Annotated in this window: 51 protein-coding genes and 1 other annotated feature (1 of these 52 running past the window's edge); of the genes, 34 read left to right on the top strand and 17 right to left on the bottom strand. The window is 27.5% G+C overall.

The features are described from left to right. The 5 genes from hydG to Q3287_RS03850 all read right to left on the bottom strand — a co-directional run. A protein-coding gene (gene hydG / locus Q3287_RS03870; RefSeq protein ID WP_054276932.1) for a [FeFe] hydrogenase H-cluster radical SAM maturase HydG crosses the window boundary here: on the bottom strand, positions 1–1,111 show its 5' portion. It extends 266 nt beyond the left edge of the window; only the first 1,111 of its 1,377 coding nucleotides appear in the window; it begins with the start codon at positions 1,109–1,111; its stop codon lies off the left edge, out of view. Then, the gene (gene hydE / locus Q3287_RS03865; protein ID WP_054270612.1) at positions 1,112–2,197 is read right to left on the bottom strand and encodes a [FeFe] hydrogenase H-cluster radical SAM maturase HydE; all 1,086 of its coding nucleotides are present in this window, start codon (positions 2,195–2,197) and stop codon (positions 1,112–1,114) included. 35 nt (positions 2,198–2,232) lie between these two features. Continuing rightward, positions 2,233–3,441: a [FeFe] hydrogenase H-cluster maturation GTPase HydF gene (gene hydF / locus Q3287_RS03860; protein ID WP_054276931.1), complete on the bottom strand. Its 1,209-nt coding sequence runs from the start codon at positions 3,439–3,441 to the stop codon at positions 2,233–2,235. A 14-nt stretch (positions 3,442–3,455) separates the two neighbouring features. After that, entirely contained in the window at positions 3,456–3,707 is a 252-nt protein-coding gene (locus Q3287_RS03855) for a TM1266 family iron-only hydrogenase system putative regulator (RefSeq protein ID WP_003430584.1), read from the bottom strand. A 378-nt stretch (positions 3,708–4,085) separates the two neighbouring features. Further along, positions 4,086–5,126: a M42 family metallopeptidase gene (locus tag Q3287_RS03850; protein WP_054270610.1), complete on the bottom strand. Its 1,041-nt coding sequence runs from the start codon at positions 5,124–5,126 to the stop codon at positions 4,086–4,088. Between the two features lie 475 nt (positions 5,127–5,601). Here Q3287_RS03850 and Q3287_RS03845 point away from each other — a divergent pair, with 475 nt between their 5' ends. The 7 genes from Q3287_RS03845 (at position 5,602) to Q3287_RS03815 (ending at position 14,511) form a co-directional block, all read left to right on the top strand. Beyond that, positions 5,602–6,762, top strand: coding sequence for a DUF819 domain-containing protein (locus Q3287_RS03845; protein WP_054270609.1), 1,161 nt, complete (start codon positions 5,602–5,604; stop codon positions 6,760–6,762). 340 nt (positions 6,763–7,102) lie between these two features. Continuing rightward, positions 7,103–7,264 carry a hypothetical protein gene (locus tag Q3287_RS03840; protein ID WP_003424559.1) on the top strand — a complete coding sequence of 54 codons (162 nt, stop codon included), beginning with the start codon at positions 7,103–7,105 and terminating at the stop codon, positions 7,262–7,264. Positions 7,265–7,468: 204 nt separating this feature from the next. After that, positions 7,469–8,098 carry an endonuclease/exonuclease/phosphatase family protein gene (locus Q3287_RS03835; protein ID WP_407963553.1) on the top strand — a complete coding sequence of 210 codons (630 nt, stop codon included), beginning with the start codon at positions 7,469–7,471 and terminating at the stop codon, positions 8,096–8,098. Between the two features lie 239 nt (positions 8,099–8,337). After that, positions 8,338–9,597, top strand: a complete 1,260-nt coding sequence (locus tag Q3287_RS03830) for a VanW family protein (RefSeq protein WP_407963552.1) — start codon at positions 8,338–8,340, stop codon at positions 9,595–9,597. A 181-nt stretch (positions 9,598–9,778) separates the two neighbouring features. After that, the gene (locus Q3287_RS03825) at positions 9,779–10,759 is read left to right on the top strand and encodes a protein kinase domain-containing protein (protein ID WP_223152915.1); all 981 of its coding nucleotides are present in this window, start codon (positions 9,779–9,781) and stop codon (positions 10,757–10,759) included. Between the two features lie 249 nt (positions 10,760–11,008). Further along, positions 11,009–12,076 carry an RNA ligase RtcB family protein gene (locus tag Q3287_RS03820; RefSeq protein WP_407963551.1) on the top strand — a complete coding sequence of 356 codons (1,068 nt, stop codon included), beginning with the start codon at positions 11,009–11,011 and terminating at the stop codon, positions 12,074–12,076. Between the two features lie 518 nt (positions 12,077–12,594). Further along, positions 12,595–14,511, top strand: coding sequence for an endonuclease MutS2 (locus Q3287_RS03815; protein WP_407963550.1), 1,917 nt, complete (start codon positions 12,595–12,597; stop codon positions 14,509–14,511). Between the two features lie 54 nt (positions 14,512–14,565). Here the strand turns inward: Q3287_RS03815 and ytaF are convergent, their stop codons facing one another. After that, positions 14,566–15,189, bottom strand: a complete 624-nt coding sequence (gene ytaF, locus Q3287_RS03810; protein ID WP_074179643.1) for a sporulation membrane protein YtaF — start codon at positions 15,187–15,189, stop codon at positions 14,566–14,568. Positions 15,190–15,372: 183 nt separating this feature from the next. Here ytaF and Q3287_RS03805 point away from each other — a divergent pair, with 183 nt between their 5' ends. From Q3287_RS03805 to Q3287_RS03750, 12 genes are all read left to right on the top strand, one after another. After that, positions 15,373–16,017 carry a helix-turn-helix domain-containing protein gene (locus Q3287_RS03805; protein WP_054276925.1) on the top strand — a complete coding sequence of 215 codons (645 nt, stop codon included), beginning with the start codon at positions 15,373–15,375 and terminating at the stop codon, positions 16,015–16,017. Between the two features lie 192 nt (positions 16,018–16,209). Next, positions 16,210–17,268: a potassium channel family protein gene (locus Q3287_RS03800; RefSeq protein ID WP_407963549.1), complete on the top strand. Its 1,059-nt coding sequence runs from the start codon at positions 16,210–16,212 to the stop codon at positions 17,266–17,268. Positions 17,269–17,371: 103 nt separating this feature from the next. Next, positions 17,372–18,556 (top strand): D-alanyl-D-alanine carboxypeptidase family protein, encoded by a 1,185-nt coding sequence (locus tag Q3287_RS03795; RefSeq protein WP_176702528.1) that lies wholly within the window; start codon positions 17,372–17,374, stop codon positions 18,554–18,556. Between the two features lie 207 nt (positions 18,557–18,763). Beyond that, on the top strand, positions 18,764–19,477 hold the full coding sequence (gene rpsB, locus Q3287_RS03790; protein WP_003424537.1) for a 30S ribosomal protein S2: 714 nt from the start codon (positions 18,764–18,766) through the stop codon (positions 19,475–19,477). A 78-nt stretch (positions 19,478–19,555) separates the two neighbouring features. Next, positions 19,556–20,467, top strand: a complete 912-nt coding sequence (gene tsf, locus Q3287_RS03785; protein WP_054276922.1) for a translation elongation factor Ts — start codon at positions 19,556–19,558, stop codon at positions 20,465–20,467. Between the two features lie 84 nt (positions 20,468–20,551). Further along, positions 20,552–21,256 carry a UMP kinase gene (pyrH, locus tag Q3287_RS03780; protein ID WP_021384989.1) on the top strand — a complete coding sequence of 235 codons (705 nt, stop codon included), beginning with the start codon at positions 20,552–20,554 and terminating at the stop codon, positions 21,254–21,256. A 25-nt stretch (positions 21,257–21,281) separates the two neighbouring features. After that, positions 21,282–21,839 carry a ribosome recycling factor gene (gene frr, locus Q3287_RS03775; RefSeq protein ID WP_021384992.1) on the top strand — a complete coding sequence of 186 codons (558 nt, stop codon included), beginning with the start codon at positions 21,282–21,284 and terminating at the stop codon, positions 21,837–21,839. Between the two features lie 2 nt (positions 21,840–21,841). Then, the gene (locus Q3287_RS03770; RefSeq protein WP_231300705.1) at positions 21,842–22,045 is read left to right on the top strand and encodes a hypothetical protein; all 204 of its coding nucleotides are present in this window, start codon (positions 21,842–21,844) and stop codon (positions 22,043–22,045) included. A 28-nt stretch (positions 22,046–22,073) separates the two neighbouring features. Then, positions 22,074–22,808 carry an isoprenyl transferase gene (locus tag Q3287_RS03765; protein ID WP_231300704.1) on the top strand — a complete coding sequence of 245 codons (735 nt, stop codon included), beginning with the start codon at positions 22,074–22,076 and terminating at the stop codon, positions 22,806–22,808. A 12-nt stretch (positions 22,809–22,820) separates the two neighbouring features. Beyond that, entirely contained in the window at positions 22,821–23,600 is a 780-nt protein-coding gene (locus tag Q3287_RS03760; RefSeq protein ID WP_231300703.1) for a phosphatidate cytidylyltransferase, read from the top strand. A gap of 685 nt (positions 23,601–24,285) precedes the next feature. Further along, entirely contained in the window at positions 24,286–27,327 is a 3,042-nt protein-coding gene (locus Q3287_RS03755; RefSeq protein WP_231300702.1) for a diguanylate cyclase domain-containing protein, read from the top strand. A gap of 198 nt (positions 27,328–27,525) precedes the next feature. Continuing rightward, positions 27,526–29,343 (top strand): bifunctional diguanylate cyclase/phosphodiesterase, encoded by a 1,818-nt coding sequence (locus Q3287_RS03750; RefSeq protein WP_074179645.1) that lies wholly within the window; start codon positions 27,526–27,528, stop codon positions 29,341–29,343. Between the two features lie 85 nt (positions 29,344–29,428). Here the strand turns inward: Q3287_RS03750 and Q3287_RS03745 are convergent, their stop codons facing one another. Together Q3287_RS03745 and Q3287_RS03740 are read right to left on the bottom strand one after the other, a co-directional pair. Next, complete coding sequence (locus tag Q3287_RS03745; protein WP_223152919.1) at positions 29,429–30,010, bottom strand: hypothetical protein; 582 nt, start codon at positions 30,008–30,010, stop codon at positions 29,429–29,431. Positions 30,011–30,140: 130 nt separating this feature from the next. Then, positions 30,141–30,866: a hypothetical protein gene (locus Q3287_RS03740; RefSeq protein ID WP_407963548.1), complete on the bottom strand. Its 726-nt coding sequence runs from the start codon at positions 30,864–30,866 to the stop codon at positions 30,141–30,143. Positions 30,867–31,042: 176 nt separating this feature from the next. Here Q3287_RS03740 and Q3287_RS03735 point away from each other — a divergent pair, with 176 nt between their 5' ends. From Q3287_RS03735 to ispG, 4 genes are all read left to right on the top strand, one after another. Beyond that, a complete protein-coding gene (locus Q3287_RS03735) occupies positions 31,043–31,246 on the top strand; it encodes a helix-turn-helix transcriptional regulator (RefSeq protein ID WP_021384994.1) in 204 nt (67 codons plus the stop codon). 165 nt (positions 31,247–31,411) lie between these two features. Further along, positions 31,412–32,566, top strand: a complete 1,155-nt coding sequence (locus tag Q3287_RS03730) for a 1-deoxy-D-xylulose-5-phosphate reductoisomerase (RefSeq protein WP_054270592.1) — start codon at positions 31,412–31,414, stop codon at positions 32,564–32,566. A gap of 12 nt (positions 32,567–32,578) precedes the next feature. Next, positions 32,579–33,583 carry an RIP metalloprotease RseP gene (rseP, locus tag Q3287_RS03725; RefSeq protein WP_054270591.1) on the top strand — a complete coding sequence of 335 codons (1,005 nt, stop codon included), beginning with the start codon at positions 32,579–32,581 and terminating at the stop codon, positions 33,581–33,583. 186 nt (positions 33,584–33,769) lie between these two features. After that, positions 33,770–34,825 carry a flavodoxin-dependent (E)-4-hydroxy-3-methylbut-2-enyl-diphosphate synthase gene (gene ispG, locus Q3287_RS03720; RefSeq protein WP_407963547.1) on the top strand — a complete coding sequence of 352 codons (1,056 nt, stop codon included), beginning with the start codon at positions 33,770–33,772 and terminating at the stop codon, positions 34,823–34,825. Positions 34,826–35,021: 196 nt separating this feature from the next. Here ispG and Q3287_RS03715 read toward each other — a convergent pair whose 3' ends face one another. After that, positions 35,022–36,146: a DUF3810 domain-containing protein gene (locus tag Q3287_RS03715; protein ID WP_407963546.1), complete on the bottom strand. Its 1,125-nt coding sequence runs from the start codon at positions 36,144–36,146 to the stop codon at positions 35,022–35,024. A gap of 195 nt (positions 36,147–36,341) precedes the next feature. Here Q3287_RS03715 and Q3287_RS03710 point away from each other — a divergent pair, with 195 nt between their 5' ends. Together Q3287_RS03710 and Q3287_RS03705 are read left to right on the top strand one after the other, a co-directional pair. Then, positions 36,342–36,566 (top strand): hypothetical protein, encoded by a 225-nt coding sequence (locus tag Q3287_RS03710; RefSeq protein WP_054270588.1) that lies wholly within the window; start codon positions 36,342–36,344, stop codon positions 36,564–36,566. A gap of 46 nt (positions 36,567–36,612) precedes the next feature. After that, positions 36,613–37,137, top strand: coding sequence for a GNAT family N-acetyltransferase (locus tag Q3287_RS03705; RefSeq protein ID WP_054276912.1), 525 nt, complete (start codon positions 36,613–36,615; stop codon positions 37,135–37,137). 109 nt (positions 37,138–37,246) lie between these two features. Here Q3287_RS03705 and Q3287_RS03700 read toward each other — a convergent pair whose 3' ends face one another. Both Q3287_RS03700 and Q3287_RS03695 read right to left on the bottom strand, forming a co-directional pair. Next, entirely contained in the window at positions 37,247–37,393 is a 147-nt protein-coding gene (locus Q3287_RS03700; RefSeq protein ID WP_167640550.1) for a hypothetical protein, read from the bottom strand. Positions 37,394–37,531: 138 nt separating this feature from the next. Beyond that, the gene (locus Q3287_RS03695) at positions 37,532–38,458 is read right to left on the bottom strand and encodes an AEC family transporter (protein ID WP_407963545.1); all 927 of its coding nucleotides are present in this window, start codon (positions 38,456–38,458) and stop codon (positions 37,532–37,534) included. 191 nt (positions 38,459–38,649) lie between these two features. Here Q3287_RS03695 and Q3287_RS03690 point away from each other — a divergent pair, with 191 nt between their 5' ends. Further along, the gene (locus tag Q3287_RS03690) at positions 38,650–40,521 is read left to right on the top strand and encodes a tetratricopeptide repeat protein (RefSeq protein WP_407963544.1); all 1,872 of its coding nucleotides are present in this window, start codon (positions 38,650–38,652) and stop codon (positions 40,519–40,521) included. Between the two features lie 91 nt (positions 40,522–40,612). Here the strand turns inward: Q3287_RS03690 and Q3287_RS03685 are convergent, their stop codons facing one another. Then, on the bottom strand, positions 40,613–41,548 hold the full coding sequence (locus Q3287_RS03685; protein ID WP_021384983.1) for a magnesium transporter CorA family protein: 936 nt from the start codon (positions 41,546–41,548) through the stop codon (positions 40,613–40,615). A 519-nt stretch (positions 41,549–42,067) separates the two neighbouring features. Between Q3287_RS03685 and Q3287_RS03680 the strand changes: the two genes are divergently transcribed. Beyond that, positions 42,068–42,580, top strand: coding sequence for a flavin reductase family protein (locus Q3287_RS03680; RefSeq protein WP_054270585.1), 513 nt, complete (start codon positions 42,068–42,070; stop codon positions 42,578–42,580). Positions 42,581–42,745: 165 nt separating this feature from the next. On the opposite strand, the gene Q3287_RS03675 is transcribed toward Q3287_RS03680, so the two are convergent. The 3 genes from Q3287_RS03675 to thrC form a co-directional block, all read right to left on the bottom strand. Then, positions 42,746–43,804 carry a nitronate monooxygenase family protein gene (locus Q3287_RS03675; RefSeq protein ID WP_079740360.1) on the bottom strand — a complete coding sequence of 353 codons (1,059 nt, stop codon included), beginning with the start codon at positions 43,802–43,804 and terminating at the stop codon, positions 42,746–42,748. A 126-nt stretch (positions 43,805–43,930) separates the two neighbouring features. After that, on the bottom strand, positions 43,931–44,824 hold the full coding sequence (gene thrB, locus Q3287_RS03670) for a homoserine kinase (protein WP_054276908.1): 894 nt from the start codon (positions 44,822–44,824) through the stop codon (positions 43,931–43,933). Between the two features lie 9 nt (positions 44,825–44,833). Continuing rightward, entirely contained in the window at positions 44,834–46,315 is a 1,482-nt protein-coding gene (gene thrC, locus Q3287_RS03665; RefSeq protein ID WP_079740359.1) for a threonine synthase, read from the bottom strand. 106 nt (positions 46,316–46,421) lie between these two features. Continuing rightward, positions 46,422–46,653 (bottom strand) — a binding site (T-box leader). A gap of 856 nt (positions 46,654–47,509) precedes the next feature. On the opposite strand from thrC, the gene trxB reads away from it, so the two are divergent. Continuing rightward, entirely contained in the window at positions 47,510–48,418 is a 909-nt protein-coding gene (trxB, locus tag Q3287_RS03660) for a thioredoxin-disulfide reductase (RefSeq protein ID WP_407963543.1), read from the top strand. 87 nt (positions 48,419–48,505) lie between these two features. On the opposite strand, the gene typA is transcribed toward trxB, so the two are convergent. After that, on the bottom strand, positions 48,506–50,329 hold the full coding sequence (gene typA, locus Q3287_RS03655; protein ID WP_054270580.1) for a translational GTPase TypA: 1,824 nt from the start codon (positions 50,327–50,329) through the stop codon (positions 48,506–48,508). A gap of 210 nt (positions 50,330–50,539) precedes the next feature. Between typA and Q3287_RS03650 the strand changes: the two genes are divergently transcribed. The 6 genes from Q3287_RS03650 (at position 50,540) to Q3287_RS03625 (ending at position 56,637) form a co-directional block, all read left to right on the top strand. Next, positions 50,540–50,782 (top strand): hypothetical protein, encoded by a 243-nt coding sequence (locus Q3287_RS03650; RefSeq protein WP_021384973.1) that lies wholly within the window; start codon positions 50,540–50,542, stop codon positions 50,780–50,782. 145 nt (positions 50,783–50,927) lie between these two features. After that, positions 50,928–51,119, top strand: a complete 192-nt coding sequence (locus tag Q3287_RS03645; protein WP_003424459.1) for a hypothetical protein — start codon at positions 50,928–50,930, stop codon at positions 51,117–51,119. Between the two features lie 299 nt (positions 51,120–51,418). Beyond that, on the top strand, positions 51,419–53,917 hold the full coding sequence (locus Q3287_RS03640; RefSeq protein ID WP_054276904.1) for a heavy metal translocating P-type ATPase: 2,499 nt from the start codon (positions 51,419–51,421) through the stop codon (positions 53,915–53,917). A gap of 159 nt (positions 53,918–54,076) precedes the next feature. Further along, positions 54,077–54,745: a response regulator transcription factor gene (locus Q3287_RS03635; RefSeq protein ID WP_003424455.1), complete on the top strand. Its 669-nt coding sequence runs from the start codon at positions 54,077–54,079 to the stop codon at positions 54,743–54,745. Beyond that, positions 54,729–56,006, top strand: a complete 1,278-nt coding sequence (locus Q3287_RS03630; RefSeq protein WP_054270578.1) for a cell wall metabolism sensor histidine kinase WalK — start codon at positions 54,729–54,731, stop codon at positions 56,004–56,006. The genes Q3287_RS03635 and Q3287_RS03630 overlap by 17 nt, the downstream gene beginning before the upstream one ends. A gap of 409 nt (positions 56,007–56,415) precedes the next feature. Then, positions 56,416–56,637 carry a hypothetical protein gene (locus tag Q3287_RS03625; protein ID WP_054270577.1) on the top strand — a complete coding sequence of 74 codons (222 nt, stop codon included), beginning with the start codon at positions 56,416–56,418 and terminating at the stop codon, positions 56,635–56,637. Positions 56,638–56,849: 212 nt separating this feature from the next. Here Q3287_RS03625 and Q3287_RS03620 read toward each other — a convergent pair whose 3' ends face one another. Beyond that, the gene (locus tag Q3287_RS03620; RefSeq protein ID WP_054270576.1) at positions 56,850–57,614 is read right to left on the bottom strand and encodes a DeoR/GlpR family DNA-binding transcription regulator; all 765 of its coding nucleotides are present in this window, start codon (positions 57,612–57,614) and stop codon (positions 56,850–56,852) included. Positions 57,615–57,671: the final 57 nt, after the last annotated feature.

Genomic DNA, 57,671 nt, shown 5'->3' with positions numbered 1-57,671 from the left:
AACTAGGGATATATCCATCAGTTATTAGTTCTTTAAGCACCTCTACAGGGCTTCTATGGTCTCCAACTTCAAATTGTTCTGTATTGTCACCATCTTCATATGCTTTATATCCTCCAACACCTGTCAGAGAACCTGCACTGACTTGTGATACACCATATTTTAGCAATTCATTTCTCATATCAGCAGTTTCTCTAGTGGACATTATAATTCCAGTAAAAGGAACGGCTAATCTAGTTATAGCTACTATTTTTTTGAACATATCATCAGAAACTAAGTGAGGAAAATCTTCTAAACTCATTCCTTCAGCTTTTTTTAATCTAGGGAAAGATATAGTGTGGAATCCTACTCCAAACTTTTCCTCTAAGTGTTCATTATGCATCATAAGTCCTAGAACTTCAAATTTTGGGTCAGATAAGCCAAATAAGACTCCAGCACCAACATCATCAACACCAGCTTCCATAGCTCTATCAAAAGCTGTTAAATGGTAATAGTAGTCATTTTTTATAGAATGACCATGCATCTTTATAAATGTTGGTTTATGATAAGTTTCTTGGAATAATATATAAGTTCCTATTCCCTTTTCCTTTAGTAACTTGTATTCATCTACACTTGTAGCAGCTATGTTAACGTTTACCCTTCTTATATTTCCATTTTCGTTATATGTTGAGTAAATTGCATCTAAGCAATCTAAAATATAATTTATATCACAGTTTTTAGGGTCTTCACCAGCTTCTAGAGCTAGTCTTTTATGACCCATTTTTTCTAGTATTTTAACCTCTTCTTTTACTTCATCCATAGTAAGTTTTTTTCTTTTAAATTTGTTGCATGTACTGAAACCACAGTAAACACATTCATTTACACAGTAGTTTGATACATAGAGAGGGGCAAATAAAACCACTCTATTACCATATATTTCGTTTTTTATTTGCCCAGCTATACTAAATAATCTATCTAGTTGTTTTTTATCTTCCACTTCAAGAAGAGTAGCTATATCTTTATAAGTAAGTTTTTCCCTTCTATCAGCCTTATCAAGTACCTTTTCAATATCATCATAAGTTGAATTTTTTGCATCCTCTAATAAAGAATTAATTAGTTCATGTTTTATGAACATTTACAAACGCCTCCATTCAATATTATCACCACGAGAATAGTCGACTTTAAGTCCTAATGACTTGATGTTTTCTTCTAAACTTTGGTGATACTCACAAGCTTCTTGACCAGTAAAGGCTTTGTTATCGTAAAGAGAATATTGTTTTCTAAATTCTTGAGGAGAAAGGTTTGGCATAATTACATTACAGCCAGCTAAAAGACCTGCATTTCTTCCACTAGGGTTTATAGATGCAAGGGCCGTTGTAGCAGGTAATAAAACTTTTGGAAGTAGAAGTCTTGTAATTGAAAGCATAAGTAGTGTCTTTTCTAAATCTCCATGTTTATAATCTTTAAATATTGTGTCATGATGTGGAATAAAAGGTCCTATTCCAACCATATGAGGATTTAATTCTTTTAGATACAATAAATCACGAACAAGGTCCTCATTGGTTTGAAATGGTGACTCAACCATAAATCCAGCACCTACTTGATAACCAATTTCCTTAAGGTTTTTTAGGCATTCCTTTCTAGTTTTAAGTTCAATGTTTGGTGGATGTAATTTTTTATAATGACTGTCTGTAGCAGTTTCATGTCTTAAAAGATACCTGTCTGCACCACTTAAAAAGTATTTTTTATATGAGTCATAACTCTTTTCTCCCAGTGATAGTGTTATGGCACAATCCTCATATTTATTTTTTATAGTTGAAACAATTTCACATATTTTATCATCATTAAAATATGTATCTTCACCACCCTGCAAAACAAAAGTCCTGTATCCTATTTTATATCCTATATCACAACATTCAAGTATTTCATCAAGTGAAAGTCTGTATCTTATGATATTTTTATTAGAAGATTGTATTCCACAGTAGTAGCAATTATTTTTACAATAGTTTGTAAGTTCTATAAGTCCTCTCAAATAGATTCTGTTTCCATAATGCTTATTTCTCATGTCGCTAGCTTGCTTATAAAGATAGTTTCTTAAATTTTGTTCAAAGTTATATTCTTCATTGTCGATATTTTCTATTAAATATAGTAGTTCATCAAAGCTTAATGAATTTATGCTGTAAAGTTTATCTATAAAGTATTTAATCTTATTTTTAGTCATATCTAAATATGTAATTATTAAATATGGTTAAATTTTTAATAATTGAAAAGTTCAAGTGATCTTTCTAAAATACCTTTTACATATGCTATTAAAATACCATAGTTTACTATAGGTACATTGAAAGATTTTGCCTTTTCTATTCTAGATAACATTCCAGCTCTATTCATCATACAAGCTCCACAATGAACTACAAGTGCATATTTATTTATATCTTCAGTGAAGGATACTCCAGAACTAAATTCGAAAGTAATATTTTTACCAGTTTTCTTTCTAATCATGTTAGGAATCTTTACTGTTCCAATATCATCAGTCTGTCTGTGATGAGTACATCCCTCAGCCATCAAGACTTTATCACCATCTTTTAAATTTTCTAAAGCATAAGCGCCATTAATTAATTCTTTAAGGTCTCCCTTTTGTCTAGCAAATAATATAGAAAAAGATGTAAGAGGAATATCTTTTGGAGTATCTTTATCTACTTGTGGAAATACTTGAGAGTCAGTAATAACAAGTTTTGGTTTTTTACCTAGACTAGATAGAGTTTCTTTTAAACTATCTTCCTTTGTAACTATAGAAATTGCTCCAGTATCTAAAATATCCCTTATAACTTGCTGTTGAGGAAGTATAAGTCTTCCCTTTGGGGCGGCTTTATCTATTGGAACTACCAAAACAACTAAATCATTTGGTTCAATTAAATCTGATACCAATTTAAATTCAGTGCTATCTTTAGGTAAGACTCTTATTATTTCATTCTTTAAATCTTCAATTCCAATTTTATCTGTTGATGAGACAGAAACAACTGGACATTTAACTTTATTTTTAGTTAAGTCTAAAATTTCAGAGTGATTCTTAATTGTATCAATCTTGTTAAGAACTAAAATATGAGGTATATTCTTATCATTAAACTTTTCAATTAGCGTTAAATCTTCTTTTGATATACCAATTTGGCAATCAACTACTAGTAAAGCTATATCTGTTTTTTCTAAAACATCTAATGATTTACTTATTCTAAGTTCACCAAGTTCACCAACATCATCAAGACCGGCAGTATCTATAAGAACACAAGGTCCTATAGGAAGGATTTCCATTGGTCTAAATACTGGGTCTGTAGTAGTTCCAGCAATATCTGATACTATCGCAGCACTTTGATTCGTTATAGCATTTATTATGCTAGATTTACCTGCATTTCTTTTACCAAAGAGACCTATATGTACTCTTATTGATTGTGGAGTAGAATTTAGACTCATTTGTACTCACCACCTTAAATTTCTTTTTTTGATATACTAGTTTTTACAGATACATGAGGTATGTTTCCCAATTTACCAGTCAAACTATTAATAGTATCCATTTCGCCAACAACTGCTATACATACAATCGATACTCCTTCTTCTTCACAAGGAATTCCCATTCTGCCTTTAATAATACCTTTAAAACCTGATACAACCTCATTAAATTTAAGCTGACATTCTTTTGGCTCTTCTAAAATAGCACTTATGACCGCAACCTTTTTCATAAATATCCTCCTAACTCAGAAAATATGTCTTAAACAAATCCAAAATCAAAAAACTTTTCTTTTAAAGAAAAGTTTCTACAAAAGAAAAGTTATTAATTACACAAGTATAATGTGCCATATTAAACTATTTCCTTACAGATTAGATAACTCTTTTCTGGTAGGGTTAGCTTGTAAAAATTTAATTTAACAACAATTAACTAAAGAAAATTTTCACATAATTTATATAAATTATATAAAAATTAACTAAAGAAAATTGAAGCTACTTATATAATAGTAGTAAATTGAAATTAAGTCTATAGGAAAACCAATTTTTGTATAAAAATTAAAATTAAAATTGGTTATTTGTTAAGAAATGACTTTAGTAAAATGTGTATTTAACTATTTTTTAAGCATATAGTTTATAAGTAGTTTTAGAGTGTTTTCGATAGCTTCTATATGTGTTCTTTCATAGTGATGACTATTGTTTGTTCCAGGACCAACACATGCTATTTGAACATCTTCTCCCCAACGAATGGCCTCTGAAGCGTCTGAACCATAGAAAGTAAATACATCGACAGCATAATCTAAATTATTGTCTTCTGCAACATCGACAAGTTTGTTTCTTAAATTAAAATCATATAATGATAAATTATCTTTTGCAACTATAGTTACACCATGTTCACTAGATGTTTGACTTGGCCCAGTTGGTGCTATATCTATTGCTACAAATTCTTTTGTTTTTTCAGGTAAAGCTTTAGAAACACCATGTCCAATTTCTTCATAATTACTTATATAAAAGTTAGTAGTATGTTTAGGAGTTAAATTATTTTCCTTAAAATATCTACATATTTCAAGAACCATTGCTACAGCAGCTTTATTATCTATATATCTAGATTTTATAAAACCAGATTCTGTAGCTTCAAAGCGATGGTCTAGACACACAAAATCTCCAACACTTATTCCTAAATCTAATACATCTTGTTTTGTAAATACTTTTTCATCAAGTCTGATAATCATTGTTTCTTCATTTCTCTCAGTAGCAGCCTTTGTCTGACCATATATATGTGTAGAAGCATATTTAAATACAATACTTCCTCTGATTTTTTTACCCTTTCTAGTTATAACAGTACAGTTTTCTCCTTCTATAGCTGCCCAACAACCACCACCAACTTTATGGTATTTAAGAGTACCATCAGATGATATTTCTTTTACCATAGCTCCAAGTGTATCCATATGTGCAGATATTGTTATTTGATTTGAATCATCTTCACCAGGAAGAGTAGCTATAAGTGCACCTTTTTTTGTAAGAATAGTATTAAGACCTAATGCTTCAAAGTCTTTTTTACTTTCTAAAACTGCATTTTCAGTATATCCAGCTGGACTTGGGATATCTAAATATTTTTTCATTAAATTTATAGTATTAGTTAAATTTAAATTCATATTGTTTCCTCCTAAAAAATATATATTCATACAAATTATAACATAAATACGAATGTTCTGAAAACTAAAAATAAAAGAAAAAATTCTAAATATACTTAAAAAAAAAGTATATAAAATAAATTTAATTTATATTATATAGATTTAAAGTAAAAATAGTTTTATCACATAATTAATAAAAATAAATACAAAACAAAATGAATGAATAAATAAAATATTTAGTTTAATTATCTTTACAAATAAAAATTTTAGTAATAAAATAATTGTTGGAAAAGATTTTAAATTCAGATTATTCATTTTTTAAAGTAATTAATCTGCGAACCTTTATTAATATATGTAAATAGTTAAGTATATATGTATTTAATTAGCATAATATAGATAAAAATATTTATTTTAATTGTTTATTTTCTGAAGAAAAGGTCTTTATTAGTAATCATAAAAAATAAAATTAATTAAGAAAAGAGAGGATGTGTATAATGTGATTGAGAATGGATTTGTATATTGTAGTTTCTTAGTTGTATTTGTAGGTGTAATTTTTTTTATGGTAGATAAATTGAAATGGAAAATATTTGATGTAATTAATCCAATGCTTTTAATCTACTTAGGAGCAGCTATACTAGCATCATTTGGTTTATTTGCACAAAATGATGATGTTGGAATATATCAAAATATAATAACAGTGAATTTTTTACCATTAATGTTAGTTTTCTTGTTAATTCAGTGTGATTTAAGAAAAATATTAAAAATGGGTCCTAAAATGTTATTATCATTTTTCTGTGCTACATTTACATTTATGCTTGGATTCGTTATAGCATTTATAATTTTTAAAGGTTCAATGGGTGCAGACTCATGGAAAATTCTTGGAGCAGCATCTGGTTCATGGATAGGTGGTTCATCAAATATGATTGCTGCAGCAAATGCTTTAGGAGTTGCAGAAGAAGGTCTTAGCTATGCAATACTTATGGGTTCTATAGGATATACAGTATGGATGTCTGTTTGTTTAATGTCTGTAAAATTTGGACCTAAATTTAATAAATGGACAAAATGTGATACAAGTTTTATAGATGAAGTTACATCAAAACTTGAGAAAGAAAATAAAGATAATACAGCACCCACATTTGTAGAACTTATGACTTTACTTTCTGTTGGGTTTGGAGTAGCAGCTTTTGCACAAATTGTGTCTAAGATACTTCCAACTTCGGGAATACTTAATGAAACTATGTGGGTAGTACTCGTTGCATCTACAGTATCAATACTATTAGGTATGACTAAAATATCAAAACTTAAGGGAAGTACATTAGTAGGGAATGTGTTTATGTATTTACTTCTTGCAGCTACAGGAAGTAAAGCAAATTTCTTTGGATTGTCAGAAGCACCTGTTTACATAATGTTTGGGTTAGTAGTAGTACTTGTACATGCTATTTCATTTATAGGACTTGCAAAATTGTTTAAACTAGATTTATTTACTTGTGAGGTAGGAAGTATAGCTAATATAGGGGGAGTAACCACAGCACCTATGATTGCTGGAGTTCATAACCCAGTATTAATACCAGTAGGAGTGCTTATGGGACTTTTAGGAAATGTCATAGGTACATATTGTGCTCTTATGGTAACTCAAATATTACATATGTTAGCTTAATAAAAAACAATATTAAACTAATACTTTTATATAAGAAAAGTCATCTCAATTTAAGTGTAAGCTTTTATTGAGATGATTTTTTGTTTGACAATATAATTTATATAAAAAAGATATTTTGACATATTTAGTGCATAACATTGTAAAACTTACTAGAATCGAGATATATTTAATTTTTGTATTGAATCGAACGTCTGTATGATGTATAATAAAAATATAGAACGAATGTTTGCAGAACGGATGTTTTTTGAATTTATTTTAATAATTTATGAATATATACCATAATACATAAATATATTTAAATATAAAGATTAAAAAGAATTTAAAGGAGTGTTGATAACTTATGATAATTCCATCAAGAAGAATACAAGATATAACATTAACAAATTTAAAAAATGGTGAAGTAACTTTAATTGAATTGGATGAAATATATAAGAAGATGGGATTTTTATTTGTTGTTAGTGAAGGCAAATTGAAAAAGATAAAAAAGGAGAATCATCATTAGAAATGAATGAAATAATAAATATTATAATAGTTTATAAAACCTAACTTATATAGTATATAAATACTTAAGTTAGGTTTTTTTGTGATAAAGTTTATAAGTAATTAAATAAGTAATTGATTTTATAAGCTAAGTAATGTTATTAAGTGAAAAATAAATAAGTTTAAACTTTAATAAGTATTATATTACATAAGAGGTGATATTATTATGAAAATAGTAACCTACAATATTCATAAAGGTATGGATTCAAATAATAGATTAACTCTAACTAAAATGGGAACATATTTAAAACAGTTGGATTGTGATGTAATTTGTTTGCAAGAAGTATTATATCCTCAATTTTTAGCTTTAAAAACTGTTTTAAATATGGATGGTGTATTTGCTACAAACGTAAAAAAAGTAAGTATGATATATGGTATTTGCACGTTTACAAAATTTAAAATATTAAACAGCAATCATTTTTTCCTAACTAGCAAAAAAGAACAACGAGGAGCACTTTGTATGACTATAGATGAATATGGAAGAATAGTAAATATAATAAATACTCACTTGGGTCTTGATAGACAAGAAAGAGCAAAACAATTAGATGAAATAATAGACTATAGAAATAGATTAGTGGGGATAGTTGTTTTGTGTGGTGACTTTAATGAGGAAAATGTCTTTTTAAGCATGTTTAATGATATTGCCATTTCACTAGCTAAGTCTCATCTATCTACATTTGAAAAATCAAAATCTAGGATAGATTACATTTTTGTTAATAAAAATGTTGAGTTAAAGGGATATGAAGTAGACAAAATTTACTTGTCAGACCATTATCCAGTGATAGGTTATATTTAAATTTTAATATAATTTAAACTAATTATTATAAAATCCTTGATTTTTTTATTAAGAAATAATAAAAAAATATAATAAAAAAATATCAAAAATAAAACTAATTATAAGACATAAATTTACAATAAAGTTACATTTGATTAAATTCCTTGTTTAAAAAAAGCTATTCAAATATAATCTAAAGTAGTTTTGAAATGGAAACTCTATTAGGCAAAATTAAGTTAGTGTTAAAATGAGGTGAAGTTATGGGCAGAAGTGCAACAAGGGTTTCAAGATTAGGAAAAGAAAGAAAGAGAAATCTTATAATAGTATTAGCAATTTTAGTTGTAGCTATAGGAGGATTTACTTATTTTTTTAATAACAAATTTCTGTATAATGGGAAAATCGCTAAAAATGTGTATATAGAAGGAATAAATGTATCTGATATGACTAAGGAAGAAGCATTAAAAGCTATAACAGGTAAGTATATTCCAGAAGATTTAAATCTTAGTTATGATGGGAAAAAATATACAATATCTCCAAAAGATATTGACTTAAGATATAATACAGAAGAAGTTGTAAAAAATGCATATGAGACTACAAAAAAAGGCTCTTACTTTCAAAACTTAAAAAAATATATTGATATAAGAATAAATAAGCTAGCTCTAAAAATAGAATCCAGTTATGATGAGGCAAAGCTTAGTTCAAAAGTATCATCTATAGCAGATAGTATCAATGTCAAAATGAAAAATGCTTCTATTAGTGTTGGAAGTGGAGGATTGAATTATACAGATTCTGTTGTAGGAAGAGAGTTTGATTTAGCAGCAAACAAAGAATCTATATATAATATGATAAAGAATAAAGAGCATAAGTCTTTAGAACTTAAAGTAAATCTTCAAAAACCAGACATAACAACTGAGCAAGTAAAAACTGTGAATTCTGTTATAGGTCAATATTCAACTACTTATTCTCAGGCTATAGAAGGTAGGTCATATAATGTGGGTCTATCAGCAAGAAAAACTAGTGATGTATTATTAATGCCAGGTGAAGAGTTTTCATATAATAAGCTTACAGGACCTAGCAATAAGGCTAATGGTTATAAGGATGCACCAGTTATAGTTTATGGGAAATTAGAGCAATCAGCAGGTGGAGGTGTTTGCCAAACATCTTCAACAATTTATAACGCTGCTCTTATTTCAGGAATGGAGATAACTCAAGTCACAAATCATTCATCTGCATCAACGTATGTGCCAAAAGGAAGAGATGCTACTGTAAGTGATGGAGGATTAAACTTAAAGTTTAAAAATCCATATGACCATCCTGTATATATTAAAAACTATGCAGGTGGAGGAAGTGTATCATCAGTAATATATGGTAACTCTGGTGACAAACCTAATATATCAATAGAAGTAAAACAGACTGGTCAAAATAAGTATTCTACATATAGAATATTTAAAGATTCAAATGGAAATGTAATAAAAAAAGAACATATATCAAATAGTTCCTATAAAGAACTAAAAAAATAAATCATTTTTTAAAGTGATATTTATACAAAAAAACAAGGAAGCCTCTGACTTTCTTGTTTTTTTTGTATAAAAGTAACATTATTGACTCTTGTTTTGATATTAGAGTCATTAATATATAGAAAATATTCCTATATATTGGTATAATTGTAAATAGATTTAGTTATATAAAATGTATGAGGAGGTGACATGGTTGAATTTTATAGGCAATAGATATGAGGTAGTAAATTCTGATGACGTTTTAGAAATTAACAAAATCTATAAAGCTAGAGATGTTTTTTACAGAAAAAATGTGCTAATAAAAGTCATAAAGCACAATAATTATATCTGTGGGGATTTTGTTTCAAATTTAATTGATGAAAGTACTGCTTTAGATGAAATAAACTCTCCTTATATACTAAAAATAATAGATGTTGGAATTCATTGTACAGAAGAAACAACACTGTATTATGTTGTAAGTGAAGACTTTAATGGTATCGGATTAGATGAATTAATTCTAGGGAATTATCTTCATTTAGAAGCAATTGTAAATATAATGATACAAGTTTTAAAAGCTTTAGAAATGATACATAGAAATCATTCATATCATGGTAGTTTAAAATCAAGTAGTATAATAGTAGATACAGAATATAATATCAAGGTTTGTGATTTTGGAATTACAAAAGCAAATAATGGGGTTAATACAAGAAGTTATGGAAATAGAAGGTATTTATGCCCACATCAACTATGTATAAATTATACCGATAAAGAAAGTGATTTTTTTGCGACAGGGCTTATTTTATTTGAGTCAATATTTAAAAAATTACCTTTTGGAGAATCGAATTCAGAAGAAAAAATATTACAGTCTATTGATAAAGGATTAGATTGGAATAGTATAAAAGCAATTAATGGGAATACAGAACTTATAAACGTTATAAAGAGGCTTCTTGGTAGAAATAACAAGTATACCAGAGCCAATGATATTATTGTTGATTTAAGTAAAGTAATGTATGAAAAAGCTTATATAGAAGTTGAAGATGAGAAAAAAGAAGAGAAACAAGAAAAAGTCGTACAGATAAAAAAAGAAGAAAAAATTAAAGTGAGAAAAAAATTACATAAAAAACTTGTTGTTGCTGGTCTAGCAATAGTTATGATTTCAATGATTATTATCAGCTCTATAATATAAAAACTATATATTACATATTTAAAAGCAATATCTATGAACAATATACATATAGATAGAAAATCTAGTTTAGTCATAAATTATGAGAGGAAGTGGTTATTATGTTAGAAAAAAATAATGAGGTATCAAACATCTAAGAATATTTTAACAAATAGCCACCTGCTTTTGTAATTTAGAATAAAAAGCTGTGGCTAAAAGTCACAGCTTTTTGCTACTTTTTAAAGGCAGGAACATATTAAAAAGGAGCAAAGTATGAGTGAAATAAAAATAATAGCAAGCAATAAGTGTTGGATTGAAGATATAGCAAAGAAACAGCTTGAAGATATTTCAAACTTAAATGGAGTTTTAAAAATAGTAGGACTACCTGATTTACATGCAGGTAAAATACCTGTTGGTCTAGCTGTTGAAACTAGTAACTTTATTTATCCACATATAATTGGAAATGATATAGGATGTGGAATGACCTTATTTAAAATTGGGATTTCAAAAAAGAAATTTAAAAAAGAAAGATGGATTAAATCTCTTGATAAGATTAAAGACTTATCAGATATAGAAATAGCAGATATATATGAAGAAGAATGTCCAATTTTAAATTTGGGAACTATTGGAAGTGGAAATCATTTTGTAGAGTTTCAATGTGTAAATGAAGTTTATAATAAAGAAGAATTTGAACAATTAAGATTATCAACTGATGATATAATGATGCTGGTTCACTGTGGCTCAAGAAATTATGGAGAAACTATTTTGAATAAATTTTATAATAAAAATGGTATTGAGGTTGAAAGTGATAAAGCAAGAGCATATATGGAAAGTCATGATAAGGCTTTAATTTGGGCAGAACGTAATCGTGAAGCTGTCAGTAAAAAAATTATGCAATCAATAGGTACATCTGGAAATATTGAAAAGATATTATCTATAAATCATAATTTTATAGAGAAAAGACAAGATAAATTTATACATAGGAAAGGCGCTGTTTCAAGTGAAAGTGGAGCTGTAATTATACCAGGTTCGAGAGGGAGTTTATCATATATAGTTATGCCTACTGAAAATACAGAGATATCTTTATATTCTCTGTCACATGGAGCTGGTAGAAAATGGTCTCGTTCAATTTGTAAATCTCGTCTTAAAAACAAGTATAATAAAGACAACATAAAACAAACTAAATTTAAAAGCCATATTATATGTAATGATATAAATTTATTATTTCAAGAGGCTCCAGAAGCTTATAAAAATATAGAACAAATTATTGAAAGTTTGATAGAGTATAAGCTTATTCAAGTAGTGGCAACTATGAAGCCGCTGATTACTTATAAAGGTTAATTTTCAAAGTTAAGAAAGATTAAAATTATATTAGATTATAAATAGCTGATTTTGTTAGAACATGTAAAATTGTTTTACTATTATCAGCTATTTTTTTGTTCTCATAAAAGAATATAAAATGCAAATGAAGAGATTATGTTAATACAATAAATAGAAAGTTTAAAAAGTGTGTTGAAAAATAAGGATATAATGAGTATAAGTATTTATGGATTCTTGATGAAGTACAATTTTTATTATGCAAAAATATCAATGAAATTATTTTTATTGACATGAAGATGGAATCTATGAAATAATATTAGGAGCACCAAGATAAATGATTAAGTAAAAATAGAAAAGGAGCAGTTTTTTATGAAGAAAAATACTAATAGTAATGAGTCCGGGGTTAAGCTTCTTAATAAATAAGGAGTTTGATGCAGAATAACTCCTTATTTATTAAGTCGTTCACAAAATAACTATTATCAGAGTAAATGGTATGGGGATTTAAAAGCCTATGACTTATAAATAAAGGAGAAAAAATAATGAATAATAATACATTTGAAAGATTACAACTAAACGAAGTTAAAGAGTTAATAAAAGCATATTGTGTAAGCTCACTTGGAAAAAATCTGATAGATAAATTAACTCCTAGTGGTAATATCGGAGTAGTAAGAAGAAAGTTAGCAGAAAATAAAGAAGCTAGAAAGATAATTGAAAATAGCAATCATATACCACTTGAAGGATTGTTTAATGCAGGTTCTACAATAGACAAAATTGAAAAAGGAATGATAATAGAACCAATTGAACTTGTAAATATTGAAGATTTTTTAAGAGGATGTAGGAAGATTAAAGCTTTTATGCTAGAAAAAGAATTTTATTCACCTACATTAAGTTCCTATGCTTTAAATATAACAGAATGTAAAAATATAGAAGATGAAATAAATTACTGTATAAAATCGAATAAAGTCGATTCTAATGCTAGTAAAGAATTAAAAAAAGTAAGAAGAAATATAGAAATTACAGAAGGAAAGATAAAAGATAGACTAAATAAATTTATAACATCAACTATAAATAAAAAATATATACAAGAGTTTATAATAAGTAAAAGAAATGATAGATATGTAATACCAATTAAAGCTTCCTACAAAAATGAAGTTGATGGTACTATATTAGACACCTCATCAAAGGGAAATACTGTATTTATTGAACCTATAAGTGTTTCAAATCTAAGTACAGAGTTGACTATGTTAAAAGCTGATGAGACCATTGAAGAATATAAAATCTTATCTTATTTAACAGAACTTATATTTGATAAGATAAATCAGATAAAATTGAATATAGAAATACTTTCTGAATATGATATGGTATTTGCAAAAGCTAAGTATAGTCAAAAAATAAAAGGTATTACTCCGAAAATAAATCATAATGGCTATATAAAAATAATTAAAGGTAAACATCCTCTTCTAACAGGAGATGTTGTACCTTTAGATTTTGAAATAGGAAAAGACTACAGAAGTCTTGTAATAACAGGACCTAATGCAGGAGGGAAAACTGTAACTCTTAAGACCGTTGGATTATTAACTTTAATGGTTCAATGTGGATTTGATATTTCTGCAAAAGAAGGCAGTGAATTTAGTGTATTTGAAAAAGTTTTTGTGGATATAGGAGATAATCAAAGTATTGAAAATGCATTAAGTACTTTTTCATCACACATAAAAAATATCGCAGAGATTATGAGTTCATCAAATAATTCTACTCTTGTTCTATTTGATGAGATAGGAAGTGGAACTGAACCTAATGAAGGTTCAGGATTAGCAATATCATTATTAGAAGAGTTTTACAGAATGGGATGTATAACAATAGCATCAACTCATTATGGAGAGATAAAGAAATTTGCTAATTTACATCCAGAGTTCGAAAATGCTGGTATGATGTTTGATAAAGAAACTTTAGAACCAATGTATAAGTTGACTATAGGAAAATCTGAGGATAGTAATGCTCTTTTTATTTCAAAAAAAATGGGAATAAAAAATAGAGTACTAGAGAGAGCTAAAGAATATATAATTGATAGAAACTATAATTTAGACTTAATTAAAAGAAGTAAATTACAATCGAATGTTGAAGAAAATAAAAACTCTGAAATTATTTCAAACTATACAGATTATAATGTAGGAGATAAGGTAAAATTATTAGATGAAAATGATTTTGGGGTTGTATATAAACCAACAGACAAGTTTAATAATGTAGAAGTATTATTTAAAGATGATTTTATTTCAGTAAACATAAAAAGATTGGAACTTAGTATAAAAGCGTCAGAATTATATCCAGAAGGATATGATTTGGATACCTTGTTTACTAGTTTTGAAGATAGAAAATTAGAAAAAGACATTCAGAGAGGTTCAAAGAAAGCTCTTAAAAAGATTCAGAAAGAAATTAGAGAAAATAGAAAACAAATATAAAAACACAAAAGAAGCTATCTAAAGATAAAATTTTATTTTTAGATAGCTTCTTTATTAACATATCTTCATAAATCCAATGACCAACAGTATTAAACCACTTAACCAAGATAAGTTTAGATTTATTTTTTTAACAAATACATTTCCTAGTAAGCAACCAAGTAGAACTGCAATTATATTTGAGAGTAAAGAAAATAGAATAACTTGTATATAATTTACTCCTACAAGACCACTACCAAATCCAATTGCTAATCCATCTAGACTTAGAGCAATAGCAAGTGTAAATGCTTCAGCAGACTTAAGTATTTTAGATTTACTTGTATCTAAAGTATCAGGTTCAATGCTTACATTAAAATTTAGTTTAAGGTCTAACATATTAAGATTATAATCTTTTGAATGTATGGATTTTTTCTTAAAATAAGATTTAAAAAAGCTTTCAATTAGTCGAGCACTTCCTAATAAAAATAAGATAAAGAAACATATTAACATTGTTATATTTTGAGGTAAAAAATCTCTAACGATTGTACCTGCAAAAAGTGATATTGCTAAAATAGCTGAACAGACTACACTAATAATTATATTTGAATATAAAGGAACTTTAACTTTATTTACGCCATATCCAAAGCTTGTTACAAAGGCATCTATACAAAGAGAAGTTACTAATAAAATTGATTCAATCACAGCAGATTAACATCCTTTCTCTTAAATTTTGTACTTATATTAGTTATAGTATTGTAAAAATGGATAAATTGTTACAGATAAACCAATAAATTGTTGATAAAATTTCAACATCATACAACACCTAAGTAACAGAACAATCATATTAATAATATAAAACCAATCATAATAAAGCAGGTGAAAATGATGGAACAAAATAGTGCGGTTGGAAATTTCGGTGACTTATTTAAGATTTTGCTAGAAGAAAAAGATATATCAATGGGAGAATTGAGCAAAAAAAGTGGAATCGACAAAGCTACTATATCTCGTATAGCTAATAATAAGCAAAAACCCAATATAAATCACTTGGAAAAGATAGCAATACATTTAAATATTAATTTAGAAGAGTTATTAAAAGCTTCAGGACATGAATTTAAAAGCAATAATAATCAAATATTTAACACAGATAGTGATTTTAGTAATTTTGATGATATTCTTGGATTTGCAAATTTAATCAATGATAAGAATTTTAATGGAAACATTGAAAAAGAATTGAGTAAGTGCAAATTATATGTACAGACAGATGAAGGGAAAAAACTACTTTTTGATAATTTTAGTAAAAAAGTAGATTCTATTGAAAAACAAGGTCAATTTACAGATAGACTAAGAAAAATGTATGCTGACTTTTGTACAGGAGGACTTACAATAAAGAAATATTTATTGATTGGAAGTATGTTACTTTATTTTGTAATATCAACAGATGTTATTCCAGATTTTGTATTTCCAATAGGATTTATGGATGACTTAGTAGCACTAAATATAGTTACAAAATTACTCAAGGATGATAAGTAATTTTAAAGTTGTATTTATTACTTAAAGAAATAAAAGTATAGATAAAATTTATTCTCTTATTTGTAAGTAAGATATTAAAAATTTTAAAATGAACAAGTTAATATATATTTTATAAGTATTTAAGTATATAAAATAAAATAATATCCAAACTAATACAAAATAGTAATAATTGTTTTGTACTGGAGGATATTTATGAACTGTAAATGGATATCTAAAATAGATGGACAAAAAAAATGCTCTAGAGAAGCAGATTCTTCTGGATATTGTATCTTTCATAAAGAACATAAGTCTGATAAAGATATACAACTAATGATGGATACTATTTATAAAGAAGAAATTAGTGAATTTGATGGATTTATATTTGAAAATGAATTTAATGCAGAAGAAATATTAACTTATGATTACAAAAGATTGAATTTTTCTGAAGTAATATTTAAAGAGAAAGTAAATTTTAAAAAATACATTTTTAAAAAGAATATTATTTTTAACTATACAGAATTTAGAAAAAGTGTGTTTTTTAATGGTGGTGTATTTCTAGAAAACTGTGATTTTAATAAAACAAGATTCAGTAAAGCCTATATAAATGACCGTATATTTGAAAAAGTAAAATTTAAAGGACCTGACTTAGTAGTTAATAGAGCAGAAAATTTTCCACGAATGGATGGAATTATTTTTAGTATGTGTACAAAGTTTGTACTAAAAAATGTAGAGTATGATAAAAGTGAGTATAAGCATGGAAAGATAAATTATAGAATAGCTAGAAATCAAGCAACAAAAATTGGAGAATACGAAATGATAGGGTTTTATTATTATAAGGAAAGAATTTATAGTAGTAAAATAATGAAACGCTCTGATTATCCTACTTTCAGTGACTATTTAGTTGAGAAATTTTTTGACCAAGTAGCACGTTATACTACAGGTTATGGAGAAAAGCCATGGAATATATTGTTAGTAATTATAGTGATAATAAGTGTTTTTGCCTTATTATACTTGTTTGTAGGCATACAAAGTTCAAATAGTACACTTGTAGCTTTAAATATAAATAATATAGGTGATTATTCATTAAGTGAGATTTTTAGAATGTATATAGACTTATGGTATTTTAGTATGGCTACATTTAGTACAGTAGGCTATGGAGATATGGTTGCTACAAGTTTAATTGGAAAGGCTTTAGCAGGAATAGAAGTATTTTTTGGAGTTACAATAGGAGCAATTTGGGCATCTGTGATTATTAAAAGGATGATAAGATAATATCTGTGTAAATATGGATAGGTATTAATTACTAGATATAAATTGGACTAAATAGGGAAAATTTAAATATAAATATACTTAATAATCCAAGAAGGTGAAAAAATTGAAAAATGCAATAAGAAAAATTATAGCATTAGCCATGATACTAGTTTTTATAATACCAACTTATTCATTTGCAGATGAAAAATCTGTAGACAAATACTCAAAAACATCTATACTTATAGACCAAGAGACAGGTAGAGTTTTATATAGTAAAGAACCTGATATGAAGGTACCATTAGCTAGTTTAAGTAAGATGATGACTTTTTTACTTGCAATAGAAGCTATTGAAAATAAAGAAGTAAAAGAAACTGATGTAGTAAAAATAGACAAGTCTATTGCATCTGTAAAAGGTTCAAGTTATAAACTTAAAAATGGTGAAGAAGTACCACTTATAGAGCTTATGAGAGGTCTTATGATTGTATCAGGAAATGATGCGGCAATTGCTATAGCAAAACATATTTGTAAAACTAAGGAAGCGTTTGTGGATAGAATGAATAAAAAAGCAAAAGAAATAGGAATGACAAATACACATTTTCTAAATCCAAATGGTCTTCCAATATACGATTTAAATAATCCAAAACAACCAGCAAAAGAAAATAAATCTACTGCGAGGGATATAGCTATTCTTGGTAAATACATGTTTGACCATTATGAAAAACAAGTAACAGCTATAACTGATATGGAGACATATACAAATTCAGATAGAAGTTTTGAAAAAAGCAATACAAATGCATTATTAAGAATTATACCAGAAGTAGATGGTATAAAAACTGGATATACTGGTAATGCTGGATATTGTTTATCATTTTCTATGATTGTAAACAAAAATGAAAAAAATGAGAAAAAACGTAGAGTAATAGGTGTAGTATTGGGTACTAATCATAAAAATAAAAGAACATCTGCTTCTTTAGCACTACTTAAATATGGAAAAGAAAATTTTAATATGAAAAAATTAATTGATAAAGATAGTTTTATTGGTAAGAAATATATTAAAGGCATGAAAGAATTAGAAGTTACTTTAAAAGCTAAGGATGAACTTTACACAGTATTAAAAGATGATGAAAGTATAAAATCAGAAGTAAAGATTAAAGATATAGAATATCCTGTTAAAAAAGGTGATACTATGGGTACTATAAAATACTATACTAATTCAGGTGACTTACTTGGAAGTGTAGATATAGTAAGTAGTAATAATGTAGACAATATATCATTAAAAACAAAATTAAAAATGAAATTTGCAAATTAAATTCAAAAAAATGGTATAAAATACACAAAAAAATATAAAAATAGAAAATATGGAAAAAATATTGTTATTTTTTCACCTCTATGATATACTACTAGAGGTGAAAAAATAAAATAAATCACACACAGCATTGGGATCCTTAAAAGGTGCCTATTACATGGTTTTTTAGGGAGAAGATCAAGCTGGAGGTATAAAACCAGGAGGTAAAATATGTCAGTAATATCAATGAAACAATTATTAGAAGCAGGTGTTCACTTTGGTCATCAAACAAGAAGATGGAACCCTAAAATGGCTAAGTATATATTCACAGAAAGAAATGGAATATATATAATAGACTTACAAAAAACAGTTAAAAAAGTTGAAGAAGCTTACAAGTTCACTAAAGAAGTAGCTGAAACAGGAAAGCCAATCTTATTCGTAGGAACTAAAAAACAAGCTCAAGATGCGATAAAAGATGAAGCTGAAAGATGTGGAATGTACTTTGTTAATGAGAGATGGTTAGGTGGAATGTTAACAAACCACAAAACTATAAAAACTAGAATAAATAAATTAAGAGAATTAGAAAAAATGGAAGAAGAAGGTGTATTTAATGTTCTTCCTAAAAAAGAAGTTATAAAATTAAGAGCTGAAAAAGAAAAACTAGAAAAATACTTAGGTGGAATAAAAGACATGCCTGAATTACCAGGTGCAATGTTCGTAGTTGACCCAAGAAAAGAAAACATAGCTATACAAGAGGCTCATAGATTAGGTATACCAGTAGTTGGTATAGTTGATACTAACTGTGACCCAGAGCAATTAGACTTTGCTATACCAGGAAATGATGATGCTATAAGAGCCGTAAAATTAATAACTGGTGCTATGGCAACAGCTGTAATCGAAGGTAGACAAGGTGCTGAAGAAGAAGTAGCTGAAGACCAAGAATAATAATTTGACAATTAAATGGTAAGGGTCGCCCTTACCATTTATAATATGGAATAGAATAAGTAGGAGGAAACTTAAAAAATGGCTAATATAACTGCTCAAATGGTAAAAGAGTTAAGAGAAAGTACAGGCGCAGGAATGATGGACTGCAAGAAAGCTTTACAAGAAGCTGAAGGAAATATGGAAAAAGCAGTAGATTTATTAAGAGAAAAAGGATTATCAAAAGCTGCTAAAAAAGCTGGTAGAGTTGCTGCTGAAGGTCTAGTTGCGATAGAAATGAATGATGATAATACAGTTGCTTCTATGGTAGAAGTTAACTCAGAAACAGATTTCGTTGCTAAAAATGAAGACTTCAAAGTATTCGTTAAAGATGCTGCTTGTATGGCATTAGCTACTGATAAAGAAGATGTAGCTTCTTTATTAGGTGAGACTCATAGAGAAGGAATAACTTTACAAGAAGTTTTAAATAATAGAGTTGCAAAAATCGGTGAAAAATTAGACTTTAGAAGATTTGCTAAAGTTGTAACTAATGGACAAGTTGCTGGATACATTCATGGTGGCGGAAAAATAGGTGTTCTTGTTGAAATGGAAACAGAAGCTAGAGATGCTAAAGTTTTAGAATTAGGTAAAGATGTAGCTATGCAAGTTGCTGCTATGAATCCTAAGTACGTTTCAAGAGATGAAGTAGATGCTGAATACATAGCACATGAAACAGAAGTATTAACTCAACAAGCTTTAAATGAAGGAAAGCCAGCTAATATAGTTGAAAAAATGGTTAAAGGAAGATTAGAAAAAGAATTAAAAGAGGTTTGTTTATTAGAGCAAACTTTCGTTAAAAATCCAGATATAACTGTTAAACAATTAGTTGCTGATGTTGCTAAAGCAGTAGGTTCTGATATAAAAGTTGTTAAAGTTGTGAGATTCGAAGTTGGTGAAGGTATACAAAAGAGAGAAGAAAACTTTGCAGAAGAAGTTGCGAAGCAACTTAAGTAATAACCAAAGAGAGAACACGCAGGTGTTCTCTTTTTTAAAAAATAGAAAAAAATGGATATGAAGGATTGAAATAGGAGGTTTCTGATGGATAAACCAATGTACAAAAGGGTATTGTTAAAATTAAGTGGAGAAGCATTAGCTGGAGAAAGAGGTTTTGGTATAAACAATGATGTAGTTAATGATATTGCTATTGCTATTAAAAAAATACAAGAAATAGGTGTTGAAGTAGCTGTAGTAGTAGGTGGAGGAAACTTCTGGAGAGGTAGAACTAGCGAAGGAATGGACAGAACTACTGCTGATTATATAGGAATGTTAGCTACAGTTATGAATGCGATGGCATTACAAGATGCACTAGAAAATATAGAGGTTGCTACAAGAGTTCAAACTGCTATAGATATGAGACAAATTGCAGAGCCATATATAAGAAGAAGAGCAGTTAGACATTTAGAAAAGGAAAGAGTTGTTATATTTGGTGCAGGAACAGGAAACCCTTACTTTACAACAGATACAACTGCTGCTTTACGTGCTGCTGAAATGGAAGCAGAAGTTATCCTGTTAGCTAAAAATGTTGATGCAGTATATGACAAGGATCCAAAAGTACATGCAGATGCTAAGAAATTTACAGAATTAAGTTATATGGAAGTTATACAAAAAGAATTAAAAGTAATGGACTCTACAGCTACATCTTTATGTATGGATAATAAGATTCCAATAAAGGTATTTGAGCTTACAACAGAGAATATAATAAGAGCAGTAAAAGGTGAAAATATAGGAACTACTGTAAAATAATGAAGAATGAAGGAGGAGTAAAATTATGAAACTAGAAATACATAAGCAGTTAGAAGAGAAAATGAATGGGACAATTGATGCTCTGAAATTTGAATTTGGGACTATAAGAGCAGGAAGAGCTAATGCACAAATGTTAGACAAGATAAGAGTTGATTATTATGGAACTCCAACTCCGATAAATCAAATTGGTGCTATATCTGTACCAGAACCAAGAGTATTGATGATATCTCCTTGGGATAAATCTGCTATGCATGAAATAGAAAAAGCTATATCTAATTCAGATTTAGGATTAAATCCATCAAATGATGGCGAAGTTATAAGACTTTCTGTACCTGCTTTAACAGAAGAAAGAAGAAAAGAACTAGCTAAAAAAGCTAGTAAAGCTGCAGAAGAATTTAAAGTTAGAATAAGAAATGAAAGAAGAGACGCCAATGAAAAGATTAAAAAAATGGAAAAAGGCGGAGAATTAACTGAAGATGAGTCAAAGAAAGCACAAGATGAAGTTCAAAAAATGACTGATAAATTTATAAAAGAAATAGATGCGTTATTATCTAAAAAAGAAAAGGATATAATGGAGGTATAATATTGAAAAAATATTATAACCTTTTAGGTCTTCATGTAGATGAGGTAAAAAAATATTTTGATGAACAAAATGTAACTTATACTATAAAATCGATTGAAGGCAAAAAGGATAAAGATAAACTTGTAGTTCCTAGAGTTATAAAAATATCTGAGATAGGTGATAATGTAGAACTAATAATCACATACTTTTCTGACTCCTTAGTTTAAGGAGTCAGAACAATATTGGAGGCAAAATATGAATAACAACATTATGTATGACATAGACTTAAATAACATACCTACTCATATTGCTATTATAATGGATGGGAATGGAAGATGGGCAAAATCTAGATTTCTTCCAAGAACTGCAGGACATAAGGCTGGAGTAGAAACTATAAGAGATATAGTAAAAGAATGCTCAAATTTAGGAGTTAAGCACTTGACATTATATGCATTTTCAACAGAAAATTGGAAGAGACCAAAAATTGAAGTTGATACACTTATGAACTTATTATCTACATACTTAAGAAATGAAATAGCTGAGCTTCATCAAAATAATGTAAAAGTAACAGCTATAGGAGATATAAGTGCTTTACCAAAGACTTGTATAAGAGAATTAAACTCAGCTAAGGAGACGACAAAAGACAATACAGGAGTTAACTTAAATTTAGCATTAAACTATGGAAGTAGGGCAGATATAAAAAATGCTCTTATAGATATAGTAAAAAATTGTGAAAGTGGTAAAATAGATATAAACAATATTGATGAAGATATTATAAAAAACTATTTAAGCACAAAGTCTATACCAGATCCAGACTTGGTAATAAGAACAAGCGGTGAACAAAGATTGAGTAACTTTTTACTTTGGGAAGTTGCTTATTCTGAGTTTTACTTCACTGATATACATTGGCCTGATTTTAATAAAGAAGAATTACAAAAGGCTATTTATGTATATCAAAAAAGAGATAGAAGATTTGGAGGACTTAAGTAAGGAGATTATTTTATGCTTACAAGAATTATTGCTTCACTAGCTCTGGTTCCATTATTTCTATTTGTTGTATATGGAGGGATTCCTTTATATATAGCTGAGATGGCAATAGTTTATATTGCATTACATGAGTTTTATAAGGCGTTTAAAATAAAAGATATAAATCCAATCTTCATTATTGGATATATATTTTCTATTTATTTAGCTGTAAAAAATATTTTTAACTTACCATTAGAGTATACTTATGCAATGATTTTCATTTTATTTTTAGCAAGTATAATTTATATGTTGATGGGCAAAAACAATGTTATAGATGTTTCGATTACGTTTTTAGGGATTTTTTATATAGGAGTGTTTTTAGATTTTATAGTTATAACTGTAAATGGTTTTGAAAAAGGTAATATCTATGTATGGCTTATATTTGTTATATCTTTTATGACAGATATATTTGCATATTTTAGTGGCTATTTACTTGGAAAACATAAGTTAATTCCTAAAGTGAGTCCTAAAAAGACTGTAGAAGGAGCTATTGGAGGAATAATAGGAAGTACACTTTGTTGTATTATATTTGGATATTTATTTGGTATTAATTTGCTTCAATTAGCAATAATAGGAAGCATAGGAAGTATAATAGCTCAATTAGGAGATTTATTTGCATCTTCTATAAAGAGATATGTAGGGATAAAGGATTATGGAAAGATAATACCTGGTCATGGGGGTATATTAGATAGATTCGATAGCGTTATATTAGTTGCACCTTTTGTGTATAGTGCTATTAAATTTTTTATTAGATAAAGATTGGTTTTAAAAGAGCAGTCTATAATTGCTAGTAATGAAAATAGCTATGTAACTTCTAAAAGCAGAAGATTCTGCGATTGTTTAGTTACATGGCTATTTTCATTGTTTAATGATTTAGAATATATTAAGTGTATTATATAAAATAGGTATTGCTTTACAAATGTATACTATATTTGTAGTATGCATTTGTTTTGTATACGAGAATTGTCATTAAAAAGTATTTTTTTGTTTAATAATATCGATATTCTTAATTTTATTATCTTTTTATAATATATATATCTAAATGTAATTAGTTTATTATATATTTATAAATTTTATTTTTAAACATAATTAATAATAGATAAGTAGATTGTTGCTTTTATTGTACAAGTATATGTATAATTTAAGTAATATCTCAAAAAAAAGGAATATATTTCCATAATGTGATAAAATAAATTCAAAGAGTTAAATTCTAGGTAAATGGTACTTTAATTGTTTATTAAAATAAATTAGATATTCCATCTTCAATGTCATTTACTTGATGATTAAATTTAAAGTAGACTAATATTTAAAATAGCTTTTGAATTAGGTAATGATTTATTATACACATAAAAACTTTCAGAGATATAAAATGTTAGTAAAATAAAAAAATAATAGATAAATGTTTATTTCAAAAAGTTTGAAATTTGAGGGGGATGGATTAATGGAGACATTAACTAATAATATTATAGATAAATTAACGAATTTAAATGGGAATTATAATTTTAGGATGATGCTTTCAAGCTTAGAAAATCAGAAGAATCCATATGGAATTATGTTTATTGGAATAGATGATTTTGAGCAAATTAATAATTTATATTCTTATTCATTTGGAGATAAGGTTTTAAAAAAATTTTCTAGAGCTATTTTACCCTTTTTACCTGAAGATGTAAGTTTATATAGATTGGATGGAAATGGCTTTGGAGTTTTGTATCCAGATGGAGATTGTTATGAATTAATAAAACTATTTAATAGGTTTCAGGATGTAGCACAATGTATAAAACAGATTAATGGACATGCTATTTCATTTACTATATCAGGAAGTATTTGTTTTTATCCTAAGGATGGTATAGATTGTGATTCATTGTACCAAAATGCACGTGTTACTTTTGAGAGGGCAAAGAAACAAGGAAAAAAGACTCTCCTTGTCTACTCAAAGGATAAGTTAACTTTTTCTCAGTATTCTATAAAATTGATAGAGTATCTAAGAGAAAGTGTGTTAAATGATTTTAAAGGATTTTATTTAAATTATCAACCACTCATTTTTGCTGATAATAAGAAACTATATGGATGTGAAGTATTACTTCGTTGGAAGAATCCTAATTTTGAAATGAAACTTGGCCCAACTGAGTTTATACCTTTTTTAGAATCTTCTGGACTTATGGATAAAGTTAGTCAATGGATAATTAGAACTGCTTTAAAACAACTGAATATATGGATAAAATATATGCCAAATTTCAAGATGAACATAAATGTATCATATCAACAACTTGAAAACCCTAGCTTCAAGTTCTTTATTTTAGATACTATAAAAAAAGAAGGTGTGCCACCATCTCTAATAACATTGGAATTGACAGAAGATAATACTATAAAAAAAATAGAAGAAATAAGACGTTCTTTCGATTTTCTTCGAAGTCAAGGCATTAAGATTACCTTTGATAGTTTTGGAGCGAAACATTCATCCTTAGAAATTTTTCGTGAATTAAGTGCAGATTCTTTAAAAATTAATCATACTCTTTTAAATCGTATTACATATGATGTAACAGACCAAAAAATTGTTTCACAAATTATTAACTTGTGTCACAGTATGAATATGACAGTCTATGTTGAAGGAATTGAAGATAAGGAAACTTTAAAAATTATTGAACAGATGAGACCAGAAATACTGCAAGGGTTTTATTATAAAGAGCCTATAAATGCAGATAAGTTTCATGAATATTATTTTGAAGAATATGTTGATTCATTTAACTATCAGGAAGATATTATATCAAAAGACATTTCTTTAGAAAAGGAAAAGAGCATGGTATATTCTGCACTCACTCCAACGCATTCAATGAATATAAAAGAACTGATAGATAATGCATATGCAGGTATATTTCAAGTTGGAATGGACCATGAATTTACTTTTCTTACATGTAATGAAGGGTATCGTAGAATGCTTGGTTATACAATTAAAGAGATGGAAGAAAAATTTAAGAATCAAGCATTAGGATTTGTTCATCAAGATGATATAGAATATGTAAATTATGAAATTAGGAGACAACTTGGAATTAGTGATATAGTAACTATTGAATTTAGAGTAGTAAAATCTGATGGAACACCTATATGGATACTCGGAACAGGTAATGTCGTAAGAGGAAAAGAAGGATTTAAGAGCTTAATTGTAGTTATTGTAGAAAATGATAGACTTAAGAAGAGGTCTTTAGAGATGGAAGAATCATATTGGAAATACAGGAAAGTGCTGGATAATATTCCTGCTTGTGTAAAATGTATTCGTTTTGATGAAGATTTCACTTTAGATTACATTTCTCCTAGTTTTATATCATTAATAGGTTATACAGAAAAAGAAATAAAAAACAAGTTTGATGGAAAGTATATTGATTTAATCTTTGAAAAAGATAGAAAAAATGTAATAAGTGATATAATAAGCCAAATTAATTCTAAAGATATAATTACACTCAACTATCGCATCAGGTGCAAAGATAATCGTTTAATTTCTTTAGAAACAATTTCTAGGTTATGTGAAAATGATAAGGATGGGAAACAGTATTTTTATTCAAGTATAGTAGACGTAACAGATGAAACTTATGAAGAAAAAGATAGAACATCTAATAACTTAGCTAATCGATACCAAAAAGCATTAAAGCAATGGGGTGACATTTTATTTGAATATAATTTTAAGGATGATACAATAATATTTTCTGATAATTATTACAATATTTTTCAAGTAGAACCAAAATCAACAATTACTGAACAGTTATTAAATATTTATGAAGATGATTGTAAGACCTTACTGGATGCTTTAGAAGAGGCACAGAGAGGTAACAAGCCAGAAACAATAGAAATACGTATACTCTCTAAAAATAATGTGCATTTATGGTGTTCTATAGAGTTTAATGAACCAGATAAGATTGGAGATACTGCTATATCCATACTAGGAAAAATAAGAAATATAGATGAAGAAAAGAAAGAGTATAATAAATTAATTGAACAATCTCAAAATGATTTAATGACAGGATTGCTAAATAAGAGCACTACTGAGGAAAAGATTAGAAACATATTGCTATCGAGTGATAGAAGTAGAAGTTATGCTCTGTTTATGATTGATGTAGATAATTTTAAATATGTCAATGATACTATGGGACATGTATTTGGAGATAAAATATTAGTTGACTTAGCTGAATGTTTAAAAAGAAATTTTAGAAAAGCAGATATAGTTGGTCGTGTAGGAGGTGATGAGTTTATAGCTTTTATGGAGTACAGTGGAGAAAAAGAAAGTATACAAAATAAAGGTCTTGATATATTAAAAATACTAGATAGTACATTTAAGTATGATGATTTATATTTTGAAATAAGTGTAAGTATAGGTATTTCTGTATATCCAGAAGATGGAGAACAATTTTATGAGTTATATCATCATGCAGATAGTGCTCTATATAGAGCAAAAGAAGAAGGAAAAAACACATATTGTATGTTTTCTATCTAAAAAAATCTATATTATCAGAGATTGGTCTATCTTAGATATATAGAAGATAGAGCTATTTGAGGTAAATACATACTACTGCAAAGTGTTGATTATGCAAAATTCTATGAAACAGGAACCCTGTGACTTTAGTTATGGGAGATTCAGAAGTGATTAGTCATTTGCAAATTATATAGATATATTATAATTGAGGTAACAATAATGAAGAAAAAATATGATTTTTTAATTTATGCTACTATTTGGTTAGTTGCTATTATAATTTTTATATTTTCCCTATACAATAGTATAGAACATATTAAAATTATAAATTATACTAGTACCATTGGCAGTGAAACTCAAAAAGTTGTTAAACAAGAGTTGAATAATAAAAGAAATGATAACTTGATAAAACAACTAGATAGCATTTTAATAGAGCTAAGAACAGGTAAAGGGGAAAATGGATTACAAAGGTGTGATAATAAAGAATTTCAAGAAAAATTAATTCAAATGGATTCTATGTGGAAATCTATGAAAAAAGAAATTATAAAAGTTAGAAATGGTGGTTCAGGTGATGAATTATACAGATTGAGCGAAACATATTCTTCACTATCTAGAGATGTTATTTTTATATCTGAAAAACATTCTGACATAAAATTGCATACCTTTGCTACTGCATTACTTATCTATCTTATAGTCTCAACAATAAGCCTATTGATTTGGGAATGTTATAATAAAAGAAAATTTGATAAAATATTTTATACGGACAATTTGACAAAAATAAAAAATCAAGTTGCATTTGAAAACAGAGCTATTGAAATTTTACATCATGCACATAAGGGAGAATATGTGTTATTAAATATTGATATTGACAATTTTAAATATATTAATGATACACATGGATATGAATATGGTGATAAAGTTTTAATAATAGTTGCAACCGCACTTTCCAAGACATTTAATACTAAAGAAATTTGTGCAAGAGTTGGTTCAGATAATTTTGTGATACTTGCAAAATATAGAGAGACTCTATTAGATGAAATTAGTAAAATTCTGACTGATTCCATAATATCTGAATTAAATATGAATGTAACTCAAACTATATCTTATTGTATAGGTGCATATTTAGTTGAAGATGAGAAATTAGATTATAAATCTATTAACTCTATAATGGATAAGGCAAATATTGCACATAAGGTAAGTAAAAAGAGAGGGATTTCATCTACTGTATGGTATAATGAAAATCTGTTAAAGCAACTACAAATGGAAAATAGTATTTATAATTATATGCACAAGGCACTAGAAAATGAGGAATTTCATATGTATTTGCAACCAAAATTTCAGATATCTTCTTTAAACGTTGTGAGTGCAGAAGCTCTTGTACGATGGTTTTCTCCAGAACTTGGATTTTTGTCACCAGATCAATTTATTCCATTATTTGAGAAAAGTGGATTTATTATTGAATTAGATTTTTATATGTTAAAGAAAGCATGTTCATTTATAAAAAAGACATTTATGAAAAAAAATCAATACACTTATCCTATAGCAGTTAATTTTTCAAGAGTTACTATTTATCAAAATGACTTCTACCAAAGATTTTTGGATATTGTTAGAGAATATGAAATTCCTTTTAAATATATAGAAATAGAGGTAACTGAAAGTGCTTTTAATAAAATATCTGAGCCAGTTATTTCGATTTTAGATAATCTTAAAAAGTTAGGATTTTTAATTTCTATGGATGATTTTGGTTCAGGATATTCTTCTCTAAGTCTTTTATGCTCTTTATCGATTAACGGGTTAAAGTTAGATAAAAGTCTACTTAAAGAAACTTTTAATAGAGAAAAAGTGTATAGTATTATTCAGTGTATTATCGAAATGTCACATCGTATAGATATGTCTGTTGTATGTGAAGGTATTGAAACTAAAAAGGACCTAGATTTTTTAAAGACGATTAAATGTGATGTGGGACAGGGTTTCTATTTTTCTAAACCGATAGAAGAAAAAGAATTTTTTAATAAATATGTAACTGGAAAAATAGTATAATGTTTTTTTATTGATTTATGGATTGAGCTATTTAATAAAATATGAAATAGCTCAATCCATAGTTATGTACATCAAAAAATATAAATCATTCAAACTGTTTTTTATATTTATATAAAAATTCTTCTATATTTTTTGATTGTTCCCATATTTCAACTGCCTCTACATCTAGTAAATAAAGTATAGAATCATTTACAAGTTCAACATATTCCCCATCTTCTGAGCCAAGTGCATGCCTTTCAATTTTTAATCCTTTTTCTTCATAATATATTTTTGTTTCTCTATATAATGATTCTCGTTTTTGTATATAGTCTTTTACTTCATTGTTTGGAAAATTATATGAATCTACCAATGTTTCACCATCTATAAAGGTTTTTTCATTAGCAATTTTTTCATCCCAACAATGGATTTCGTTCCAGCTAAAAAATATCTCACCATCATTTGGTATGAATGAAAATCTAGTAATAATATATAAATAATTGTTGAAATTTACTTCATAATATTCAGGGATATCTTTAAATTCAATATAGTAATTTATATAATTAAAATTACTACTGTCTCTTTTTACAAATGGTATTTTTTCAATAAATTTATATATCGATTGTTCATTTTTAAAAATTCCTATATCGTAGCTTCTTTCAAATTGATTAATTTTTAATAAATATGGCATATTTTCTCCTTTTTTCTAAAATATAAATTTTAAAATTTTTTAATTAAATATTTGTATATGATTTATATAATATTATAATAATGAGTTTTAAATCAATACAATAGTATGTATTTTTTGGATAGCTATTTTTCTAGTTTTGTAATGCCCAGTATTCATAACCAAATATACTTTTTCTTTTACAAAGTTTAACTAATTTATTTCTATTTATTGACTTGTACATTTTATTGGAAACTTTCATTCTTTTTATTTTATTATCTGCCTCTATTTTAAAATAATGTTCCTTTCCAGAACGAGAAGAAATACTTACTTTATCAATCACTTTTACAAATTCAATTTCAGGTTTATCCAATGTGGCAACATAATTTAAAGCTGGTGTTGTAGAAAAACTAAGAATGAACGCAGAAAAGAGAACTAATAAGATGATAAATTTTGTCTCTCTTATTTTTTTTGAAATTAACATTAAAATATATGGTATAAATAATATTATCATATAAATGAAAACAAAAGTGAATCTCTCTTTTGTGGATGTATATAATAAATTTGTAGATAGAAGAAGAATCATTATTGACAATACACATGCAGTGAAAGGAAATGGTATATAATATTTTTTTAAGTCACTTTTTTTAGGCATTTCCATTGGCATTTTAGGATATAGTAATAAATACATTATCCAACAAAATAATGAGATAAATATGTATATAGAGAACTTAAGCTTAGTAGGAAGAAAAAAAGCAACAATAGCAAGTGTTGTTAGAAAGTAACGAATAATGCGAACAACATTTCTTTCTTTTTCTATGACAGTTAAATCCCAGTGATTTTTTATAAATTTGTGTTTTCTTTTTTGAGCCTGATTCATTTAATCATCTCCTGTTAGTAGTATAATTTTAAATCTATTACTTTGATTTATTTTAACATATTTATTTCTACTAAACTATAATTCATATCTATTTAGAAAAGAATTATTTATCTAAATAGGTGAAAATTTTCCAAAATAGATAAAATGTGATAGAATATATTTTGCGAGGTGATAATATGATTTCATACGCTCCATTATGGAAATTATTAATTGACAGAAAAATAAAGAAAATGGAATTTGTAAATATATCAGGTATAAGTATTTCTGTTTTAGGGAGACTAGGAAATGATAAATCTGTTTCTATGGATACAATGGAGAAGATATGTCTGGCACTAGACTGTAAAATAGAGGATGTTGTTGAAATAAAAAGAGACATTTAATAATACTAAAATATTTTATAATACTTTATAAAATACAGAAATAATGGATTGATTTTGGTTTGTAGAATATACTACATGAAATTTCTATGAAGAGTAAAAATAATTGTTTTAGTAGTGTTATAATGTTTTGATAGGGTATATTTATTATTAGAAAGGATTAATTATATGAAAAGGATATCAATTTTAGGCTCTACAGGCTCTATAGGTAAACAAACTTTAGATGTAGTCAGAGAAAATAGAGACAAGTTTGAGATAGTTGCAATATCAGCTAATAGTAATATTGAGTTATTACTAGAACAAATAGTAGAATTTAAACCTAAATACGTAACAGTTTTTGAGGAAGATAAAGCATTAAAATTAAAAGAAATGTTGTCAAAAGATATAAAAATAGAAGTTTTAGCAGGGATGGAAGGACTAAAAATAATATCATCACTTGATGAAGTTGATGTACTTCTAACTGCTGTTGTAGGAATGATAGGCTTGGTTCCAACTCTTTGTGCTATAAAGAAGGGAATAGACATAGCATTAGCGAATAAAGAAACGTTAGTAACTGCTGGCGAACTTGTAATGAGAGAGGCAGAAAAATATAATGTAAATATTCTTCCTGTTGATAGTGAACATAGTGCTATATTTCAATGTTTAAATGGAGAAAATAAAAAAAACATAGAAAAGATAATACTTACAGCATCTGGAGGTCCATTTAGAGGAAAGAAAAAAGATGAACTTGTAAATATAACTAAAAATGAAGCTCTTAAGCATCCAAACTGGAGTATGGGTAGAAAGATAAGTATTGATTCTTCAACACTTATGAATAAAGGTCTTGAAGTTATAGAAGCTAAATGGCTATTTGGGGTAGAACAAGAAAATATAGATGTAGTAGTTCATCCACAAAGTATAATCCATTCAATGGTACAATATACAGATAGCTCAATAATAGCACAATTAGGATGTCCAGATATGAGACTACCAATACAATATGCTCTTACATATCCAGATAGAATGGAAAGTAGCTTTGAAAGAATGAATTTTTCAAAATTTAGCACTTTAACTTTTGAAGAGCCAGATTTAGAGACTTTTCCATGTTTAAAATTGGCTTATGAATGTTTAAAAATGGGAGGAACTTATTCTTCTGTTCTAAATTCAGCAAATGAAGTTTTGGTAAGTGAATTTTTAGAGGATAAAATTGGTTTCTATGACATACCATATTACATAGAGAAGACTTTAGAAGTTCATAGTAGCATAAGTAAACCAACATTGGAGGAAATATTAGAAACAGATAGATGGAGTAGAGCTTATGTTGCAAATCTGATAAAAAAATAGGAAGGTGAATTTATGACTATAATAGCTGCATTAATACTATTTAGTATAATTGTATTAATACATGAGTTAGGACATTTTATATTTGCAAAAAGAAGTGGTATCAAAGTAAATGAGTTTTCTATAGGTATGGGACCTAAGATATATAGTGTAAAAAAAGATACAGAGTATTCTATAAGAGCACTTCCAATTGGTGGATATGTGAGTATGGAAGGTGAAGATGAAGAACAAATAAGTCCAAATTCTTTTGGAAATAAATCTATATTACAAAGATTTAGTACTATTGTAGCAGGACCAATATTTAATATAATATTAGCAGCAATACTTTTGGTACCAGTATTTTTATATATAGGTTCTCCAACAACTAAATTAGGGAAGATAATGCCAGATACTCCTGCACAGGCTGTAGGGCTTCAAGTAGGAGATAAAATAAACAAAATTAATGGTAATTCTGTTAAGTCTTGGGATGAAGTCGCAAATATAATAAATACTTCTTCTGGTGGAGAATTGAAGCTTAGTATAACTAGAGATGGAAGTGATAAGGTTATAAATGTAACACCTAAAAACAATAATGGAAAGTATGAAATAGGGATTCAACCGCAAAGAGAGAAGGATTTTTTTGGTTCAATTGTAAATGCATGTAAAACTACTGTGGATATGACGAAGCAAATGTTGACATTCTTAGGTCAAATGGTTACAGGACGTGTCCCAGGAGGAATTGGTAATGCTGTTGCAGGTCCAGTAGGTGTTATTGGTATGGTATCAGATGCAGCTCGTACAGGTATTATAAATGTAGTGTATTTAGCTGCTATAATAAGTTTAAATCTAGGTATAGTAAATCTATTACCAATACCAGCCCTTGATGGATGGAGAATACTTATGTTATTACTAGAAGCAGTTAGAGGTGGTAAAAAACTTGACCCAAATAAAGAAGGTATGATAAATGTTGTTGGTTTTGGAGCTTTGATGTTATTTATGCTTTTTATCACATATAAAGATATATTAAGGTTATTTCAATAATTTAGTTTTTTATAGATATTAAGAAAAGGGCTATGTAGTTTTAAATGAGAATAAATAAATTTCAATATACGATATTTATTCTTATTTCTTTAACTATATAGCTTTTTAATTTATAATATATATGTAGATTAGAGTATTTTTAATAGTTAAATAGAATTAATATAAAATAATATATAGAGGTGGAATATGAGTTACGAGAGAAGAAAGACTAGAGAAGTAAGTGTAGGAAATATAAAAATAGGAGGAGAAAACCCTATAAGTATTCAATCTATGACAAACACTGATACAAGAGATGCAGATGCTACAATAGCTCAAATAAAGAGACTAGAGGAAGCTGGTTGTGATATAGTTAGAGTAGCAGTTCCTGATATTAAAGCAGCTAAAAATATAGGTAAGATAAAGTCTAGTGTAAGTATACCTATTATTGCTGATATACATTTTGATTATAAATTAGCTCTTGAAGCTATAGAACAAGGTGTGGATGGAATTAGAATAAATCCTGGTAACATTGGTAATATAGAAAGAGTTAAGGCTGTAGTTGAGAAATGTAAGGAAAAAAATCTGAAAATTAGAATTGGAGTTAATGGAGGTTCTTTAGAAAAAGAACTTTTAAAAAAGTATGGTTCTGCAACAGCAGAAGCATTAGTTGAAAGTGCAATGGGTCATATTAAGATTCTTGAAGATTTAGATTTTCATAATATAGTTATATCTCTAAAATCATCTGATATTTATAAAACTGTCGATGCATATGAATTAATATCAAAAAAAGTTGATTATCCTCTTCATATTGGAATTACAGAATCTGGAAGTATCCATAAAGGAACAATAAAATCTTCTATAGGTGTAGGAGCACTACTTCTTAAAGGAATTGGAGATACTGTTAGAATATCTTTGACAGGAGACCCAGTTGAAGAGGTTGTTGTTGGTAAACAAATCTTAAGAAGTCTGGGACTTTTGAATGATAAAATTAAGGTTATATCATGTCCTACATGTGGTAGATGTAATATAGATTTAATTAGTGTTGTAAACGAGGTTGAGGAAAAGATTGGAAATATGGAAAAAGATATTACTGTTGCAATTATGGGATGTGCTGTAAATGGACCTGGTGAAGCTAGAGAAGCGGATATAGGTATTGCTGGAGGCAAAGGTGAAGGTCTTTTATTTAAAAAGGGAGAAATAGTAAGAATGATTGATGGTAATAAGTTAGTTGATGAGTTACTAGAAGAGATTGATAAGTTATAGTATAAAATAAATCGATTTTAATTGGCTAGATTTTTAAATACTTTTAGACTAGATTTTATCTAGAGTATTTTAATCATCTAGCCATTTTTACTTTGAGAAACTTTAATAGATATAAAGAAATATATATTCTGATTTAAATGAAAAACAGCTAATTTAACAGCTGTTATCTTGTTAAGAGCGTTTTTAATTGTCTTGTTTAATTGTATGAATATAATTCATAATAAGTTAGCAATAAATCGACCATTTTACCATAGCTCTGAGTACCTTCAGCAACACCATTAGCTTTTAAATAAGAATTGTTGAACTCATTAGAAATTTCATCAATTTTACCTTCATATTTTTGCCAAAACTCACTTTCATTTTTTAAATCTCTAAGGACTGAGTCTGAAATACCTTTAGATATGTCAACATAGGCATTATAATCAATCCTACTTAAGGCAGAAGCAGTATAATTTAAAGCTAAAATATAACCAGAATAGTTAAAATCAATATTAGGATGTTTTATACATGTAAGATATGCTATAAAATTAGCCTCATCTTCACTAGCAAATCCTCTTTGATGTGCCATTTCATGTTCGACTGTACAAGGAATATACAAGTCAGGTATTGCTACATTTACATTTGCCTCACCTGTAAATGGAAAATATATACCTGTTATTCCTGTATAGCACATAATATTCGATGAAATAACATACTTAGCTTTAGAATAACTTCCACTAACGCTAGGTAATATATCTAGAACATTATCATATCCTAGTTGAGCTCTATTTATCACACCTTTATAATCTGTATTAGATTTTATAACTCCATTCTTATCTTGTAATGTGAGTTTTCTAGTTTCATTTGACTTAGTTACAAGAAATTTATATAATTTAATAAGTTCTTTAGCACTATGTTGCTTTGGTTGAATAGAGCTCTTATTTTCTAAATTATATTGATTTATAAGGGTAGTTTCAAGTGAAATCCTATTATAGTTTATCCCCCAAAGCACTATAAAAAGAAAGTACACTATTGATACAATAGATAATATATTTAAAATAGCATTCTTTAAAAATATTTTAAAATTTTTTTTCTTATTGAAAATCGTAAATATAGTAGAGCATAAAAATAAAATGATAGATATAACAATTATGTACATTGTTATTTCATATAGAGAAAATGGGAAAATTCCTGAAATCTTACTCAATATTTGTACAATTGTTTTATCTATTGCTTGAGAGTAATATTTTTCAACAATGTGTGGAATTTTACTTGCTATAAAATTTAAAAGTAAAGCAATAGGAAAAAGAATTAAAGAAAAATATTTTGCTTTTTTGTTCATATTTCACCTCACAGACTCTAGTTTATATAAACATATTATATATCAATTGGAGATATGTTGTAAAATAAGTATATATATGTATTTATAACTTTATACTAAATCAATGATAAGTTATAATATATTAATATGAATAAACAATATGTATACAACTAATAATAATAAAAAATATTAACTATATAAGGAGTAGATAAAAATATGGTAATAAAACTTACTAAAGATAACTTCAATTTTAGATTCAAGCAATATGAAGGCATGTTTTTTCATGCAGAATTAATTGAAGGAAAAGAGTCAATTAGATATAAAATAACTAAAGATAAAGAAGGTGTAGAGTTAAAAGAATTTGGAAGTACACATATAAAAGATAATATGATATATGTGCCTCAAATAGAAGCATACATAGATTTAAATAGTATAAAATAAGGATTATAAAATTTAAATAAAATTTTTTTAGTAGGGGGAATTTAATATGAGTAATCCTATAGATATAATAATAAGACCTATAAGGAGTGAAGATGCACAAGCTGTTAATGAAATGAGAAGGACATATGGTGTTATGAGAAATACTTTGGCTCTAATGAGTGATAGAGTAGATAAAACTATAACTATGTTGAATTCTTTAGGAGAAAATGATTACATGTTTGTTGCTGAGATTGATAACAATGGAGAAAAAACTGTAATAGGTTTTGCTGGTTTACATGTAAATTCCTCTCCAAGATTAAGACATAGTGCAGAACTAGGAATAACTGTGGATGAGAATTATCATAGAAGAGGAGTAGGAAAAAAACTAATAGAGCAGCTTTTAGATATAGCAGATAATTGGATTATGTTAGCTAGAGTAGGATTAGAAGTAATTGTGGATAATGAAAAGGGATTAAATTTATATAAAAAGTTAGGTTTTGAAGTAGAGGGTATTAAAAGATATGCTGTAATTAGAGATGGAAAATTTGAAGATACCTATGTTATGGGAAGATATAATAAAAATTTGATTTAAAGAGTCTGATAGGAATAGAGAAGTAGAATAAATTGTCTTTAATATAAATTTTCATTAAAGATAATTTATTCTACTTCTCTATTATATTAAAAAACTTATTTTTAAATGTTTACAAAAACATTCTATATACAAATAAAATTATTAGCAATATCAAAGCTATTTTAAAAGCTAGACTAGCAACAGTCTTTATAATTTTTACAGAAACACCTATAGCAACTATAGCAAATACTATTTTAAAGAGTAAATCTAAATCCATATTTAAGCCTCCTATTCTATAATACATATAGATATTATTGACAAATATCTAGGAAAAAATTCCATCAATATGCTACAATAAAATGTTTATATTTGTAATTTATTGAATATGTTATTATATAATACATAAAAGAATAAATCAAGATAACAATAAAATACTTATAAAAGGTATAGATATAACTGAAAATAGTGTTGTAAAAAACACACATTGTGAAGCTAATGTTATATTGGAATCATATTGATTAGCCATTATAGCAGTATTTGCAGCGGCAGGCATTGAAGAAATTACTACTGGTATAGCTAAAATCATCTTATCATCTATCCATCCCTTTAGAATAAAATATACAATCACAGGAAGTACTAATAATCTTATAAAAGTGACTAGATATAATTTTTTATTGATAAAACAATCTAGAGCTGAAGAATTAGCAAGTAAACTTCCAATGATAATCATTGATATTGGTGTAGTGATGTTTCCTAACATCTTAAGTGGGTCATTTATAAATTGAGGTAATCTAAGTCCTGTTACAAATAAAAAAAGTCCAATAACCACAGCTATTGTAGCAGGGCTTATAAGTGATTTCATTGAAAAACTTTTGTTTGTACTACCTTTAGATATAAGGTAAATTCCTAAAGTAAAAGAAAACAAGTTAAATGGTAGATTGAATATAGCAGTATAGAATATCGCTTCATGGCCTAGAACAGCTTCAATTACAGGATAGCCCATAAAAGCAACATTTGAAAAAACAACTATATACTGATATATTCCCAAATCTTTTTTATTGTCGCATTTCAAAATGTATTTTAATAAAAATGCAATTATAATTGAGACCATATACATAATCAGAGATGTAAATAATAACAATAGTATTTTTTGTATCATTTTATTATCAAAGTTAATTTGCATGGAGCTAATTATCATTGATGGCAAAAAAACCGTCATTGTCAAGTTTGAAAGTTTAGATGTGCAGTGGTCATCTAATAAATTGAATTTTCTGACAAAATATCCAACTAAAATAATTATAAATAAAACTGCCACTTGAATAAAAATATTGCTGAAGTTCATAAAATGTCCCCTCCCTATATATACATTATATACCAATTATATAATAAAATCTAATGATTATAAAATTTAAAATCTAATGTTACAATATAGTGACAAAAGGTAAAAATTCAATATTATAGCATTAATTATGGATTATAATGTATAATAATGTTTGAGAGATTATATTTTATAAAATGGGTAGGTAGCTAATAATGAAAAATACAAAATTTTCTATAAAAAAAATAAAAAATATATCTAGTGACCCGAAAGTGATACATACTAAAGGGGCTCTTCTTGAAAAGATGGGTAAGACAGAAAGTGCAATAGAATTATATAAGAGTGCAGCATTAGATAATTATGTAAAGTCTCAATATACTTTGGGAAATATATATGAAAGTAAAAAACAATTTAAAGAAGCCGAAAAATGGTACTCAATGGCATATAAAAATGGAAGTGAGGATGCCGCTTTTGATTTAGGTAATATGTATTATAGATTGGATGGTTATGAGTATGCCATATATTGGTATGAAAAGATAGCAACTTTAGGGTATTTACCAGCACAAAATAATTTGGGTGTATGCCATTTTAAAATGAAGGATTTTATAAGAAGTGAAAAATGGTTAAAAGTAGCAGCAGACAATAACTTAGGGAAAGCTTGTTTTAATCTAGGAGTATTATATACTTTTTTGGATAAGGATGATGAAGCATATGAGTATTATAAAAAAGGCTCTGTACTTTTAGATGATGATGCAAAATATAATTTAGCAATATTAAATGGAAAAAAGAAAGATAACAAATCGACAGTGAGTCTATATAAACAATTGTATAAATCAGGTCATATGAAAGGTTGTTTTAACTTAGGTATGATTATGGAAATAAATGATAATTTAGAAGAAGCAGAAAGGTACTATAAAAAAAGTGCAGATAGAGAAGATGTAAAATCTGAATACAGACTTGCATATGTATACGATAGAAAAGAAGAACTAGGAGATGCAATTTATTATTATGAGAAAGCAATAGAAAAAAATCATACACTTTCTAAATATAGACTTGCTAATTTATATAATAGGGAAAATGATATAGAAAAAGCAAAAATTTATTACAAAATGGCTGCAGAAGATGATATAACAGAGGCAAAAAATAATCTAGCAGGTATATATTTTGAAGAAAAAGATTATGAAAATGCTATTAAATATTATGAAGATGCTATAGCTGTTGGATGTAAAAGCTCACTTGAGAATCTTGGAGATTTATATTATCAAAATCAAGATATAGAAAAAGCAATTTCGTACTATTCAAGGATTCCTAATAATGCATCTTGTCAAATCAAATTAGGAAATATCTATGAGGATTTAAATAATATCGAAGAAGCTATAATTTGGTATAAGAAAGCATCTGAAAATGGAGATACTAGGTCTAGTTATAGATTGGGATGTATATATGAAAATCTAGGAAATACAAAAAATGCTAGAAAATATTTTGAGATGGCAAGTAGTAAAAGTCATATGAATGCTCGTATACACTTAGGTAGAATTTACTTTAGAGAAGGAAAATTAGAAGAAGCTAAGATGATGTTTGATACACCTGCTAATGAAAATAATGTGTATGCTCAACATATGGTAGGATTAATTTATGATATGTTCTATAAAGACTATGTAAATTCTAAGTTTTGGTATGAAAAGTCTAGAGCACAAGGTTGTGTTGAATCAATCTATAATTTAGGACAAATTTATTTGAAATTAAATGATGATGTAGAAGCTGAGAAATATTATAAAGAAGGTATTAAATATGGAAGTAAGAAGTGTGAGTATATGCTTGCAGGCCTTTATTACAAAAAAAGTTTAGATATGTATACTTCTTTAGCTAATGAAGTATATGATAATTGTGAAGAGATAGTAGAAAATTTCCCTAATTTAAATATAAACTTTGATGAAGTATTAATTCCTCCATTTAAACTACAAGAGGAAGTAATTGACGAAGAAGAGTATGTGCCAATTTATATATTAAATATAAAAGAGAGTTTAGATTCTATGTTAGAAGGTCTTGAAACTGAAATGATTATAGATGAAGAACACGATAACTAAAAAACGTTATAAGAGTCTATAAATTTAAATATATAAAAGCCATTAGAATAAATGAAATCAATTAATTCTAATGGCTTTTTTAATAAATATTTTATAATAGCTTATTTCTTGACATGAAAAATGTAATCACTATACATATTATAGAGGTAATAAGCAGAATTATCCAAAATCCATTTGGATTATTGGAAAATGGCATATTGATAACATTCATACCAAAGAATCCTGATATTATTGTAGGTATTGAGAAAATTAGTGTAACTACTGTTAAAATTTGCATAACATTATTTTGATTATTACTTATAATTGCACTGAAAGCATCCATAATTCTACTCAATATATCTCCATATATTTTAGCCATATCAAGAGCCTGTCTATTTTCGACTATAACATCTTCTAATAGGTCTTCATCGTCTGGGTATTTCTTTATACCAGCAGTTCTAACCATTTTGTTTAAAACCAGTTCATTAGATTTTAATGAAGTAGAGAAGTATACCAAAGACTTTTCTAATTCCAATAATTGAACTAATTCTCTATTTTTCATTGATTTGTAAATTTCTCGCTCTATTATGATTGTCATCTTATTTATTTTTCTTAAGTAGTGCAAATAATAAGCTGCATTTTTATGAAGAATTTGAAGTAAAAAGCGAGTTTTTTTAAATGTAAAAAAATCTTTAATATGACCAACTATAAAGTCGTTTAAAATCTTAGTCTGTGCATTACAAACGGTTATAATAGCTTCTTTAGTTATTATAATACCTAGGGGTATTGTAGTATAATGAGAAGAATTAGAGTCACTTTCGTCTACTGGTATATCTATAAGTATAAGAGTATGATTGTCTTCAACATCTATTCTTGAGCGTTCTTCTTCATCTAGTGCAGATTCTATGTTTTCTACATCTATATTCAATAAATTAGAAATTTCGTTGATTTCGCTATGATTAGGTTCAACAAGATTTATCCAACAGCCATCTTCAAAAAAACTAAGTTTCTCTAATTTTGAATCTATAGTTTTGTAATATCTTATCATGGCAACACATCCTTTATTCAGTTTTATATAAATCTCATCATTTAATAGTATCTATTAATTAGCTAATTTATATAACTGAATATATGTATTAGTTTTGATTTTAGATATTATTAAGTGATGAGATTGTAAAAAATTCTCTCCGCAACGGACTAGTATCCATTGCCCATCACTCTCCTTATTTATTATTTTATATACCTATATACTAAATTCGTATTTTAAGCACTCTTTAATATAATACCTTTTCCAGGTATATAAATCAAGTTTTGATTTGATTAAATAATATTTTTACCACAATTTACATGTTAAATACAACAGTTATATTTAACTTAAATAAAGAATATATATATTCTGAGTGAAAATATTAAATATATTAAAAAAATAAGTGTGTGTTTATATATTTACTTATTTACAATAATATATTTAAAATAAGGTATTTTATTTTCAAAAGTAAATTTTATTTATAATTTGTAACGAAAATAAGAGTACCATAAATATAAGAGAATGAGAGGTTATTGAGATATGAGTGAATTTAAAGAAATTGTAGCAGAAGATATTAAAAATAATCCATTTGGATTGATAGGGAAAGACTGGACACTTATAACAGCAGAAAAAGAAGGCAAAGTAAATACCATGACTGCTAGTTGGGGAGGTCTTGGAGTTATGTGGGGAAAAGATGTTGCCTTTGTAGTAATAAGACCACAACGTTATACTAAGGAGTTTATAGATAATACAGATAAATTTTCTCTTACTTTTTTTGATGAAGATTTCCGTAAAGAGCTTTCATATTGTGGTAAAGTATCTGGTAGAGAAGAGGATAAGATATCACAAATTGGATTTAATATAGAACACTTAAATGAGACACCTTATTTTAAAGAAGCAAAGATGGCTATTATATGTAAAAAGATGTATAGTCAGAAAATAGAGCCTCAATGTTTTATTGCTGAAGGTATAGATGGAAGATGGTATCCACAAAAGGATTACCACACTTTATATATAGCTGAAATAACTAATGTTCTTGTAAAAGAAGATTAAATATAAGACTACTATTACATTGAGTTGAATAGTAGATTTACAAAAAATATATTGATATATAAAAACATATAAAAAAGCTAAGGAAGTAAATATGTTAACAAAGATTAATCGATAACATATATAAACTCCTTAGCTTTATAAAATTTCAAATTATAACTCTTTAAATTACAACTCAGAAATCAATTCATTGATAACATCTTCAACACTACTTAACTTGTCAATCTTATATGCATCATTTCCACAAAATAAAAGTGAATTTTCAACATCTCCTTTAACTGCATTGATTAAAGCTTGAGAAATACAGTAAGGAGTTTCTTTTGGATTGCAAGGAATCAAGCAATTGTAACATTTTGTTATTTCTGGACGAGTTATTTTAACTTCTTCTATAAATTTATTTCTTATAGCACGTCCAGGAAGACCTACAGGGCTTTTAACTATATGAACATCGTCTTCACTAGCATTTATGTATGCCATTTTAAAGTTCTCATGTGCATCACATTCATAAGTAGCAACAAATCTTGTACCAACTTGTACACCACTTGCTCCCATGTCTATATATTTTTTAACATCGCTACTTGATGTTATACCACCAGCAGCAACAACTGGAATGTTTCTGCCAAATTTTTCTCCATAAGTATTTGCAACCTTTAAGATTTCAACAAATTCCTTATCATAGTCTATAGAATCTATGTTATCAAGTTCCTCATTAGAGTATCCAAGGTGACCACCAGCTTTTGGACCTTCAACAACTATTAAGTCAGCCGTAGTTTTTTCTTTTCTATCCCACATCTTCAAAATTACATTAGCAGCTTTTGCAGTTGAAACGATAGGAGCTATTTTTACATTACTTCCTTTTACCAATGATGGTAACTTATTAGGTAATCCAGCTCCAGATATTATAAGGTCTACACCAGCTTTAACAGCTTCCTTTACATATGTTTCATATTCTTTCATAGCTACCATGAAATTAATACCAATAATACCGCCATTTGAAATTTCTTTAGCTCTAGAAATATGTTTTTTTATAGCTCTTAAATTTGCATTTATAGTGTTAGTTTCAAAATCTTCCTCATCATATCCAATTTGAACCCCAGAAATTACACCAACACCACCAAGCTTAGCAACTGCACCAGCCAATGATGATCTAGATATACCAACGCCCATTCCACCTTGAATTATAGGAACTTTTGCAACTAAATCTCTAATTATTAACTCTTTTATGATAATCCCTCCTCAATGTAAACATGTTTAAAGAACTAGATTATAATACTTAATATTATTACCTAGTCCTAATTATTATACTACAAATTATAATAAAAGAGTAGTTATATTTTATAGATGAGATGATAATTATATAATATTTAAAACAGCTCCATTAGAATCACAACATAACTCTTTTATTTGCCAATCAGATTTTAATTTTGATAGGTAGTCTTTCATATTATCTACAAAATTATCATCATTTTCTTTTATTAAAGACATTATAGTAGGCCCAGCTCCACTTAAAAAGACTCCAATACTATTTAATTGCTCAGATTTTTCAACAATATCACTGTAGTTTTCAATTAGAGTTCCTCTATAATCTTGATGTAATTTATCCTGACAAGCCACTTTAAGAAGGTCAAAGTTTTTGTTTAGTAGAGCTGATACAAGTAATGCAACCCTACTGACATTAAATACACCATCAGAATAAGGTATTTCTTTTGGTAAAACACCTCTAGCTTTTTCAGTTGATAACTTAAAATTAGGTATCATTGCACAAAATTTAAGTTCGTTAGGAATTTCTATAATATCGTAGTGTATGTTATCATTATCAGTCACAGAGACAATCATATTTCCTAAAATAGCAGGGGCAACATTATCTGGATGCCCTTCTATTTCTGATGCTATATTTAACAACTGGCATTTATCCAAATTAGCATTTGATAGAGCATTTGCAGCTATAACACCAGCTACTATGCAAGATGCACTACTACCAAGACCTCTACATATAGGGACTTCACTTTGAATTTTTATTTTGATGCCAGTAGGTATTTTGTCTGGCTTAACTCTATCAAAAAAGTACTTCATAGATGTATAAACCAAATTATTTTCGTTTTTATAGGCATCTTCACAGCCTTCTATTTCAAGACCATTTTCAATTTCTTCAATATAAAATTTATTATATATATTTAATGCAATTCCAAGACAATCAAACCCTGGACCTATATTAGCACTTGTTGCAGGTACTATAATCTCTAACATAACAATCACCTATACTTTCAAAAATTTTTTTATAGCTAGTTTTAATTCATCTTTTTCACAAATATCTTTATGTAGTATTTCTGCATCCTTAAGATTTTTAATAGGTTTTGGTATATCTATTTTAGAAATACTTGATAATCTATCAATTATAGCAAAGTCATCAAGGTTCTCAAAATCACAATCTATAGATTTTAGAACATCCTCAGAAAACTTGAATGGACTTGCAGTACTTACAATAACAGTTTTTGTGTTATCAGAAGTTTCTTTTTTGTACTTTTCATAACAATTGTATGCAACAGCAGTATGAGTATCTATCAAATAGCTATAATTTTTAAATACATTATTTATTGTTTCTTTAACTTCTTTTTCATTTGAATATTCTCCATAAAATGAAGATAAATTTTTTTCCATATCTTCATTTATTTTGTAGACTCCATTATCATTAAGGTCAGATAATAGTTTATTCACGATAGCAGTGTTTCTATTTGATATCTCAAACAACAATCTTTCTAAGTTACTAGATATTAATATATCCATAGAAGGAGAAGACGTTAATTTTAATGTTCTATTTTTATCATAAATACCAGTTTTAAAGAAATCATAAAGAACATTATTATCGTTTGATGCACATATCAATTTGTTTATTGGAAGTCCCATTTGTTTAGCATAATATCCAGCTAAAATATTACCAAAATTACCAGTTGGTACAACAAAATTTATTTTATCATTTAACTTTATCTCACCCTTATCAACTAATTTCATATATGAATAAAAATAATATGCAACTTGTGGAAGAAGTCTTCCTATATTAATTGAATTAGCAGAAGATAGTATATAATTATTATCTAATAATTTTTGATTAAATTCTTTATCAGAGAAAATTTTCTTTACACCAGATTGTGCATCGTCAAAATTTCCTTTTATACCAACTACATACGTATTTTTTCCTGTCTGAGTCTTCATTTGAAGCTTTTGTACTGCACTTACACCATCTTCTGGGAAGAATACAATTATCTTTATTTTATCAATATCTTTAAATCCCTCAAGAGCAGCCTTTCCTGTATCTCCAGATGTAGCAGTAAGAATCACGACATCTTTCTCTAAATTATCTTTCTTAATAGATGTTTTAAGAAGATGAGGCATTATAGTAAGTGCCATATCTTTAAATGCTAAAGTTGGTCCATGATATAATTCCAAGAAATAAGTATCATTTATTTTATTTAATGGAGCTATACTAGTGCAATCAAACTTTTCGTCATATGCATTTTCTATACAGTCTTTAATCTCATCTTCAGTAAAATCACATAAAAATTTACTAAGCACAAAGAATGCTATCTGAGAATACGTTAAATTCATTAAATCTATAAGTTCATTTTCGACATTTGGAAATTTACTTGGGACATAAAGACCACCATCATTTGATATTCCCTTTATTATTGCTTGTGATGCAGTTACTTTTTCTTCGGTGCCTCTTGTACTTGAATAATACATTTCTATAATCCTCCATATATTTTAGATTTTTAATTAGCTAATTAAGTTAAGTACAGAATATTTTAAAAACTGAATTTAGGTAATAAAAAAAGACCCTCATCCCTAAAAAAGGGACGAGAATCTGTTTCCCGCGGTTCCACCCAAATTGATTTAAAAAAATCCACTTGATACTTTAACGTAAGTAATAAAAACGTCTATTCCTACTAAAATCATTAAGATAACTTCAGATAGAAGCTCATAGGTAGTTTTCAATCTTTCTAATTAGGGAAACATTTCAGCTAATAGTTTCCTTCTCTGGTAACCGATTCAGATTTACTCTTCCTAATCAAAGCCTTTCAATATTCTTAATATTATTAATTATTCTAGATTATAAAACAGACAAAGTCAAGTATTAATATAAAAATTTGGGAAAAATATTTTTTAAATTGTAAAAAAATTGTAATCAAATTGGGTCATAGAAAAATATTTTTTTAACTGTTTTTAAACTCTTAGGATTTTGTGTTTTCATAGGAATGAAGCTGTTTTTAATATAACTAATCAAGAGGGAACAGTTACATCTCTGTAATATTACAGTTTTATACTACACTATATTACAAAAAAAGTTTACAAAACTTTAATTTGAAAAATGTAATTATATGGTATATGATATAAATATAAGTAAATAATGTTAATATTTAAACTATTAATAACAATTGACTTAATAAAAGTATATAATTAGGAATATTTAATTTGAAGAAATTGTTAATATAAAATTACAGCTATATTCAAATTAAATTCACAAGTATTTCACATAATAATAGTATACTGTAAACAAAAGGAGGTATTAAATATGGGAATAGTACTTATAACAGCAGCATTAGTTTTGGTTATGTATGGACTTTCAATTCTATCATATATATCAGAAAACAATATATTAGAAGACACTGTAAATGATAACCAATAAGGTTTTAAATTATATAAATGAGTAGGAACTGTAAATAAAAGTAACTTTTATTTGCAGTTTTTTTACATATATGTAAAATAAAGTTAACTAATAAAAAACAATCCTTATATCGAAATAAAGGTTTATTAAACTTTTTATACATTAATAAAAAATAATGTTTTGTTTATAGTATATATGGATAATAATAGTAAAGTATAAGAATAATGAGAATAATATATAAGAAATAATAATATAAAGAGAGGTAAAATGTTATGGTAGATATTATTGTAATTGGTGCTGGACCAGCAGGTTTAACTTCAGCAATTTATGCTATGAGAGCAGGATTAAGTGTCACAGTATTTGAAAAAAGTATTTATGGAGGTCAAGTTGCAAGTACATCTGAAGTAGAAAATTATCCAGCAGTTCAAAAGATTTCTGGGGTAGAATTTTCTAATAATATATATAATCAAGCTATCGCTCAAGGTGTTGATATTCAGTTTGATGAGGTTGAAGAGATAAATCTTGAAGGAAAGATAAAGGTTGTAAAGACATCTTCAGGTGAGCATAAAGCAAAGGCTGTTATTCTTGCAAATGGAGTTGAAAGACGTAAATTAGGTTGTGAGGGAGAAGAAAAATTTACAGGTAGAGGAGTATCTTATTGTGCTACATGCGATGGAGCATTTTTTAAAGATAAAGAAGTAGCCATAGTAGGTGGAGGAAATACTGCTTTAGAAGATGCTTTATTTTTGGCTAACAACTGTACAAAGGTGTACTTAATTCATAGAAGAGACAGTTTTAGAGGTGAAGAAGTATTAGAAAAATCTGTAAAGTCAAGAAAGAATATTGAGATACTTTATAATCATGGTGTAGAAAAAATAGAAGGTGAAAAGACTGTATCAAAGATAGAAGTAAAGAATTTAAAGACTGAAGAGAAAAGAACAATAGATGTTAGTGGTATTTTTATTGCTATAGGTCTTAAACCTAATAATAAAATGTTTGAAAATGTTCTTGACTTGGATGAAGGCGGATATATAATTTCAGATGAATCTTGTACAACATCAGTAGAAGGTGTATATGTAGCAGGAGATAGTAGAACTAAATTTTTACGCCAGATAATAACAGCAGCGTCAGATGGAGCAATTGCGGCCGTTCAAGCTGCTAATTATATAAATATTGAATAATATAAATTTTAAATAAAAATAGCCATATATACTGAAAGATATCTTTTAGTATGTATGGCTATTTTATTAACTAGAGATAAATATATATTATTTACCTTGTCTAGATTTATTATATCTTAATCTATCATGTTCATTTAAGAATCTTTTTCTAAGTCTTATAGAATCGGGTGTGATTTCAACTAATTCGTCATCTTCTATAAATTCTAGAGCTTCTTCAAGAGTAAATATTCTAGGTGGAGATAGTTTTATAGCATCATCTGAACCAGAAGCACGTACGTTACTCATTTTTTTATTTTTACAAGGATTGACTACCATGTCGTCTTTTCTAGAATTCATACCGATTATCATACCTTCATAAACTTCTACACCAGGGTCTACGAACATTACAGCTCTATCACTTAAAGCATTAAGAGAATAACCCATAGTAACACCAGGTCCTTGTGCTATTAAAACACCATTTCCTCTTGAAGGTATCTCTCCTTTGAATTCTTCAAACTTTTCAAATGAACGAACTAGAGTACCTTCTCCACGAGTAGCATTTATAAATTCACTTCTATATCCTAAAAGACCACGAGTAGGTGCTAAGAATTCTATTTTTACATAGTCTCCTTCTATTGACATAGATTCCATCATACCTTTTCTTAAGTTCAATTCGTTTATAATAGTACCAGAATAAACTTCAGGACAGTTTACAACAACTCTTTCTACTGGTTCCATTAATTTTCCATCTTCTTTATGCATTAAAACTTCAGGTTTAGAAACACCAATTTCATAACCTTCACGTCTCATATTTTCAAGTAGTATAGATAAGTGAAGTTCTCCACGTCCAGAAACTTTATATCCATCAGTAGTTTCAAGAGGTTCAACTTTAAGCCCAACATTCACTTCAAGTTCTTTTTCAAGTCTATCTTTTAAATGTCTAGTTGTAACAAACTTTCCACTTTTTCCAACAAATGGAGAGTCGTTTACTAAGAAGTTCATTGAAAGAGTAGGTTCTTCTATTCTTATCATTTCCATAGGTAGTGGATTATCTAAATCACATAGAGTTTCTCCTATAGATATATCTGGTATACCAGCTATAACAACTATTTCTCCACTAGTAGCTTCATCAACTTCAACTTGTTTTAAACCTTCATACACAGAAAGTTTTGATACTTTTCCTTTAGATACAACAGAATCTTCTCTACATATAGCAACTTGTGTATTGCTTTTAAGAGTACCTTTGTAAATTCTACCTATACCAAGTCTACCTACATAATCATCATATGCAAGGGCTGATATTTGGAACTGTAAAGGTTCATTGTCATAATCAGGATAAGCTTCAACATGATTTACAATAGTTTTAAATAGAGGAGAAAGGTCTTCACTATCATCATCCATTTCAAGTTTAGCTATACCTTGCTTAGCTATACCATATATTATAGGGAATTCACATTGTTCATCTGTTGCATTTAAGTCTACAAATAAATCGAAAACTTCATTAACTACTTCTTCCGCTCTTTGGTCTTTTTTATCAATCTTGTTTATAAATAATATTGGTTTTAAACCGAACTCTAAAGATTTTTGTAAAACGAATCTAGTTTGAGGCATTGGGCCTTCACTAGCATCAACTAATAAAATAACTGTGTCAACAGTTTTCATAACACGCTCAACTTCAGAAGAAAAGTCGCTATGTCCTGGAGTATCAACTATATTTATTTTATAATCTTCATAGTTTATTGCACAGTTTTTTGAATATATAGTTATGCCTCTTTCTTTTTCAAGGTCGTTACTGTCCATAACGCAGTCTTTGACTACTTCGTTCTTTCTAAAAACACCACCTTGAGAAAGGAACGCATCAACCAATGTTGACTTTCCAGCATCAACGTGGGCTATAACTGCGATATTTATAATTTTATGTTTTTGTGACATCTTTGTTGCTCCCTTCGATTAAAATAACTTACTAATTATATCACAATATATTATTAGGTACAAGGAGAAATAGATTAAAATGTATTAATATAGCTCAAATTGAACAAAAATGCTAGTTTTGTATATAAAAATTTATTCTGTTTAAAAAATTTTTTTAGACAAATAATAAATTTATAAATGAAAATATTAATAAAAAGCAAAGGATGATATATGTTGGAAGTAACAAAAATAATAATTAAGTATTTTGCTAGCGAAAGTGATACTTTCTTAAAAGAAGAGATTTGTAATTTTGATGAGCTATTAGAATGGTCTCATAAATTTATTGAAGGTAAAAAGACAGAAGATGTTCTATATATAAAGTCTAAAGAAAACTACAAAGTAAATGTAATTAAATCTTTGGAAATTAAAGAATTGGAAATAATAAGAAAACAACAGATACCACCATACATGTAATAATAATATATAAAATGTCTATATAATGTTGATAATATGATAAAAATGGAATTTATGGAAATAATTTATAACAAAAAAGATTTTTATAAAATTTATATTTGGGTATAAAACTATTAATTAGACATTAATTAGGAGGAACTTAAATATGATAAGAGTATGTCCAAACTGTTCAAATGTGGATGTAAATAAGTTAAAAACTTTAGTTGGAGAAGAAAATGTGAAGACTGGTTGTATAGGTCAATGTAGAGCATTTAAAAAAGAAGCTGTCGGGATAATAGACAATGAGCTTGAAATAAAAGAAACAGAAGCAGAATTTTTCGAAGCATGTAAGGAATAAACTATAAATAGAATATAAATTATAAGAAATAGAGTATATAAATTGTACAAACATTAAACAATTTATATACTCTATTTTTATTTATATATTTAATTAGGAGTATACTTTTTTAGTAAATACAAATAAATATAACTAATAAATCTATTTATAAAAAATTATAAAAAAATATTGATTAAGCATACCTATAGGGGGTATAATAAAAATATAGATTTCTAAATAAATAATTTATCAAGATTACATATCAAAGTGCAAAATTATAAATTGATTGAAAACATGTTAAAAGAAAGGACGGATTTATTATGAGTTCAAATAAAGTAGTAGAAAGTTATAAAATCACAGGTATGACATGTGCAGCCTGTGCAAAGGCAGTAGAAAGAGTAACCAAGAAAATGGATGGAGTATATGACCAGAGTGTAAATATAGCTACTGAAAAACTTAAAATAGAATATGATAATTCTAAAGTTAGTTTTGATGATATAAAACAGGTTGTAGAAAAAGCTGGATATGGAATTGTAAAGGAAGAAAGTAATAAAAAAATTGATATGAAAATTGATGGAATGACATGTGCAGCTTGTGCAAAAGCAGTAGAGAGAGTAGTAAAGAAATTGGATGGAGTAGAGAACATTAGTGTAAATATAGCAACAGATAAAGCTAATATAGATTATAATCCATCAAAGGTAAAATTATCTCAAATAAAAGCAGCTATTGAAAAAGCTGGATATAAGCCAATAGAAGAGGTAAGAGATAAGGTTGATGTAGATGAAGATAAATTAAGAAAAGAAAAAGAAATGAAGTCTTTATTTGTTAAATTTATAGTTGCAATAGTATTTGCAGTTCCATTGTTTTATATAGCAATGGGACCTATGATAATAAAGCCTATAGGGCCATGGCCTTTGCCAGAGATTATAAACCCTATGACGAATACTTTGAATTATGCATTAATTCAGCTGATTTTAGTAATACCAGTAATGATAGCTGGATATAAATTTTATATAAATGGATTTAAAGCACTTTTTTCTTTAAGCCCTAATATGGATTCTTTAGTTGCAATTGGTACATTAGCAGCATTTTTGTATAGTTTATATACAACAATACAAATAGCAAATGGACAAATTCAAGGTATGCACCATCATCAGTTATATTATGAAAGTGCAGGAATAATAATAGCACTTATTTTACTTGGCAAATATTTAGAATCAAAATCAAAAGGAAAAACATCAGAAGCAATTAAAAAACTTATGGGATTACAACCAAAAACTGCAATAGTATTAGTGGATGGTAAAGAAGTAGAGACTCCTATAGAAGAAGTAGGAATTGGAGATATAATATTAGTAAAGCCAGGTACTAAGATACCAGTAGATGGTGTCGTAATAGAGGGATATACATCAGTTGATGAATCTATGCTTACAGGAGAAAGTATACCAGTAGAAAAGAATGTTGGAAGTAAAGTTACAGGAGCTAGTATAAATAAAAATGGAGTTATTAAGTTTAAGGCTGAAAAAATCGGTGGAGACACAGCTCTTGCTCAAATAATAAAATTAGTTGAAGATGCTCAAGGTACAAAGGCACCTATTGCCAAACTTGCAGATACTGTGTCTGGATATTTTGTACCAATAGTAATTGCAATAGCAGTAGTGGCATCATTATTGTGGTTTTTAGTAGGTGGAAAAGATATAATCTTTGTACTTACTATCTTTATATCAGTGCTTGTAATTGCTTGTCCTTGTGCACTAGGATTAGCAACACCAACTGCTATAATGGTTGGGACTGGAAAAGGTGCAGAAAATGGTATATTGATAAAAGGTGGAGAAGCATTAGAATCTGCACATAAAGTAAATACAGTAATATTTGATAAAACAGGAACAATAACAGAAGGAAAACCAAAGGTAACAGATATTGTATTAAATAATGTAGAAGAAGAATATCTTATTAAGATTGCTTCAAGTGCAGAAAAAGGTTCAGAACATCCTCTTGGTGAAGCAATAGTAAGATATGGTGAAGAAGAGAATATAAAATTGGAAAAAGTTGACGATTTTAAAGCTATACCAGGTGCTGGTATACAAGTTATTATCAATAAAGAAAATATATTACTTGGAAATAAAAAACTTATGAATGATAATAATATTCTTCTTGAAGATTTAGAAGAAAAATCTAATGAGTTGGCAAGCCAAGGTAAAACACCTATGTATATAGCTGTAGATGGAAAGTTGGCAGGAATAATTGCAGTAGCAGATGTAGTTAAAGAAAGTAGTAAAAAAGCAATAGAAATCCTTCATGATATGGGAATAAAAGTTGCAATGGTAACTGGAGATAATGTAAAAACTGCAAATGCTATAGCAAGTCAAGTAGGTATAGATATGGTGTTAGCAGAAGTATTACCAGAAGATAAGTCTAAAGAAGTTGAAAAATTGCAAAACCAAGGCAACTTTGTTGCAATGGTAGGAGATGGAATAAATGATGCTCCAGCCCTTGCAAAAGCAAATATAGGTATAGCAATAGGAAGTGGAACTGATGTAGCAATTGAGTCAGCAGATATAGTACTTATGAAGAGTGACTTGATGGATGTTCCAACAGCAATTAAACTTAGCCATGAGACTATAAAAAACATAAAACAAAACCTATTTTGGGCATTTGGATACAATACGATTGGTATACCTGTAGCAGCAGGATTATTGTATATATTTGGAGGACCTCTGTTAAATCCCATGATTGCAGCAGCGGCTATGAGTTTAAGTTCAGTTTCAGTTGTTTCAAATGCACTTAGACTTAAAAATTTCAAACCATATAAAAGAGATTAGATTAAAAAGTTAAATAAAATGTATAAAAAAGAGCTATCTTTAAATTAAAAGAATTAATTTACAAATTAAGATAGCTCTTTTTTCATGTAAAATTCACAACAATGATATAAAATATAAGTAATGTAGGAAATTTTAAATAAAATAGAAAGGATTGATAGAATGAACTCGTCAATACTTGTAATTGAAGATGATTCAAATATACAAGAATTAATATCAGAATTTTTAAGTGCAGAAGGTTATCAAGTTGATACAGCCAATGATGGGTTGGAAGGTATACAAAAGTTTAAGCAAGGAAGTTATGATTTAGTTATATTAGATATAATGATGCCAAATCTAGATGGTTATGGGGTTTGTAAAATGATAAGAAAATCATCAAGTGTTCCAATTATATTTTTGACTGCTTTGAATGATGAAGGGGACCAACTTAAAGGCTTTGACCTAGAATGTGATGACTATATAACAAAGCCATTTTCATTTAATCTTCTTATAAAAAGAGTAGAAGCTATTTTGAGAAGAAGTAACAAAACTATAAATGATAAATTTATAGTTTTTGAAAAATTAAAGCTAGATTTAAACACATATATAGCTGAGATAGATGGAGAACCTATAGAGCTTACACTAAAAGAGTTTAATATATTGAAAGCTCTAATAGAAAAGTATCCACAGGTTATAACTAGAGAAGGTCTTTTAGATAGTATATGGGGTTATGACTATTATGGAGATACTAGGATTGTAGATGCACATATAAAAAATATAAGAAAAAAAATATCATTACCATATATTAAAACTGTAAAAGGGATAGGATATACACTTGAGAAGGATATTTGATAAGTGGGAAAAGTTAAGCATAAAGTATAAGTTATTTTCTATAACGACATCATTATTAATAGCATTAGCTTTAATAATATATCTAATTTTATATTTTTTATTGCCATCATATTATCATGAGTATAAAATTGAGTCTCTTCAAGAAAGTTTAAAGTCTTTAGTAGATAGTTCGATTCATTTTGATACGTATACTCTAGAAGAAAGACTTTATTATATGGCTAAAGACCAAAATCTTGCTATTTTATTAAAAGATAGTCAAGGAAAAATCGTATATGGTAAAAATGAAGTAGTTATTTTAAGATATAGTAAGTACATGATTAATAGCATTGAGGATGAATATAGAACATCTATACCTATATATACTAAAGATGCAAAAGATGGGCCATATACTTTGGAACTCGTTATGCCATTACAGCCAATTGATGAAGCAAACGAAGTTATAAGAAAGTTAATGCCATACATCATATCAATAGCGATATTAATAGCAATTATTGGAGCCTATATATATTCGATTGTAATAACAAAACCTCTGATAAATATAATAGAGAGTGAGAGAGAACAAGAATATAGGAGAAAGGATTTTGTCGCCACAATATCACATGAACTAAAAACTCCAATAACCATAATAAGTGGTCAAATTGAAGGGATGATTTATAGTGTAGGTAAGTATAAAGATAGGGATACTTATCTGAAAAAATCATATGAATGTACACAAGAATTAAAAGATTTAGTAAATGAAATGATAGAAGTTTCAAAATCAGAGATACTTGAAAAAGATTTGAAGCTTGTATCAATAAATATAAGCGAACTTTTAAATAGATTGGTAAAAAGACAAGTATTTTTAATAGAAGAAAAACATATGAAAACTATTTTAAAAATAGAGGAAAATCTAGAAGTAAAAGCAGACCAAGAAAGAATAACTAAGGCAATTAATAATATAATAAATAATGCCATAAAATATTCTCCTGAAGGTTCAGAGCTTATAATTAGACTTTATGATAAAAATAAACGTATAAATAAAAAGACTTCTAATCAAAGGGTAATCTTAGAAATTGAAAATACTGGTGTAACTATAGAGAAACGTTATTTAGAAGAAATATTTAATCCGTTTTATAGAATAGAAAAATCTCGTTCACGAAAAACTGGAGGAAGTGGACTTGGACTTTATATAGTCAGTCAAATTTTTAAAAGTCATGGATTTGATTATAGTATAAAAAATAAAGAAAACTCTGTAGTATTTACAGTCGAATTTAAAAATTGATTTGTTTGAATAAATAATATAGAAGTTTCAATAATAGTTCATTCTAAAATCATAAAAAATTCATACTAAAAATGTATTATATAAATATAAATAAAAAAAGTTTTAAACCATAAAATACACCAAACTATAATGATGAGATTTTATTACATCCTCCATATAAGTCATCATTATAGTAATCCCAACAATTAAGTTATTGTGAATTTAGAAAATAACATCGAGCATATAGTTTATGTTTGATGTTATTTTTATTTTGAAACAAGAAATATTTAATCTATCGAAATTTATATATTTAAGCACTATTAAATTACATTTAATGACTTAAAAATTATAAGTGATATTGCAAATAAATATATGTACTTTGGGAAAAATAAATATAGAAAATATTATATTTACAGAGGAGGTAGTTTTGATGGATAGATTAAAAAGAGACATGAAAAATATGAAAGAAGATATAAAAGACGGTGTTAAAAAGACAGCTTATGTAATGAAGAATACTGCTGAGGATTTAAAAGATGATGCACAAGGTGCTATGGTAAACTTAGAAATGAAAAAAGACGAAATGATGGAAAGATACGAGCAAAAAAAATTTGCTAAAGAAATAGAAAAGCAAATGAAAGATGAAATGAAATAAGATTTATATATAGTGTATAATAGTATTAAATTGTTTGTTAAAGAAATAGACTTTCTAAAAATAACTGTATTAGATTTAGAAAGTCTATTTCAAATTAGTTTTAACCACTAAATTCAATTGTAAAATAATTATTAGAAAATTAGGTTTTTTAAGCTTCTTTATAAAATAATAATTTATATTTATAAGTAAATCTATAAAGTGTGTAATTGAGTTTATAAAACATTTACATTAAATTCGGATAAAGTGTTTACTATATCAGGAGTAGGAGATTTTTCTGTAATTATAGAACTAATATCTTCTAAGTGAGCAAATTTAAAGTTTCCATCAAATTTAAATTTTTTATCTTCCATAACTATAAATACTTTCTTACTTGAATTTATTATAGCTTTTTTTGTAAGCCCATCTTCAATTTCAAAAGTTGTAAGTGAAGAGTTAAATACATCCACACCACAACTACCCATAAAGGTCTTGTCAAATTTATATTTTGATATAAAGTCTATAGTTGGAGTACCAACAAATCCATCAAGACTAAGATTTAATAAACCTCCAGTAGAGATTATATTTAAATTATTTGGTCTTGAAGTAACTACATTTAGTATGTCCAACATATTTGTCACTAGTGTCACCTTTTTATTACTTTCAGCTAGAAGTTTTGCCAGTAAAATATTAATTGTAGAGATGTCTAAAAATATAGTTTCTCTATCTGTAATTAGATTAAATGCTTTCTCTGCTATTATTTTCTTTGTTGGAATGTTGATTTCTTTTCTATCTTTTGTATCTTGGTTTTCTAAGGTTTCTCTGGCTAATACAGCTCCACCATAAATTCTTCGTATTGAAGAGATTTTTTCTATATTTTTTAAGTCTTTTCTTATACAATCTTCTGTAACGTTAAATTTAGAACTGAGTTCTTTTACAGTAACTCTACCTTCTTTTTTTAGGATATTTAATATAGCTTGAATCCTTTCTTCTGCAAACATTTTTTACCTCTTTTCCTAATGTAGTATTATAGTAAATATTATAAGATAAAATACCAT

Origin of the sequence: Clostridioides sp. GD02404, from assembly GCF_045898275.1 — a bacterium.
Lineage (GTDB): Bacteria > Bacillota > Clostridia > Peptostreptococcales > Peptostreptococcaceae > Clostridioides > Clostridioides difficile_A.
Note: the sequence above shows the minus strand (reverse complement) of the source record. Positions and strands in the feature narration are given on the sequence as shown.

Coding starts and splice junctions, on each gene's coding strand:
- Q3287_RS03740 (WP_407963548.1), bottom strand. CDS start 30,866: ATGAATCAGGCTCAAAAAAGAAAACACAAATTTATAAAAAATCACTGG.
- Q3287_RS03745 (WP_223152919.1), bottom strand. CDS start 30,010: ATGCCATATTTATTAAAAATTAATCAATTTGAAAGAAGCTACGATATA.
- trxB (WP_407963543.1), top strand. CDS start 47,510: ATGGTAGATATTATTGTAATTGGTGCTGGACCAGCAGGTTTAACTTCA.
- tsf (WP_054276922.1), top strand. CDS start 19,556: ATGGCTAATATAACTGCTCAAATGGTAAAAGAGTTAAGAGAAAGTACA.
- hydF (WP_054276931.1), bottom strand. CDS start 3,441: ATGAGTCTAAATTCTACTCCACAATCAATAAGAGTACATATAGGTCTC.
- frr (WP_021384992.1), top strand. CDS start 21,282: ATGAAACTAGAAATACATAAGCAGTTAGAAGAGAAAATGAATGGGACA.
- Q3287_RS03750 (WP_074179645.1), top strand. CDS start 27,526: ATGAAGAAAAAATATGATTTTTTAATTTATGCTACTATTTGGTTAGTT.
- Q3287_RS03700 (WP_167640550.1), bottom strand. CDS start 37,393: ATGGATTTAGATTTACTCTTTAAAATAGTATTTGCTATAGTTGCTATA.
- Q3287_RS03710 (WP_054270588.1), top strand. CDS start 36,342: ATGGTAATAAAACTTACTAAAGATAACTTCAATTTTAGATTCAAGCAA.
- Q3287_RS03715 (WP_407963546.1), bottom strand. CDS start 36,146: ATGAACAAAAAAGCAAAATATTTTTCTTTAATTCTTTTTCCTATTGCT.
- Q3287_RS03730 (WP_054270592.1), top strand. CDS start 31,412: ATGAAAAGGATATCAATTTTAGGCTCTACAGGCTCTATAGGTAAACAA.
- Q3287_RS03850 (WP_054270610.1), bottom strand. CDS start 5,126: ATGAATTTAAATTTAACTAATACTATAAATTTAATGAAAAAATATTTA.
- Q3287_RS03640 (WP_054276904.1), top strand. CDS start 51,419: ATGAGTTCAAATAAAGTAGTAGAAAGTTATAAAATCACAGGTATGACA.
- ispG (WP_407963547.1), top strand. CDS start 33,770: ATGAGTTACGAGAGAAGAAAGACTAGAGAAGTAAGTGTAGGAAATATA.
- Q3287_RS03705 (WP_054276912.1), top strand. CDS start 36,613: ATGAGTAATCCTATAGATATAATAATAAGACCTATAAGGAGTGAAGAT.
- thrC (WP_079740359.1), bottom strand. CDS start 46,315: ATGTATTATTCAAGTACAAGAGGCACCGAAGAAAAAGTAACTGCATCA.
- Q3287_RS03735 (WP_021384994.1), top strand. CDS start 31,043: ATGATTTCATACGCTCCATTATGGAAATTATTAATTGACAGAAAAATA.
- typA (WP_054270580.1), bottom strand. CDS start 50,329: ATGTCACAAAAACATAAAATTATAAATATCGCAGTTATAGCCCACGTT.
- rpsB (WP_003424537.1), top strand. CDS start 18,764: ATGTCAGTAATATCAATGAAACAATTATTAGAAGCAGGTGTTCACTTT.
- Q3287_RS03800 (WP_407963549.1), top strand. CDS start 16,210: ATGAACTGTAAATGGATATCTAAAATAGATGGACAAAAAAAATGCTCT.
- rseP (WP_054270591.1), top strand. CDS start 32,579: ATGACTATAATAGCTGCATTAATACTATTTAGTATAATTGTATTAATA.
- Q3287_RS03645 (WP_003424459.1), top strand. CDS start 50,928: ATGATAAGAGTATGTCCAAACTGTTCAAATGTGGATGTAAATAAGTTA.
- pyrH (WP_021384989.1), top strand. CDS start 20,552: ATGGATAAACCAATGTACAAAAGGGTATTGTTAAAATTAAGTGGAGAA.
- hydE (WP_054270612.1), bottom strand. CDS start 2,197: ATGACTAAAAATAAGATTAAATACTTTATAGATAAACTTTACAGCATA.
- Q3287_RS03650 (WP_021384973.1), top strand. CDS start 50,540: ATGTTGGAAGTAACAAAAATAATAATTAAGTATTTTGCTAGCGAAAGT.
- Q3287_RS03820 (WP_407963551.1), top strand. CDS start 11,009: ATGAGTGAAATAAAAATAATAGCAAGCAATAAGTGTTGGATTGAAGAT.
- Q3287_RS03840 (WP_003424559.1), top strand. CDS start 7,103: ATGATAATTCCATCAAGAAGAATACAAGATATAACATTAACAAATTTA.
- Q3287_RS03805 (WP_054276925.1), top strand. CDS start 15,373: ATGGAACAAAATAGTGCGGTTGGAAATTTCGGTGACTTATTTAAGATT.
- Q3287_RS03855 (WP_003430584.1), bottom strand. CDS start 3,707: ATGAAAAAGGTTGCGGTCATAAGTGCTATTTTAGAAGAGCCAAAAGAA.
- Q3287_RS03690 (WP_407963544.1), top strand. CDS start 38,650: ATGAAAAATACAAAATTTTCTATAAAAAAAATAAAAAATATATCTAGT.
- Q3287_RS03755 (WP_231300702.1), top strand. CDS start 24,286: ATGGAGACATTAACTAATAATATTATAGATAAATTAACGAATTTAAAT.
- Q3287_RS03635 (WP_003424455.1), top strand. CDS start 54,077: ATGAACTCGTCAATACTTGTAATTGAAGATGATTCAAATATACAAGAA.
- Q3287_RS03765 (WP_231300704.1), top strand. CDS start 22,074: ATGAATAACAACATTATGTATGACATAGACTTAAATAACATACCTACT.
- Q3287_RS03695 (WP_407963545.1), bottom strand. CDS start 38,458: ATGAACTTCAGCAATATTTTTATTCAAGTGGCAGTTTTATTTATAATT.
- Q3287_RS03620 (WP_054270576.1), bottom strand. CDS start 57,614: ATGTTTGCAGAAGAAAGGATTCAAGCTATATTAAATATCCTAAAAAAA.
- Q3287_RS03685 (WP_021384983.1), bottom strand. CDS start 41,548: ATGATAAGATATTACAAAACTATAGATTCAAAATTAGAGAAACTTAGT.
- thrB (WP_054276908.1), bottom strand. CDS start 44,824: ATGTTAGAGATTATAGTACCTGCAACAAGTGCTAATATAGGTCCAGGG.
- Q3287_RS03625 (WP_054270577.1), top strand. CDS start 56,416: ATGGATAGATTAAAAAGAGACATGAAAAATATGAAAGAAGATATAAAA.
- Q3287_RS03815 (WP_407963550.1), top strand. CDS start 12,595: ATGAATAATAATACATTTGAAAGATTACAACTAAACGAAGTTAAAGAG.
- Q3287_RS03830 (WP_407963552.1), top strand. CDS start 8,338: ATGGGCAGAAGTGCAACAAGGGTTTCAAGATTAGGAAAAGAAAGAAAG.
- Q3287_RS03835 (WP_407963553.1), top strand. CDS start 7,469: ATGAAAATAGTAACCTACAATATTCATAAAGGTATGGATTCAAATAAT.
- Q3287_RS03680 (WP_054270585.1), top strand. CDS start 42,068: ATGAGTGAATTTAAAGAAATTGTAGCAGAAGATATTAAAAATAATCCA.
- Q3287_RS03760 (WP_231300703.1), top strand. CDS start 22,821: ATGCTTACAAGAATTATTGCTTCACTAGCTCTGGTTCCATTATTTCTA.